The 46,608-nt window shown below is 54.2% G+C and carries 29 protein-coding genes and 1 pseudogene; 24 read left to right on the top strand and 6 right to left on the bottom strand.

Annotated elements, in window-relative coordinates:
- From IZU87_RS18160 to IZU87_RS13280, 6 genes are all read right to left on the bottom strand, one after another.
- Window positions 1-132: transposase (locus IZU87_RS18160; RefSeq protein WP_213114842.1), on the bottom strand; the 132-nt coding region annotated here is incomplete at its 3' end.
- Window positions 133-517: 385 nt separating this feature from the next.
- Window positions 518-8,710, bottom strand: a complete 8,193-nt coding sequence (locus IZU87_RS13300; protein ID WP_213114837.1) for a type I polyketide synthase — start codon at window positions 8,708-8,710, stop codon at window positions 518-520.
- A complete protein-coding gene (locus IZU87_RS13295; RefSeq protein ID WP_213114836.1) occupies window positions 8,707-10,428 on the bottom strand; it encodes an LTA synthase family protein in 1,722 nt (573 codons plus the stop codon). Before IZU87_RS13295 ends, IZU87_RS13300 begins: the two co-directional genes overlap by 4 nt.
- Window positions 10,429-10,820: 392 nt before the next feature.
- Window positions 10,821-11,705: an SDR family NAD(P)-dependent oxidoreductase gene (locus tag IZU87_RS13290; protein ID WP_249330608.1), complete on the bottom strand. Its 885-nt coding sequence runs from the start codon at window positions 11,703-11,705 to the stop codon at window positions 10,821-10,823.
- Window positions 11,706-11,836: 131 nt separating this feature from the next.
- Window positions 11,837-13,051, bottom strand: a complete 1,215-nt coding sequence (locus IZU87_RS13285; protein ID WP_249330607.1) for a capsule polysaccharide biogenesis protein — start codon at window positions 13,049-13,051, stop codon at window positions 11,837-11,839.
- A gap of 282 nt (window positions 13,052-13,333) precedes the next feature.
- Window positions 13,334-15,664 (bottom strand): capsule polysaccharide biogenesis protein, encoded by a 2,331-nt coding sequence (locus IZU87_RS13280; RefSeq protein ID WP_213114835.1) that lies wholly within the window; start codon window positions 15,662-15,664, stop codon window positions 13,334-13,336.
- Window positions 15,665-16,122: 458 nt separating this feature from the next.
- Between IZU87_RS13280 and IZU87_RS13275 the strand changes: the two genes are divergently transcribed.
- The 24 genes and pseudogenes from IZU87_RS13275 to IZU87_RS13160 all read left to right on the top strand — a co-directional run bounded on the left by IZU87_RS13275 (window position 16,123) and on the right by IZU87_RS13160 (window position 46,462).
- On the top strand, window positions 16,123-17,883 hold the full coding sequence (locus IZU87_RS13275; protein WP_213114834.1) for a sodium:proton antiporter: 1,761 nt from the start codon (window positions 16,123-16,125) through the stop codon (window positions 17,881-17,883).
- Between the two features lie 211 nt (window positions 17,884-18,094).
- A complete protein-coding gene (gene cysQ, locus IZU87_RS13270; protein WP_249330606.1) occupies window positions 18,095-18,934 on the top strand; it encodes a 3'(2'),5'-bisphosphate nucleotidase CysQ in 840 nt (279 codons plus the stop codon).
- Between the two features lie 190 nt (window positions 18,935-19,124).
- On the top strand, window positions 19,125-20,066 hold the full coding sequence (gene cysD, locus IZU87_RS13265) for a sulfate adenylyltransferase subunit CysD (protein ID WP_213114833.1): 942 nt from the start codon (window positions 19,125-19,127) through the stop codon (window positions 20,064-20,066).
- A 192-nt stretch (window positions 20,067-20,258) separates the two neighbouring features.
- A complete protein-coding gene (gene cysN / locus IZU87_RS13260) occupies window positions 20,259-22,169 on the top strand; it encodes a sulfate adenylyltransferase subunit CysN (RefSeq protein WP_213114832.1) in 1,911 nt (636 codons plus the stop codon).
- A gap of 62 nt (window positions 22,170-22,231) precedes the next feature.
- On the top strand, window positions 22,232-22,660 hold the full coding sequence (locus IZU87_RS13255; RefSeq protein ID WP_213114831.1) for an RT0821/Lpp0805 family surface protein: 429 nt from the start codon (window positions 22,232-22,234) through the stop codon (window positions 22,658-22,660).
- Window positions 22,661-22,781: 121 nt separating this feature from the next.
- Entirely contained in the window at window positions 22,782-24,497 is a 1,716-nt protein-coding gene (locus IZU87_RS13250; RefSeq protein WP_213114830.1) for a polysaccharide biosynthesis/export family protein, read from the top strand.
- Between the two features lie 59 nt (window positions 24,498-24,556).
- Complete coding sequence (locus tag IZU87_RS13245) at window positions 24,557-25,360, top strand: ABC transporter permease (RefSeq protein WP_213114838.1); 804 nt, start codon at window positions 24,557-24,559, stop codon at window positions 25,358-25,360.
- Window positions 25,357-26,238, top strand: coding sequence for an ABC transporter ATP-binding protein (locus tag IZU87_RS13240; protein WP_213114829.1), 882 nt, complete (start codon window positions 25,357-25,359; stop codon window positions 26,236-26,238). Before IZU87_RS13245 ends, IZU87_RS13240 begins: the two co-directional genes overlap by 4 nt.
- 82 nt (window positions 26,239-26,320) lie before the next feature.
- Window positions 26,321-27,406 (top strand): KpsE/RkpR family capsule polysaccharide export protein, encoded by a 1,086-nt coding sequence (locus tag IZU87_RS13235; protein ID WP_213114828.1) that lies wholly within the window; start codon window positions 26,321-26,323, stop codon window positions 27,404-27,406.
- Window positions 27,407-27,425: 19 nt separating this feature from the next.
- On the top strand, window positions 27,426-30,839 hold the full coding sequence (locus IZU87_RS17945) for a glycosyltransferase (RefSeq protein ID WP_213114827.1): 3,414 nt from the start codon (window positions 27,426-27,428) through the stop codon (window positions 30,837-30,839).
- 1 nt (window position 30,840) lies between these two features.
- Window positions 30,841-31,701 carry a sulfotransferase domain-containing protein gene (locus IZU87_RS13225; protein ID WP_213114826.1) on the top strand — a complete coding sequence of 287 codons (861 nt, stop codon included), beginning with the start codon at window positions 30,841-30,843 and terminating at the stop codon, window positions 31,699-31,701.
- A 189-nt stretch (window positions 31,702-31,890) separates the two neighbouring features.
- Entirely contained in the window at window positions 31,891-33,354 is a 1,464-nt protein-coding gene (locus IZU87_RS13220) for a hypothetical protein (RefSeq protein ID WP_213114825.1), read from the top strand.
- A 49-nt stretch (window positions 33,355-33,403) separates the two neighbouring features.
- Window positions 33,404-34,483, top strand: coding sequence for a dTDP-glucose 4,6-dehydratase (gene rfbB / locus IZU87_RS13215; protein ID WP_213114824.1), 1,080 nt, complete (start codon window positions 33,404-33,406; stop codon window positions 34,481-34,483).
- A 2-nt stretch (window positions 34,484-34,485) separates the two neighbouring features.
- Window positions 34,486-35,376, top strand: coding sequence for a dTDP-4-dehydrorhamnose reductase (gene rfbD / locus IZU87_RS13210; protein WP_213114823.1), 891 nt, complete (start codon window positions 34,486-34,488; stop codon window positions 35,374-35,376).
- Between the two features lie 138 nt (window positions 35,377-35,514).
- Window positions 35,515-36,405, top strand: a complete 891-nt coding sequence (gene rfbA, locus IZU87_RS13205) for a glucose-1-phosphate thymidylyltransferase RfbA (RefSeq protein WP_213114822.1) — start codon at window positions 35,515-35,517, stop codon at window positions 36,403-36,405.
- A gap of 22 nt (window positions 36,406-36,427) precedes the next feature.
- The gene (locus IZU87_RS13200; protein WP_213114821.1) at window positions 36,428-37,132 is read left to right on the top strand and encodes an inositol monophosphatase family protein; all 705 of its coding nucleotides are present in this window, start codon (window positions 36,428-36,430) and stop codon (window positions 37,130-37,132) included.
- Entirely contained in the window at window positions 37,132-38,664 is a 1,533-nt protein-coding gene (locus tag IZU87_RS13195; RefSeq protein ID WP_213114820.1) for an N-acetylneuraminate synthase family protein, read from the top strand. The genes IZU87_RS13200 and IZU87_RS13195 overlap by 1 nt, the downstream gene beginning before the upstream one ends.
- A gap of 15 nt (window positions 38,665-38,679) precedes the next feature.
- Window positions 38,680-39,339, top strand: a complete 660-nt coding sequence (locus IZU87_RS13190) for an acylneuraminate cytidylyltransferase family protein (RefSeq protein WP_213114819.1) — start codon at window positions 38,680-38,682, stop codon at window positions 39,337-39,339.
- Between the two features lie 11 nt (window positions 39,340-39,350).
- Window positions 39,351-39,899, top strand: coding sequence for a dTDP-4-dehydrorhamnose 3,5-epimerase (gene rfbC / locus IZU87_RS13185; RefSeq protein ID WP_213114818.1), 549 nt, complete (start codon window positions 39,351-39,353; stop codon window positions 39,897-39,899).
- 105 nt (window positions 39,900-40,004) lie between these two features.
- Window positions 40,005-41,048, top strand: a complete 1,044-nt coding sequence (locus IZU87_RS13180; RefSeq protein ID WP_213114817.1) for a hypothetical protein — start codon at window positions 40,005-40,007, stop codon at window positions 41,046-41,048.
- 12 nt (window positions 41,049-41,060) lie between these two features.
- Window positions 41,061-42,986, top strand: a complete 1,926-nt coding sequence (locus tag IZU87_RS13175; RefSeq protein WP_213114816.1) for a rhamnan synthesis F family protein — start codon at window positions 41,061-41,063, stop codon at window positions 42,984-42,986.
- 2 nt (window positions 42,987-42,988) lie between these two features.
- On the top strand, window positions 42,989-43,972 hold the full coding sequence (locus IZU87_RS13170; RefSeq protein ID WP_213114815.1) for a hypothetical protein: 984 nt from the start codon (window positions 42,989-42,991) through the stop codon (window positions 43,970-43,972).
- A gap of 53 nt (window positions 43,973-44,025) precedes the next feature.
- Complete coding sequence (locus IZU87_RS13165; RefSeq protein WP_213114814.1) at window positions 44,026-45,090, top strand: hypothetical protein; 1,065 nt, start codon at window positions 44,026-44,028, stop codon at window positions 45,088-45,090.
- Window positions 45,091-45,492: 402 nt separating this feature from the next.
- Window positions 45,493-46,462 (top strand): annotated as a pseudogene (locus IZU87_RS13160) (IS30 family transposase).
- Window positions 46,463-46,608 lie beyond the last annotated feature (146 nt).

Below are 46,608 nucleotides of genomic sequence, written 5' to 3'. Positions count from 1 at the left end.
CAGGCTGTGCTCCAACGCCACTCCGGCAACGGAGGCACCGGGTTGCTGACACGCTTCGACGATCCTGGCCTTGAAGGCGGCAGTGAAGCGGCGACGCTTGCGAGGAACTTCCAACACGCTTGATTCCGTCATGATAAGTGTCCACTTATTGATAGGTGGACATCTAACGTGACGGAATTCAGGACTCTGCGGTAGATGGGATCACCGGTCGCTTACAGTTAGCGTCCTAAAATGGTTGAAATATTGATGTTCACTTCATTCCCTGGATTCATCGCTTACTAGTTGATCGACGTCAGCGCCTGTCAACGTAGCCGTATTTCAAGGTGTCTACAGGTCCTTATGGCTGGCATCTCCACTTCGGTCTGCTCGAGGCAAGTGCTGAGGCACGAGCGAATGCTATCTACAAATTCAGCCTCAAATGGATTTGGAACTCAAACGACCGATGCAAAATTGTGCTCGTTTGAGTTCCAAAAGTATCAACTAATTTCAGGATTGGATGATCATCTAGTATTACGCGTTACTTGCTGACCATCTCACCGCGTTTAGAAGTCGCTGTGGCTGCTTCACTGCCATGTTGCTTCACCAGCTGCGCCATGGCCTGGTCTTCCGAGCTGATTTCGGCATCCTCGCCGTCGGTATTTGACATCTTGTGCATCAGGCGCTCCGTGAGACGCCACAGGGTGGCGGCTTCACTGATCATCATCACCGGAATGCTGATCCCCAGACGCACCTCGACTGCCGTCATCAGCTCCACCCCCATCAGTGAATCGAAGCCCATATCATAGACGCTCTTATTGACGTCAATGGCCGTGTCATCGATCAGTAGAATCTTGCTCAGCTCGCCTTTGAGTATCTCAACGATGGCCGTCTGAAGCGCCTCACCTGTAAGCCCTGCCAGTATCGCGGCGATATCATCTTGCTGTGCCTGACTGGAGTCATCCTCACCGGCGCGACGCGCGATTTCCTCAAAGCGGGGTGTAGCGGCGGTTGGTAGGAAGCGTGCAAGCGCGCCCCAGTCCAGTTCTAGCACGCCCAGTGAGCGACCTGGCAGGCCGAGTGCTTGGGCCTGTTGATCCGCGCTGATCATCTTGCCGAGACAGGCCAGGGCATGGTCTGCCATCAGCGCATCGCCACCGAGGCGATTCTTGAGTGCTTCGCGCGTCTTCTCGTTGCGTGCCAGGAAGCCGGCATCCTCGATCGCGCCCCAGCGTGCGCAGGTGGCGGGCAGGCCACGTGCACGACGGTGGGCGGCAAGCCCCTCCAGCCAGTGGTTGGCCGCCACGTAGACGCTCTGTCCCGGGTTGCCGAACAGGGTGGTAGCCGAGGAGTAGAGCACGAAGAAGTCAAGCGCATGCTCGGCACTCAGGTGATCCAGCAGGCGTGCACCTTCCAGCTTCGGCGTCATCACACGCTGGATACCCTCGGCATCGAGATGGCGAATCAGTGCATCATCGATTACCGCGGCGGCATGAATGATGCCCTTGAGCGGTGCGATGCCATCGGCGTCAGCGGACTTGCCGAAGCGTGCGAACACCTTTGATAACGCGGCCTCATCGGCGACATCGCAGGCCAGCGCATGCACGTTCACGCCCTGGGCCTCGAGACGCGCGACACCTTGCTGTGCTTCTTCACTGGCCGCGCCGGAACGCCCGAGCAGGACCAGTTCACGCGCGCCCATCGCGGCCAGCCATTCGGCGCTGCGCAGGCCAAAGCCGCCCAGACCGCCGGTGACCAGATAGCTGCCCGCCGGGTCGAATGTCAGTGTCTTTCCCTTGGCCGCTTGCGCGTCGTGTTGATGGGACACTGCACTGGCTGTCTGTTCAGCGGCGTGTTCGGCAACGCGTTGAGTGACGACGACCTTGCCGATCTGGCGAGCCTGCTGCATGTAGCGGAAGGCCTCGACCACCTGGCTGGCATCGAAGGTGGTGTAGGGCAGCGGCGCCAGGGTGCCGTCCTCGAACAGTGCCATCATCTCGCGGAACAGACGCGTGGTCAGTCCCGGACATTCCTTCATCAGCTGATCGGAATCGATGCCGAAGTAGCTCAAGTTGTTGCGGAACGGGCGCAGCCCCATCGGGTTGTTCTCGTAGAAGTCGCGCTTGCCCAGCTCACAGAAGCGGCCAAACGGCTTGAGCACCCGCAGGTTCTGGGCGATGGCTTCACCGGCCAGCGAGTTGAGCACCACATCGACACCACGGGCATCCACGGATGGATCACGCTGCTGGCGTGCGGCGAGGTCGGCCAGGATATCCTCGGCGAAGCCATGGCTGCGCGAGTCATAGACGTTATCGATGCCCATCAGCGCGAGAAAGTCACGCTTGGCCGGCGAGCCAACGGTGGCGAACACCTCGGCGCCCAGCCATTCGGCGATCTGCAGTGCCGCGATACCCACGCCGCCGGCGGCGCCGTGAATCAGTACCTTCTCGCCTTCCTCCAGCCGCGCCAGATGCTTGAGGGCGTAGTAGACGGTAAAGAAGGTGGTCGGGATGGTCGCCGCCGCTTCCAGGCTGACGCCGTGAGGCACATGGGCCAGCGCCGTGTCGGCAATCACCAGTCGGTCGGAGAAGCTGGCCGGGCCGAAGCCGACCACGCGATCGCCGACCTTAAATTCAGCATTGGCGCCGGCCTGAGTGACGATGCCGGAGAACTCGAGCCCCAGGCTCGGGCCGGAGAAGCCGTGTTCGATGGCTTCATCCGACAGTAGGCCGAGGGTGTACATGACATCGCGGAAGTTGAGACCGGTCGCCTCGACCCGCACTTCGACTTCACCGGCTGCCACGGCGGGCAGAATCCGTGGCTGCCACTCCAGATTGCGCAATTGACCGGGCTGGCTGAAGCCGAGACTGACGCCGTGGCGCTGAGTGCCTGAGGCCTGCGGGCCTGAGATCTGCGAGAGGGAGCTTTCGCTACCAGCGGCCTGCTGAGGCGCCGCTACCTGACGCAGACGTGTCGCGAAGCGCGCACCAGTGGCATCCAGCACCACTTCCTGTTCGTGGTCCGGCGTTTCGAGATCCTGCACCAGCGCGTCCATCAAGGCCGGCGTGCAGGCGGCATCGTGCTCCAGCGTCGGCGTATCCAGCAGGCGAATGGCCAGCGACTGGCTCTCGTTGGCCAGACTGCGCGCAAAGCCCCAGCTGGCCGCATCCGCCGGTGGCGTCGCTGTGGGGGCGCCATCTGTCTGCCACAGCGTCGCCACGTCATGTGTCAGCACCCACAGGGTCGGGGTGAGACGGCTGTCGTCCTGCTCCAGGGCGCTGTCAAAGGCCTGGGCGACCTGTGTCAGTAGCTGTTGGCGTGCGCACTGGAGGGCGTTGGTGCTGTCCGTATCAGTCTGCTCATCTGTCGTCGTAGCGCTTGGCAGCGCGATCAGGTGATCAACGTCGCCAAGCTGCTCGATCAGTGCGGAGACGTCCGCAGGCAGGCTGGCTGACAGGCGCTGATGGCTGACCTGATGACCACGCGCGGTCAATGAGTCGCTCAAGCGCGTCAGCAGTGCCTGATCCGCCGGTGCCTGCGGGCTATCCAGCAGCGCGATGGAGAGCGTGGCGGCTTGGCTTGCCACTGCTTCGCTTTCCAATGATTCACTCTCGACTGATTCACCTGCCTCCGACTGGTCTTCCGTAAGCGGTGTCTGAGCGGCAAGCGTCGCGGACAGCCACCAGGCGCCTGATGTTTCAGTATCCAAGTGATCGCTGGCAGGCGCTGGTGACTCGATGTCGAGGCCCAGCTGGGTCAAGAGACGCTGCCATTGCGCGATGCCCGGATGACTGCGCAGCTGCTCACCATCATCGAGGGCCAGGATCGGCTCGGCCCAGGCCGCCGGTTCACAGCCACACAGCAGCAGCTGCGCGCCGGGGGCCAGACGGGCGATCAGCGCTGTCAGCAGCTCGCGCGCCTGTGACGGTGCCTCGAAGTCCAGATGCACGATGGCGAGCTGAGTCTTGTGGGCGGTGGCGGTATCCTGGAAGGCCTCGCCCGCGATCACGTCGATCAGCGGCAAGTCATCCTGCAGGCGGTTGGCTTCACTGAGGGCACCGGCACTGGCGGCCACGAAGCGGTAATCCAGCGCTGCGAAGTGCCCGTTGCGTGCATCCGCCTCGCGCAGTGTCGCGAGACGCTGGCCCAGCCAGGGGCCGCCGGCCCCCAGTTCCAGCACAGCGAGGCGCTGGCCGGCCGGTAGGGCGGCAAGCGCGCTGCTGATGCGTTGATCAAGCTGTGTGCTCAACCACTGCCAGCCGGCATTGCCGACCGCCGTCTTGAGCAGCGTCGGGATCAGCGGCTGGCGCAGATGTTCCAGTGCGGCACTGGCATCCGTCGAGAGCAGCGCCTCGCGGTCTGCTACCGCTTCATCAGCGGCACCCTCCAACTGAGTCCCTTCTAACTGAGCGCCGTCCAACGGGGTGCCGCCCAACGGCATGCCGCGGTTGAGCCACTCATCCAGATGCAGGTACAGGCGACCGGCGGCATGCGTCAGCGGGAACTGGCCCGGATAGTCACGTACCAGCAGTTGCCAGATGTCATTGGCGGCGGGCAGATCCAGCGAGTTGATCTGCCAGTCGCCGCTATCGAGTGCTTCCGTGAGGCCTTGTGACTCGGCCCAGTCGAGCAGTGCACGACTGAACAGCGGACAACGGCGCTGCCAGCGCGACAGCGCCTCGTGATCCAGGTGGGCCAGCTCCGGGTCGCCCGGCGCGGCGTGACGCATCAGGGTCTCGTGGACGCTGGCGAGCATCAGGCTGTCGAGCAGCGGCTCCAGCTCATCGCGGAAGCATTGGCTGTCAGCCAGCAGCGTCTGTGCGCTGGCGGCCGCGTCGCTCTCAGCAATGTTCTCACCAACATTCGCCTCACCATCCTCACCGCCATCGGTAGCCTCTGACGCCTGCATGGCGTCATTCACCAGGCCTGTGAGATCCAATACCGGGGCGGTCGGCTGAGTGAGCGGGTGCGGGGCGGCAGTCAGTTCGATATCCAGGTAATCCAGATGCGCCGTGCCATCACGTCCCAGGCGTACGGCGCGGAAGCGGGCCTCTTCGGCAACGGCCACGGCGCGGCCTTCGGCATCGAACAGCTCGAAGTCGGCACACAGGGAGTGCGGGCCTCGCGAGCGCAGCACGACACGTGCGGTCACGATCTGCGAGGCGCGTACCTGCTCACGTACCTGCAGGCGTCCGACGCGCACCGGCACGAAGGCCATGCCATTGCTGGCCGCTATCTGGCCCTTGAGCACGCCCAGCAGCGGAATGAACAGCTGGAAGGCGCTGTCGAGCACGCCGGGGTGCAGGTGGAAGTCGGCGTCCTGGCTGGCCATTTCCTCGGTCAACGAGAAACGGGCCAGTACCTGCGGACGCGCAGTGCCCGGAGCATGATGGTCGGCACCCGCGTCGACCCAGATCTGCTCGGCGGCGCGGAAATGCGGACCGTAATGCAGGCCGAGTTGCGCGGCAGCTGCCACGTGCTCATCGCGGCCGAAATCGGCGGCGCGAGTGGGCATGACCGGGGCGGCTCGCTCCAGCAGGCGTCCACGCGTGGCGGTGAAGGCGCGCGCCACGGCGTGCAGATTCCACTTGTCGGCATCTTCCGCGCGTGTCTCACGACTTTCCAGACGCATGGCGCCATTGGCGCTGTCCAGCGACAGGCGGGTCAGGCGCAGCGTGCTGTCATCGAGCAGCAGCGGGGCGCGAATCTCGAAGTCTTCCAGATCCAGCACGTCGGGCAGGCTGCCCGCATCGGCGCTGGCGGCCTGCCATTCGTGGGCGGCGGCCAGGCATTGCTCCAGATAGCCGGCCCCCGGGAAGACGGCGCTTTCGCCGACCTGGTGATCGGCCAGCCACGCGACCTTCTGGGTGTCGAGCTGAGCTTCCCAGGTCAGGCGTTGCTGGGCGAGACGATAGCCGAGCAGCGGATGTACGTAATGACGATCCAACAGACGCTGGCTTTCGCTGGTGGTCTGGAGCCAGCACGGGATGCGTTGCCACGGGTAGCTTGGCAGCTCGACGAACTGGCCGGCGACCGGGAACAGGCCGGTGATGTCGACGGCGCCGGAGAGCAGTACGCGACCACGCAGGTGCTCCAGGGCATCTACTCCGGCATGGCGGCGGTCGAGACTGGCGAGCACCTGGCCGGCGGGCGCCTCTTCACTGCGCGCCTTGAGGATGTCGTTCAGGTAGCTGCGCAGGATCGGGTGCGCGCCGATCTCGATCAGCAGGCGATGGCGGCCGAGGACAGCGTTCTCTTCCGCCTCGGAGTGCCAGTTGACCAGTGAGGTAACGGCGGCCTCGAACATGACCGGCTGACGGATGTTCTCCCACCAGTAGCGTGCATCCAGCTGCTCGCCGGCAATGACGCTGCCGGTGACGGTGGAGATGAACGGGATATGGGTGGCGCGGGGCGTCAGGCCGTCGAGGGATTCGAGCAGGCCGGGCTTGATCGGGTCCATCGCCGGGCTATGGAAGGCGTAATCCAGCCCCAGCACCCGCGCGAAGGTGCCCTGGGCGGAGAGCTCCTTGCTCAGCGCTTCCAGCAGCTCACGCTCGCCGGCCAGGGTGGTGCCGCGCGGGCCATTGATGCCGGCCAGCGACAGCGACGCCCATTGCGGCTGCTCCAGCCACTCGCGCATCTCGCACTCGCCGAGACCGACGGCCATCATCGCGCCGGTGCCACGGGTGCGCCCCTGGTGGTAGCTGCGCTGGAAGATGACGCGGGTGGCCTGCTCGAGCGTCAGTGCGCCACTCGCCCAGGCGGCAGCGACTTCGCCGACACTGTGACCGGTGACGGCAGCAGGACGGATGCCACGCTCGATCAGCCACTCGGTGACCGCGACCTGCAGTGCGAACAGCGTCGGCTGGGCGATCTCGGTAGCGTCCAGCCGATTCTCGCCTTTCTCGCTCAGGCTGCCGTCCAGCTCCTTGAGCAACTCGAAGCCATTGAAGTCACGGAAGGCGGTGTCGAGGCGCTCCAGGCAGGCGCGCACGCTGGCGGATTCTGCCAGCAGGGCACGGCCCATGCCGGCCCACTGGCAGCCATTGCCGGAATACACGAACACCGGGCCGCGCTCTTGCTGCACGCTGCTGAGGGCGTTTGCGCCCTGGCGCGGCGATGCGCCATTGTCACTGGCGCTGGGCAATGCCGGCAGACGGTCTGCCAGTGTGATGCGCGGATGGTCACCGAGATCCCCTTCGCTGCCGAGGGTGTCGAGGTCCTCGAGCAGGGTGGTGAAGGTATCCGCGCTGAGCAGGGCGCCATGCACATGGTGCTCACGTCGGGCGGCCAGCTGCCAGGCGAGATCGTAGAGGCTTGGCGCCATGTCGTGGGCGGCGAGCTCACGCAGGTGCTCTGCCAGCTCCAGCGCGGATTGCTTGAGCGCTTGTGGGGAACGGGCACTCAGGCGCAGCGGCGGCGTCTGTTCACCTCCACTGCTCGGTTGCGCTACCGACTGCTCGGGGGCACTTTCCAGCAGCACATGGGCATTGGCGCCACCGAAGCCGAAGGAGTTGACGCCGACGACCAGGCGCCCGTCCGCCTTGAGCTTGCGCGGCTGGGTGACGATATCCAGATTCCACTCGTCGGTACGAATCTTCGGATTCAGGCGATGGATCTTGATCGTCGCGGGCACTTCACGGTGCGCGATCACGCCGAGTGCCTTGGCCAGGCCTGCCACGCCAGAGGCGGTTTCCAGGTGACCCATGTTGCTCTTGATCGAGCCGATCGGCAGCGGGCTGGAGCGCTTCTGGCCGATGGCGGCGCCGATGGCGCGGGTTTCCAGCGGGTCACCGACCGCGGTGCCGGTACCGTGGGCCTCGAGGTAGTCGATCTCGTCCGGGCTGATGCTGGCCTGCTCGCAGGCCTGTTCCATCAACTGGATCTGCGCCGCCGGGTTGGGCACGGTCAGGCCGGACTTGTAGCCGTCGGTATTGACCACGGAAGACGCCACCACGGCGAGAATGCGATCGCCATCGGCGATGGCCTGGGCGAGATCCTTGAGCAGGAAGACACCGCCGCCTTCGGAGCGCGCATAGCCGTCGCCGGCTTCATCGAATACCTGACAGCGGCCGGTCTTCGACAGCATCGTGGCCTTGGAGAAGATCAGGAAGCCGTAGGGATGCAGGTGGAGACTGATGCCGCCGGTCAGCGCCATGTCGGTCTCGCCGCTTCTGATCGACTGGCAGGCCTGGTGGAAGGCGACCATCGAAGAAGAGCAGGCGGTATCCAGTGACAGGCTCGGGCCGTGCAGATCGAAGGCATACGACAGGCGGTTGGAGGCCACGCTGGAGGTATTGCCGGTCGCGGTATTCGGGCCGATGGCGCTCAGGTCATCCGCCATGCGATAGGAATAATCCAGACTCGCGATGCCCATGAAGACGCCACAGCGTGAGCCGCGCATCTTCTCGGCGGGGATGCCGGCGTGCTCGATGGCTTCCCAGCTCATCTCCAGCAGCATGCGTTGCTGGGGGTCCATGCTGGCGGCTTCGCGCGGGCTGATGCCGAAGAAGGCGGGGTCAAAGCCCGTGATGTCGCCCAGTGAACCTGCGGCGAAGCTATAGCTCATGCCCGGGGCCTTCTCGTCCGGGTGCGAGAGAGATTCCTTGCTCCAGCGGTCGTCGGCGACTTCGGTCACCATGTCCTTGCCGGCCAGGAGGTCGTCCCACAGGGTGGCCTGAGTGGTGCCGGGGAAACGGCTGGCTGCGCCGATGATGGCAACGCGTCGGGTCATGACAAGCTCCTGAACTTCTGAGTCACGGCACTGTGGCGAGCATGCTTCGCGGTCGCCTGCAGCAGCGCACTTCCTAATGTATCGATATTGATGACGCGCGGGTCGCCCTTGCGGCATTGCTCGTCAGTCTTGAAGGGCCCTTCACAATCGAGAGCCCACTCCATCAGCTCCGGGTCCTTGTCGCGCACGGCCGCCATGGTCTGGCGGGCGGTGTCGTCGGACTCCGGCAGGGCGCTGGACCAGATGAAGCTGTCGGTCACGCCATTGGGCTCGCCCAGGGTCGCATAGACCTCGGGCATGATAGGCACATGGTCTCCATAGAAACACAGCAGCCCGCCGCGCGGCAGTCGCGCCAGCGCGGTGGTGAGCTGATCGATCATCGCGTCGGCATTCACCAGATGACGCAGATAGATGCCCAGTTCCTGACAGTTCTCCGGCAGGTCTCCGTCGTACCACTCCGGCAGACGTGCGCTGTCGAGGGTTTCCAGGTGCAGCGGGCCGTGATTCTCCATGGTGATCACCTGGATGAACAACGGCGTGTCGCCGGCTTCCAGCAGGCAGTCTTCCACCTTGGCCGCCACGGCGGCATCGCTGATGTACTGGCCACTCTTGTCGGCATCGCTGAAGTGGGCGATGTCGAGGAATTCATCGAAACCGAGCTGTTTCAGCACCTGATTGCGCAGGTAGAAGGTGCCGGGATAGGGATGGATGCACAGCGTGCGATAGCCCATTGCCTTGTAGCTGGCGGCCAGATTGGGCACGGCGCGACGTGCCAGCTGATGGTAGGGATTGAACTGGTGCACGCCGAGCTCCTCGGCGGTGAGGCCCGTCAGAAAGGCGGTCTCGGTGCGTACGGTATTGGCGCCCCACGCCGGCACGGCCAGGCGACCACACGGCAGGCCCTGGGCCAGGGCGGTGAAGTGGCAGCGGTCCAGGTTCGGCAGCAGGTCGTCACGTACCCGGGGATAGACGCGGCGGGCATCGAAGAAGGATTCGCTCTGCACACTGAGGACATGGGGCAGTGCCTTGGTGGCTTCCTCGTCATCGAGTTCGCGCAAGGTGGCGTCGAGTTCTTGCTGTGCCTCCTCCAACGGATTGCGCAGTGGCGTCAGCGGGCGACGCGCCAGCCGCGCATAGGCCAGCAGGTAGGCCACCATGCCTAGCTCGCTCAGGTCGAACTCGGGGACCAGCATCACCTTGTTGGCCAGACGGTTGCCCAGGGCGTAGGTCAAGACGCTCGCGCCGATCAGTACGCTGATCAACGGCACCAGCCATAGAGCGGCGTTGCCTGAGTAGACGGCGGAGAAGCCCAGCGCGGGCTCGAGCCAGAGCCCTAGACCGATTGCCAGCGCCCCTGCCGTGGTCGCGGCGATGGTCAGCCCGATGCCGAAGAAGGGGATGTACAGGCGCGGGTGCTTGATGGCGTCGGTGAAGTACTCGAAGTCCTGGCTGAGGAAGGGTTCGCGCAGCGACACGTACTTGGTGTGGCTGACCTGCAGCACCACCAGCCACAGCGCATTGACGACGATCAGCGAGAACCAGGGCCGCTGGGTGATCAAGGTGCACAGTGACCAGCTGGCGCACCAGTACCCGACATGTACCAGTCGGGCGCTGACGGGGCGACGCCAGAATGCGGCTGGTGGTGTCGTCATCTGTTTCAGCAGCAGATGCTCAAGCCCCAGCGTCAACCCGAGGCCGACCAGCAGTGGCCCGGCCATGAAAGACACAAACGCAATGACAAACTCCATGTAATGCCGACCTCGTTAGCCTCTGCCGTCGCAGGGGCTGTATAGTGTCCGGTCGAGTACTCGACCCTGATCAAGATCCATGGCGGCCAGGGTAGTGGTAAGTCGGCCCCTCGCCGCAGTATTTTCAGGCGCTCTGGTGTCCAGATCCTGATCGTTCCTGCGTGTTCAACTGCCGCTATGGCGTTCCCGTCACTGTCTTTCCCATCGATTCTGCACGATGTACTCCAGTGGCAGGTACTGGGGTATTACGCTAACTAATTGTCATGACAATGGAAAAAAGCTGAGCCATCGCCTGCTACCCATGGCGGGCCGGCTCACGGTTCACGGCTTGGGTTCACGGTTCACGAAGACGCAAGCCCCGATCAATGAGTGTAATTGAACCACCCGAGCAGGCGCTGGGAGATTCCGGCGGGCAGGACACTCAACCACCAGCACCCGAAGTTGAGCGGGAAGGGGAAGCTGATACGCGCCCGGTTACGCGCTGCGCCCTTGAGGATGCGGCGTGCGGCCTTCTCGGGTAGCATCTCGAAGGGCTTAGGGCCTGGCATGGCTTCACACATCGGTGAGGTGACATAGCCGGGCATGACGACGGTGACCCCTACGCCATGAGGTTTGAGCCAGCTGCGCAGGCCTTCGCCATATGCCTTGACCGCCGCCTTGCTGCCGCTGTAACTGGGCGTCAATGCCAAGCCATGCCACGCCGCCAGGGAGCTGAGCAGTACCAGCTGGCCACTGCCGCGCTGTTTCATCGCCATGGCCAGATGGTGCGCCATGCCCAGCGTGCCGATCACGTTGGTCTGCAGCAGGCGGCGTGAATCCTCCCAGCGCTCACCGTTGCCCTGGGGGCCGATATCGGTGTTCATGCCGGCGTTGGCGATGGCGATATCCGGCACGCCGCGCGCGCAGACTTCATCCAGCCAGGTGAACAGGGTCTCTTCATCACACAGATTGAGTACCGTGCATTCCACCTCGGCGCCCAGTTTGCGGCAGTCGTTGGCGATCGCATCGAGCTTGCGCTGCTTGCGGCCGGTGAGGATCAGCGTGGTACCCGGCTCGGCGTAGGCGCGCGCTAGGGCACCGCCGATCTCGCCCGTGGCGCCGGTGATCAGGACGCGCCGCAGGCGGCTGGCATCCTGCGCGGCTTTCGCACTGGCGTCGCTTTCTGCAGGTCGGCTATCCGCTCGGTGAGTGCCAGCGTCGCGCTCAGCTTCGGTAGGCTCTGGCTGCTGGGGGGGCATGGCCGTCATCTTTGGTCTCCTTGAATCCCGACACCGAAGGTCGGCAGTTCCCTTGCGTTTCTCATTATGGTCGGGTGAGAGAGGCTGCCATCATTGGCGTGTCTCACCTCAATGCTTGGTCCAGCAGTCTTATTGCATGTTCAGCAACGGCTCATCATCTGCTCCAAGGGAGAGCGCTCGGCACATAGTCTCTTCGTGGCTCCTATTACAGCGAGTTGCATGCCCGGTTTGCTGTAAAACCCCCCATTGAGCTGCACGGTATGAATCACCGTATTGCGGAAATGCCGGAATAACGTCGTATCGGGGCGCTGGCCCTGGGTCCAGAAATCATGCAGCGAACCTTGGAAGGTCAGGCCCGGCAAATTGAATATCGGGTCGCCCATGCAGAAGGTCGGGCAGCGATACTGCAGCGCCACGTTGCCGGTCGTGCTGTTGACCGTAATCATGCCCTTGGCCTGCTGCAGCAGCTTCTCCAGATTGCCGCTCTCCAGATAGACGATACGCCCGATCAGATCGTAGCGGCGCTCCAATGAGCGAATTAGCCCCGGGTAATCCACCAGCCCCATGTCGAGGGGATGGTTCTTGATCACCAGGCGTGCACCGCGTGGCGCATTCAGGGCGAAGCTCTTCATCACCCGCTGGATGACTTCCTGCATGTTGGCGAAGCGCGAGTGGTGGCGTATCTGGGCATCGGTATTCAACTGCAGCGGCAGCATGTAGTAGGGTGCGCCACTGCCCATCAGCTGATCGATACGCATGGCATCACGCCGCTTGTACCAGCGCATCAAGGGCAGTCGTGTTGCATAGCCCGCGTATTCCTGCACGGCGTGAATGCTGTGCGAGCGGTAGCGCGGGAACAGCAGCGGATTGGCCGCGCCCGCCAGGTGATAGGTGATGTCGTGGCGCGCACGCTCACTGAAAGGCGCCTGGAAACGCTGCGGTGTGGGGGCACCTTCGAGATGTCTGCCTGCCTCACGGAACCAGTCTGGATCACGAGGCAGGAGGGAATGCCCATTGACGCCTTCGCGCTCCAGCGTCACCCAGTAAGGGCGGAAGTAGCCCTCCTCGAACACGTGGGTACGGATGCCGAGATATTCCGCTTTGAGCACGGCATCACGATGTACCGGGCGTCGGTCGCCGAACAATACCTGATCGGTGACGTGATGCTTGCGCCAGAGTTCGGCGATCCAGTCGCCGAGGTCCTCGAGCTTGCCGCGATAGGCATACGCCTTGTCGTGGCGCCAGTAGAAGCTGTCGCCGCTGTTGAAGTTGACCTTGATGACCTCATGGCCATCCTGCTTGAGCTTTTTCGCCAGATGCAGGAAGAAGGGCGAGCACACCCCCTGCAGCAACATGAAGACGCGCCGGCGGTCGCCTCCCGGTCGGATGTGAGCAGAGGGTGGCTGTCCCGGAGTGTGCAATTCAACACCACGCAAGGCATCGGACTGAACTGGCGGTCGTGTCAGGACGACATCATCCGACATCTTGAGCTGGCGCAGTTTTTCGATCGCGCTAGCCACGGAAGTTGTCGGAGAGAGGCCTTGTTCCCCAAGGCTCTCCTGCGCGCGAGCGTCCGCGGGCATGAGGGCGGAAGCTGAAGCGGTGAAAGGCAATGCCAGACGTCCATGTAACATGATTCAATGCTTCCCGATAAATAAGGCGCGATAGCCTCGATAAAGACGGGTTTTCCAAGGCAATGCTGGCTTCAAGGTACCTCTGCGAAGCTTGTCACGTTGTTGTTCCAGAATCGTGACGACTGTCTCAGCATTGCATAAGTGACCGTGCTCAGGGGCCACATACACGGGATACTCGATCAGAGCGCCAGCCACCAGGGCATCCACACTCAAGTGCCGAGTTCGTCTTGGGCACTCGACAAGGTCATGAGTCAGCCCCCAGCCAGCATAGAAGGGCAGGCCATGGGTCGTGACGGGCACACCTCGTATCAGGGCTTCAAAGCCGGCGAGCGAGCAGAGCGTGTGTACATGATCCACTTGCTCAAATAACCGACTGATATTGCCGGTGGTCAATTCGAGATCGTACGTCCCGCCTTCAATCGCCACCTCGCCACTACGCCCCCCTGTGACAACGTCGGGATGCGGTTTATAGATCACGTAGCTTTCAGGATGCAATTTCCGCGCCGCCTCAAGCAAAGCCTGATTGGTGCGTATCCCGGGACACGCATGGCGTATCGAGGCATCTGACTCCACCTGGCCGACGACCAATATCACGTCACGGCCCTTGGCCATCGCGCGAAGGTCCGGCAATTCATCACCTTCCGAATTGTACTTGCTCAATCCCAACGTGATCAGGCGCTCGCGTAATTGGCGTGCGCGGCCTAGCTCGGCATCGGTGAAATCATGATGCATCAGCCACTGCTCCAGTGTGCTTGAGCGACTGGCGTCAAAATGCATGCCGAGCGGGTCGAAGATCAACGAAAGTGGCCGCGTGAGATCCACTCCCAGGCCCACTGAGCGCAAGAAGCCGTCTTCGATTCGCCACAGAGCGCCCCCTTGTGCAATGACGGAGGTCTCTAACTCTACTGTGGTTCGGCTCGCCCAGCTCAGCACCCGAGCAGGTTGTTGGGCCTGTTGTTCGCGCTGCGACATGGCTTGCGGTTCATGAGCGGTGGTGACATCAGTTTTCTTTTGCAGCTTTTGCAGTGCGATGGCATCGCTTTTGACGAAGTCGCAGTGCGCCAATGGCCCCAGGAAGCTGGGCAGGAACTTGCGCTTCCAGCGCGAGTAACTTGGCGCTACCCAGTGACCCGCCAATCTCTCGGCTTGGCGCTTTTGATCCGCCAATAACTGAATGATCTCTTCGAGCGACGAGGCCTGGTGGGTATAGGGGTTGGCATAGCGGCTGTATTCGAGATAGGCCGCGGCAAATACCTGCTCAAGCGTTCGCGAGATGCCGCGACGTGGGCATTGCTGTCGATCATCCGTCAGGCCCCAGCCAGCATAGAACGGCATGCCATGGCAGGTCACCGGCAAGCCTGCCATCAGGGCCTCGAACCCAAGCTGGCTGGTCACGACATGAACGCCATCAATCTGTTCGAACAGGCACCAAGGATTGATGTCGTCACTCAAGAGGGTGCAGTTCAGCTTGCGTGCCTCATCCAGTAGGTACCCGCGCTTCTTGCCGGCGATTACATCAGGGTGCACCTTGACCCACACCTCGACTCCCTCGATGGCGCAGGCCTCTCTCAGCATGGCAAGGAAAGTCTCCGGGTTGGCCATGCCACCAATGATAGACGCATCCTCGGCGGTCTGATCCACGACCAGAAGTCGCTGCACACCGGGCTTTTGGGCTGGCAGCTTGCGCTCTGGTGCATGGTTGTACTTGCTCAAGCGATGCTTACGCAGGCTTTCGATAGCCGCGCGCGCCCGAGTCAGCAGTGCCTCTCCCTGACGCGTCGGCGCTTCATTGATCAGTTGCTCGAGATCGCTCGGTTGGCGCGCATCGTAATAGATGCCCTGATGATCGACCACCAACGCCATGCCAGGGTAACCGGCGCTTGCCAAGGTCAGAGAACGTAGGAAGCCATCCTCCAATGCGACGTAGGGCAGTCCATGTTCAAGCGCATATTGGCGCGCGCGCTTCGCCGTGGGTTTATGTCCCCAGCCGATGACACGCTTGATTTTTTTCAAGGATTTCTGGCCCACGAATTCTGGCGCAGTATTTGTTCCTTTCGATGCCCCAGTTTCTGTCAGGGAAGCAGTGCCATTTGTCTCAGGCGCAGGATGTTGTTCTTTTCCTACATTTTTTTTTCTCAGTGTGCCTGTCGGGGCACGTCGCTTGGCAGTGAAAGATAAATTCTTGAAGGTGAGTGGGTTGTCATTTTTCTGACATGAAAGAGGCGTACGCCTTTTTGTCAGTGGCAGCAACTCGGGAATGAAGCAGGCAAGAAGTGGTTGGCGATAAATACCTGAAGAAAAGCAGAGTGATGCTCCGGAGGTCGCGTCATTCATGACATCTTGTGATCCGTACCGAGCGTGAGATGCGCAGGGCAGAGCGCGCATGATAAGCCCCCGTCCTTGGTTCATTGCCGCCTTCAGCATGCAGGGTGTCCGTTTCAGATAAGAAAAGTGACTGCTTGCTCGTGATGCTCAGCACGCCTAGTGAGGCTGTTGCGCGAGACCGTTGACTCAGAGTCCGCAAATAGGGAAAGTACGCAAAGTGACGAACGAATTCAATCAAGTCTTTGCTTGCGACATTGGTAGCAGGGAAATGATTAGCCTGTGCTTTATTTTGTTGGTCAACTTTTTCACTGCACACTTTAGCAGTAATAGCTTTACTGCTAAAGTGTTATGCTCTGCGATGCATTTTCATTAATGCTTGAGCTTCATATGAGCGTGAATCGCAGGGCTTGACCAGAAGAAGCGGCAGGACGCCAAGGGAACGCTACTAGATGGAAATCGCGCAGCACATGGATGCTTTTGTCACCCTGGTGGTGACGGTTGGAGTGTTGGCAGGGCTTGTATGGAATCGTTGGCCGGCGGAGTGGCTGATGATGGCCGCTGCCGTGTCGTTGATCCTGCTGGGCATCATTTCTCCGGCAACCTTCCTGGCTGGATTTTCCAATCCGGGCATCATGACTATCGGCGCCCTTTTCGTGGTCGCCGCTGGCGTGCAGGAAACCGGTGCGCTGCGCTGGATGCTCGAGCGTCTGCTCGGGCGCCCCAGCTCTCCCTCTTCTGCACTGGCACGCCTGATGCCGATTACCTCGCTGCTCAGCGCCTTTTTGAACAACACGCCAGTCGTCGCGCTCTTCATCGGCTTGGTTCAGGGCTGGTGCGCGCGCATGAAAATCTCGCCTTCGCGTCTCCTGATGCCTATGAGCTATGCCGCCATTCTTGGCGGCACCTGCACCCTGATCGGTACTAGTACCAATCTTGTCGTCGATGGCCTGCTGCAATCTCAGGCTAACCTGCCTGGGCTTGGCATCTTTGATATCTCTGCGCTGGGTGTCCCTGTCCTTATTATTGGCACCCTATGGATGGTGCTTATCGGGTGGCGTTTCCTGCCCCAGCGCAAGGGGTTGGTCGAGCAGCTTGGCAATGGTCGCGAGTATTCCGTGGCCATGCGGGTGGCCGACAAGGGGCCGTTGCACGACAAGAGTATCGAAGAGGCAGGCCTGCGCAGTCTTCAATTCGGTTATCTGGCCGAGATAGAACGTTCCGGCAAGCTGCTGTCCATGGTCGGCCCTGACACCATGCTCCAGTCTGGTGATCGTCTCATCTTCGTCGGCGTGGCAGATACGGCGCATGAAGTGCGTGTTTTTCGAGGCCTTGAGAGTGATGCCGCAGGGCTGGACCTGGATCATCACCAGCGCCGCATGGTCGAGGCCGTCATCGCTCCAAGCTCCCCCGTGGTCGGTATGAACGTGCGTGAAGCGCGTTTCCGTACTCGCTACCAATCCGTGATTCTCGCCGTGTCACGTGATGGTGAGCGCATCAACAGCAAGGTGGGTGACATCGTGCTGCGTCCTGGTGACACTCTGTTGTTGGAAGCTGCTGCCGATTTCACGCGTCTGCATCGTTATAACCGCGAATTCCTGCTGGTCAGTACGCTGGATGGCAATGGCATGCCCAATCTGACCAAGGCTCCCATCGCACTTGCCATCATGAGCCTGATGATCATCACGCACCTGGCGGGCATGGCCGAGCTGGTCGAGACGGCGGTGGCGGCCGCCATTCTGATGGTCTTCACCGGTTGTCTCCCTGCCTCACAGGCGCGCGCCAGCATCGATGGCAGCGTGCTGGTTGTCATTGCTGCTGCCTTGGGGCTGGGGCAGGCGATGACCGACAGTGGTGCGGCCCAGATGGTGGCGGACCAGCTCATGCAGCTGGGCGGCGGCTCGCCGTTGCTGATGCTGGCACTCGTCTATCTCACCACGACGCTCTTTACCGAGATCATCACCAACAACGCCGCCGCCGTGTTGATGTTTCCGATCGCCATGGCTGTCAGCGAGCAGCTTGGGGTCTCATTGATGCCCTATGCGATTGCCATCATGTTCGCGGCCTCGGCCAGTTTCCTCACCCCGCTGGGCTATCAGACCAACCTGATGGTGATGGGGCCGGGGGGGTACAGGGTGGCCGATTACATGAAGGTCGGACTGCCAATGAGCATCATCGTCGGGGTGACCTCGGTTACCCTGATTCCGTTGATCTGGCCATTCTCTGGGTAAATTAAACGGAGTCGGTAGAGATAGTGGCAGGCTTATTGCTTCTTCATGATGGATGGTCAAGAGAGTCGGCTATTGGGCCTCAGATGAGTACAGGCACCTGCCAAAGATGCCCTCGTTTACAGCTGTGGCTAGTCAGCAGGCCTCAATGGGGCACGTTGGCGACAGTAGGATACGGTTCAAAGAGAGACATTACATAGGGACAGAAAGGCACATGACAGACGCGACAAGCATAGGTAACACACGCCCGATGTTGACCGCTCTCGAGTCGATTGCTCGTAGTGCGGGTGCTGCCATCATGGAGATCTACGAGAGCGGTGACTTCACTGTTGATATGAAGTCGGATGACTCACCGCTGACCACGGCAGATCGAGCAGCACATGCTGTCATCGTCGAGGGGTTGAAGGCTATGGATGCCGAGTTCGGCGTCACGCCGATCCTGTCGGAGGAAGACGCGGATATCAGCTGGGACGTGCGCAGTGACTGGACGCGTTACTGGCTGGTCGATCCGCTGGACGGCACCAAGGAATTCATCAAGCGCAATGGCGAATTCACCGTCAACATCGCGCTGATCGAGCAGGGCGTGCCGACCATGGGCGTCGTCTATGCGCCGGCCATCGAGACGCTTTACGTCGGTGCCCAGCAGGGGGGAGGCCAGGCCTCCATCGCCGAGAAGCAGGTTGGCGACGGTGAGCGTCAGGCCATCGCCGTCAGTGATGTGCCGGGCTCCACCGACAGCTGGCGCATCGTCGGTAGCCGCTCTCACCAGACCGAAGAATTCAAGGCGTTCGTCGCCGACTTCGCTGCCTGCGATATCGTCGCCATGGGCAGCTCACTGAAGCTGTGCCTGGTAGCGGAAGGGGCGGCAGATCTCTACCCGCGCCTCGGCCCGACCTGTGAGTGGGACACCGGCGCCGCGCACGCCGTAGTCGAAGCCGCGGGCGGTCAGGTATTGCATGCCGAGACTCGCCAGGCGCTGCGTTACAACCAGCACGACAGTGTGCTGAACCCCTATTTCATCGTATGTGCCAAGCCGGCGGCTCCCTGGGCGTGAAGACGCCATGAAGCAAGTAACGGATTAGCGTCACAGGACTGACTCCAGAGGATGTCAGTCTCATGGCAAAGACAATATGTCCTTTCCGCAGTGATAGTATCTGCGAGTGTGCTGAGCGTGATGACAGTAGCGAGTCAGTGCAAGTGGAAAGGATAAGGACAACTAGCAGAGTGATCTCAAGGAACTTGTAATGACTGCATCATCTACGGCCGAAAAACTCGGCATCACACCGGAACGCCAGACCCACCTCAAGCAGCTTGAGGCCGAGTCCATTCACATCATCCGTGAAGTCGCCGCCGAGTTCTCCAACCCGGTCATGCTGTACTCCATCGGCAAGGACTCCGCCGTCATGCTGCATCTGGCGCGCAAGGCCTTCGCGCCGGGCGTGCCACCGTTCCCGTTGATGCACGTCAACACCACCTGGAAGTTCCAGGAAATGATCAAGTTCCGCGATGAGATGGCCGCTGAAGTCGGCATGGAGTTGATCGAGCACATCAACCACGAAGGCGTGGCCGCGGGTATCAATCCGTTCGATCACGGCAGTGCCAAGTACACCGATATCATGAAGACCACCGGCCTCAAGCAGGCGCTCGACAAGCATGGCTTCGATGCCGCCTTCGGTGGTGCGCGCCGTGACGAGGAAGCCTCGCGCGCCAAGGAGCGCGTATACTCCTTCCGCGATCAGTACCACCGCTGGGACCCCAAGAACCAGCGTCCGGAGCTGTGGAACATCTACAACTCCAAGATCAACAAGGGTGAGTCCATCCGTGTATTCCCGCTCTCCAACTGGACCGAGCTGGACATCTGGCAGTACATCTACCTCGAATCCATCAAGATCGTGCCGCTGTATTACTCCGCCGTGCGTCCGGTGGTGAAGCGTGACGGCCTCGACATCATGGTCGACGACGACCGTCTGCCGCTGGCAGAAGGCGAAGTGCCGGAAATGAAGTCTGTGCGCTTCCGTACCTTGGGCTGCTACCCGCTGACCGGCGCCGTGGAATCCACTGCCGCGACCCTGCCGGAAATTATCCAGGAAATGCTGCTGACGCGTACCAGCGAACGCTCCGGGCGTGCCATCGATCACGACCAGGCAGGCTCGATGGAGAAGAAGAAGCGCGAAGGTTATTTCTAGGCCACGCGCCAGGTATCCGGCTCTGTCGCCAGCAGCGGCGATGGCATGCTTTACGGCAAGCAAAACTCAACGAAATTGACAGGACGAGGGATGTCCCAAGCGCTGGAAGCGTCGCACGTCGCACGTCGCACGTCGCACGTCGCACGCTATAAGACGCTCGCGCCGGACAGGCCTCGTTCAGGGAGAATGACAGTGTCACACCAGTCGACGATGATCGCGGAAAATATCGAAGCCTATCTCAAGGAACATGAGCAGAAAGACCTGCTGCGTTTCATCACCTGCGGGAGCGTGGATGATGGCAAGTCGACCCTGATCGGTCGCCTGCTGCACGACTCCAAGATGATCTATGAAGATCAGCTGGCCGCCATCACCCGCGATTCCAAGAAGAGCGGCACCACCGGCAAGGTCGATCTGGCGCTGCTGGTCGATGGCCTGCAGTCCGAGCGTGAGCAGGGCATCACCATCGATGTCGCCTACCGCTACTTCTCGACAGACAAGCGCAAGTTCATCATCGCCGATACCCCGGGGCATGAGCAGTACACCCGCAACATGGCGACCGGTGCTTCCACCGCGAGTCTAGCGATCATCCTGATCGATGCGCGCTATGGCGTGCAGACTCAGACTCGCCGCCACAGCTACATCTGCTCGCTGCTGGGTATCCAGCACCTGGTGGTCGCGGTCAACAAGATGGATATCGTCGACTATTCCCAGGCGCGCTTCGACGAGATCGTCGCGGACTACCAGGAGTTCGCCAAGGACCTGGACGTCCCGGACATCCGCTTCGTGCCGCTGTCCGCGCTGGAAGGCGACAACGTCGTTTCCCTCAGCGCCAATACCCCGTGGTATGACGATGCCGCCTACGAAGCGCGTCCGCTGATGGACATCCTCGAGACCGTCGATGTCACCGAGGACAGCAACCTGACCGACCTGCGCTTCCCGGTGCAGTACGTCAACCGCCCGAACCTCAACTTCCGTGGCTACTGCGGCACCCTGGCCGCCGGTACCGTCTCGCCGGGTCAGCAGATCAAGGTTCTGCCGTCCGGCAGCACCTCCACCGTTGAGCGCATCGTCACCTTCGATGGCGATCTCGACATCGCCTGGCCGGGTCAGGCTGTCACGCTGACCCTGACCGACGAGATCGATATCTCACGTGGCGACATGATCGTCGCCGAAGATTCCGATCTGGAGCCGTGCACCGCCTTCACCGCCGATGTGGTGTGGATGCATGAGGACCCGCTGATCGTCGGCAAGGAATACGAGCTCAAGCTCGGCACTTCCAGTGTCATCGGTCGCGTCGGTCGCATCATCCACCAGACCGACGTCAACACCATGGCGCGCAACGAAGCGGAGAACATCCCGCTCAACGGCATCGCCCGTGTGCAGGTCGAACTGACCCAGCCGCTGGCCATGGACAGCTACCAGCGCTCGCCGCATACCGGCAGCTTCGTGTTCATTGACCGTCTGTCCAACATCACCATCGGTGCGGGCATGGTCAAGGAGGCCCTAAGTGCCAGCAACATCGTGTGGCACGACATGGAAGTCACCAAGCAGCGCCGCGCCGATCGCAACAAGCAGAAGCCGTGCATCATCTGGTTCACCGGGCTGTCCGGTGCCGGCAAGTCTACGGCCGCCAATGCGCTGGAGCGTCAGCTGTTCGCCATGGGTTACAACACCTACCTGCTGGACGGCGATAACGTGCGTCACGGCCTATGTGATGACCTGGGCTTCAGCGAAGACGACCGCGCCGAGAACATCCGTCGTGTCGGCGAAGTCGCCAAGCTGATGGTCGATGCCGGCATGATCACTCTGGTCAGTTTCATCTCGCCGTTCCAGGCTGATCGCCAGACCGTGCGCGACATGGTCGGCACTGACGAGTTCATCGAAGTCTTCGTCAATACGCCGATCAGTGTCTGCGAAGAGCGTGATCCCAAGGGCCTGTACCGCAAGGCGCGTGCCGGTGAGATCAGTGACTTCACCGGCATCAGTTCGCCGTATGAAGCGCCGGAGAACCCGGAAATCGAGATCAACACGGGTGAACTGAGCCTCGAGCAGACCGCACTCAAGCTGGTCAATCAGCTCAAGCACTACAACGTCATCGGCTGATGCATTCACGCCGATCAGCCCTCGCCGCAAGGCGGGGGCATTTGCCGTTTCAGGACTTTCATATGACTCAATTCAAGTTCAAGCAATGCTGGCCGGGTGTCGTGCGCCTTGCGGTAACGACAGGCCTTGCGCTCATCGTCTCCGGGTGCGCTACCGACTACCCGATGTCGACCGGCAGCGGCAGTCAGAATCTGTCCAGTCTGCGCGGCGCTGCTCCGCTCTCGGCGGATCTCTCTGCCTTTCTGGACACCTCTGCCATCGGCGGTGTCATGCCTGTCGTCAGCAGCCCGTGGGGCAGTAATGTCGAAGTGGTCGCGGGTGAACGTTATTTCTCTGCCAGTGGCCTGACCTGTCGTCATCTGACCGTTTCCAATGGTCGTGACCTGCCGGGCCAAGAACTGGCGTGCCGCACCAGCAACAAGGGGGCTGCCAAGCAGGGCACCTGGGTGACACAGCGCCTGATCGTTGGGTTGCTGGAAGAAGCTCGCTGAAATCCAGTGATGGGCAGCGTTCATGCCCACAGCAGGATTCGTTGATCGATACAGATGTCAGGCTCTGATACGTCAAGTTCGAGACGCCTGATCAATACTGCATTACGAGGGGCCTTGCCCAATGACAATTTCAAGATTCTTGCTCCGGGCCTGGTGCCTGGTGGCGGTAGCGTGCCTGAACGCCACCCCCGCGATGGCTGTTGGGCTAGACAATAGTTCATTTCTCGGCAGTGGTGAGCAGGCGAGCGGCATTCCCGAGAAAACCGAGCAGGTAGACGATTCGGCACGCGCCGACTGGCGCAGTGGAACGTATGGGCCGATCACCTCCGAATCGAAGACGGACCCGGATACCCTGCCACCGTTCGGGGAAAATCTCTTCACGGGTGGTTTCCGGGGTATGGCTGCCGATGGACTCAATAGCGACTACACCATCAAGCCAGGTGACCAGATCACGTTGCGGGTCTGGGGTGGGGTGGAAATCGAGTCGGTCCTGTCGGTCGATGCCCAAGGCAATGTCTTCCTGCCGGGGATCGGGCCGATGAAGGTACAGGGCATTTCCAATGCCCAACTGGATGGTCAGGTGCGCGCTGCCATTCAGGAGGTCTATCCCGAGAACGTAAGTGTCTACACCAATCTGCAGGGGGTTCAGCCAGTCGGTGTCTTCGTCACCGGTTACGTGAAGAATCCGGGTCGTTATGCCGGTACCCCGAATGACTCCATGCTGTACTTTCTGGACCAGGCCGGTGGCATTGACCAGGCATTGGGAAGCTATCGCTCCATCAAGATTAAACGTAACGGTCGTATCATCAGCAATGTGGATCTCTATGACTTCCTGATCGATGGTGAGATCGCCCGTCCGCAATTCCGTGATGGCGATACCGTCGTCGTGGAAGAACGTGGCCCGGCCATCAGTGTCGTCGGTGACGTTGAGCGCGATTATCGTTATGAGCTCACCTCCACGCGCCTGGAAGGACAGGATGTCAACAAGCTGGCCCGCCTGAAAGCAGGGGTCTCCCATGTCCTGCTGCGTGGCTCACGCTCGGACGGCCCGATTTCGCGTTATCTGCCGATTGCAGAATTCCGCGATGCACAAGTGCGCGCCGGAGATGAGGTGCTCTACAGCGCCGACCAGCGTGACGAGACCATCGTTGTGCAGTTGGAAGGCAGCTTCTATGGCCCTTCACGTTATGCCTTGCCGCGCGATGCACACCTGGGCGAATTGCTCAATGCTGTCGGGGTGCCGAAGGGACTGACCGATTATCAGAGCGTTTCCATTCGTCGCGAAAGTGTGAAGGAGCAGCAAGCCAAGTCGCTAGAGGAGAGTCTCCGACGCCTGGAAATGACCTATCTTGGGACACCCACGTCTACCAACGATGAGGCATCATCGCGTGCGCAGGAAGCCACTCTCATTCAGCAGTTCGCGGAGAAAGCGCGTGAAACCGAACCCACCGGCAGGCTGGTGGTGGCACGTAATGATGGAGAGATCGCCGACGTAAGGTTGCAGGATGGCGATATCGTGACCCTCCCCGAAGTCAGCGATTCCTTGTTGGTCAGTGGTGAGGTCGTCGTGCCCCAGGCGGCTGTCTATACTCCCGGCCTGAGCGTTATGGACTATATCAAGAACGCGGGCGGATTCACGCAACACGCCGATGATGATCAGATCCTGGTGGTACGCCAGAATGGTGCGGTACGTCACGCTGAAGATGTCAATCTTCGCTCGGGTGACGAGATCCTCGTTCTTCCGGCTCCCCCCACCAACAATCTTCAGTTGGCGGGAAGTATCACGCAGATTCTTTACCAGGTTGCCGTCGCCACCAAAATCGCGCTAGACCTGTAATCATGAACTACAACGCCGCCAACTCATCGGACAATTCCTCTGATCGAGAATCTGATGCGATGCATGGGCAGAATGGTCCTAAGACCCGTTCTGCCTGGGCAGTCACGCGCAGCGTCTGGTTCGCCATGTTCATGCGTGAAGCCATCGGTCGTACCATGACCGACCGCATGGGCTGGTTCTGGATGATTGCTGAGCCAGCCACCTTGCTACTCATCATGATCGGTATCCGTAGCTTCATTCGTGGCGACAAACTTATCGTCAATGCTCCTTTCATCCCCTGGATGCTGGTCGGGATGATGGGGTTCTTTCTGATCCGTGAAGGGATGATGCAGGGCTTGGGGGCCATCAATGCCAACAAGGCCTTGTTCGCTTATCGGCAGGTGCACCCGATCGATGGCGTGCTGGTGCGCAACGTATTGGATGGATTGATCAGAACGCTCATCTTCTTGATCTTCATGCTTGGGGGCTTGATGCTCGGGACGGACTTTCGTCCGGACAACGCGTACCAGGCCATTGGAGGCTGGCTATCACTCTGGTTGTTCGGACTGGGGCTCGGACTGGTTACCTCCGTTATGGGCACCTTGGTGCCCGAGATAGGCAAGATCATCAAGATGCTCTCGTTACCTTTGTTGATCCTTTCGGGAGTCATCATGCCGCTCAATAGGCTACCGCATTACCTGCTGGAATATCTGATGCTCAACCCTATCGTGCATGGGCTCGAATATATTCGTCATGGATTCTTCGATGGCTATCAGGTAGTCCACGGCACCAGCCTAAGCTATTTCTGGACATGGACGCTCTCCAGTCTGGCATTGGGGCTTTTGATGCATGTGCGATTCAAGGAGCGTCTGAAAAGCCAATGATCGAAATACAGAATCTTTCCAAGCGTTTCTATCAATCGCACTATAACCAGAGCGATGACCACTGGGTATTGAAGGACATCAATCTGACCATTCCCACTGACGTCAGTGTCGGGCTGCTCGGTGCCAACGGTGCAGGGAAATCGACACTCCTACGCTTGATCGCTGGCATGGATACGCCGCAGAAAGGCCGTGTGATTCGTCACTCTAGGGTCTCTTGGCCGATAGGACTGGCTGCAGGCCTGCAAAGCAGCATGACGGGGCGTCAGAACGTCAAATTCGTGGCGCGGCTGCATGGTACGAAATACGACATCAACAGTATCATCAAGAAAGTCCAGGATTTTGCGGAAATTGGCCCGGCCTTTGATGAACCGATTCGTACCTATTCCTCCGGCATGCGTTCACGACTCAATTTCGGGTTGTCATTGGCTTTCAACTTTGATGTCTACCTCTCGGATGAAGCTACGGCAGTAGGTGACCGATCCTTCAAGGCCAAGGCATCCAAGGCCTTCAAGGACAAGGTGGGAGAAGCCAGCTTGATCATGGTGTCGCATAGCGAGGGCATCTTGAAAGATCTATGTCAGGCCGGTATCTATCTGAAAGAGGGTCAAGCGCATTGGTATGACAATATCAATGATGCCATCGCTGCCTATCATGAAGATTGTGATGGCCCTCAGTTGGACAAACTGTCTCTGGCAGAATTGCAGAAGCTACGCGTACAACGTCGTCAGTTACTGGATGAGGCAAGGCTGGCGCGTGAAGCCGTCGAACTGCTTCCCCCGCGCGAGAAAAAGCCCTACGGTGACTCACTGCGTGCTGCCAGAGAGTCTTTGAGTGAAGTGCGTGAAGAAATAGAATCACGCCAATCCAAGACTTCCTGAGTCAATTACGTCTGCTCAATAAAGCACCTTTCCTTTCAATGCCACCGGGCTTACTCGGTGCGCCTCATCAGCGGGAATACGTATGACGTCCTTTATCAAACGCTATCCACAATGGGCTGTCGTCCTGTTGTCCATCGTGCTGGTCGGCTTCTATTGGCTGGCTTGGGCGGATGATCGCTATGTGTCAAAGGCGACGGTAGTGCTCGAAAGTCCTCAAGTGAGCGGCTCGAGTGAAGTCAGCTTTGGATCACTGTTATCGGGAAATCAGACCGACAGCGATCTCCTGCTGTTACGTGAGTATCTGATCAGCGTTGATATGCTCAAGAAGGTGCAGGAGCAACTCGATTTTAGAAGTCATTACAGCCAACACGGCGACTTCTTCGCGCGACTGGGCGATGCTGACGTCCCCATCGAAGAGCTGCATGATTATTATCTCGAGCGCGTCAATGTCGAGATGGATGATTATGCGGGCGTATTGAATATAGAAGTCCAGGCCTGGACACCCGAATTTGCCCAACAATTCGCTCAACTTCTGCTGAAGGAGGGTGAGCGGCACATGAACCAGATGGGGCAACGCCTGGCGGAAGACCAAGTTGAGTTTCTCGACAAGCAGGTGGGCTTACTGGAGGTGAACTTCGAGCAATCGCGCCAAGCCCTGCTGGACTATCAAAATAAGAATGGTCTGGTTTCTCCTACACAGACTGTCGAGAGTCTCAATACCGTGGTATCGACCCTGGAAGCCCAATTGGCGACCTACAAGGCACGCAAGAGTGCTCTGGCAAGTTATCAAAGCCAGCGTTCCAGCGAAATGGTGCGTATTGAAAGTGAAATCAACGCCATCAAGAAGCAGGTTGATCTGGAGAAAGAGCGTCTCGCACGCCAATCCGGCAATGCGCTCAACAGCGTTTCCAGTCAATACGAGACCTTGCAGCTTCGTGCAGACTTTGCCAAACAGTCATACTCCAATGCCTTGGCGGCACTAGAAAACACGCGGATAGAAGCCTCACGTAAACTCAAGCAGGTCAGTATTCTGCAAAGCCCGATATTACCAGAATACCCTGAACAGCCTGAGCGGCTCTATAATGTTACGGTCTTTGGATTAGTGATGATATTTCTCGGGTTTATATTCAGTATGCTGGTACTTATCGTTAAAGATCATCGCGATTAAATAAGGGAAGGGAAAGAAAATGTCCGGCAAGGGAATGGTTGATAATAAAGAAACGACCAAGACAGAACATGTATTGGATTTAGAGTATTACAAATCTCGCTATCATGATCTCAAGATGATGTCCGATACGCAGGTAATCAATCATTGGCACAATTACGGTAAACCAGAGGGAAGAGTATGCTCTGGTGATCATGCCAAGAGTCTGATGCTCAAGACTGACAATATCAATACTAAAGAGTATGCCACCAGTACACCAACCGATAGTCAGAAAAAGAAAAGTGCGACTGACTTCAAAGAATTTAAACAGGTACAGAATATATCACCAATGAAGCCTTTCGATGATGCCTTTTATGCTGCTCTTTACCCGGATCTGGAGAAGACCCAGTTCTATAAAGAAAAAAAACTCTACAAACATTATGAGATGTTCGGAGAGTTAGAGGACAGAATTGCCACTCTATCGCAATGGCTGAATAGGCATGCTTATCCAGAAGTCATTGCCTCGCATGAATTTGACTATGCAACAATCTGTCAGCTGAATTCCGCGCTGGGTATTGACGTAACACTCAAGGATGTATTGGGGACATTCTCTGCGGAGATCAATGCACCCGTATCGTTCTACGAAGATAATCATAAGAATGCGGAGTTTTATCTCCGTGTGGCAAGATATTATTTAGAGATTGGTGACAAGATTAAGGCGAAGAAACTACTGGAAAGCTCCAATTCGTTCTTCAGTCTTTCTGCCAGTCTTGAATTGTTGGGTAATATCTATCTGGATCAAGGTCATAATAGAATTGCGTTGGGCTATTACAATTCTGCAAAAGCTTTGAGCAATCCGCCCAAGTGGCTCTACTTCAATAGAGCGACTTGTCTTGTCAGGCTTCAACAATATGAGAAGGCTCTCGCTAGTCTAGCGGAAGGTCTCGAAGCTTACGGGGAATTCACTTTTCAGCAAGAAAAACTCGATGAGTTTGCAGAAGAAGCCTGGAATAACGTATTCCCTGCACTATTGAGCTACGTGGGACAAGGCAATCGAGAAGAGCTCGTCAGGGCATTTGATGCCTTCAGTGACGTTGTCTACGACGCATACCTTCGTGCTTGCGGGGCAAGCGAGAATCCTGCTGTCTTGCCGAGTCTCAATCTCGACAGGATTCTCATCGTGGGCGACTACCATGTCGCGCAGTGCGAGCGCTATCGTATCAATCAGAAAGTCGAACAGTTGGAGGCGGTAGGCAAGGAAGTTACCGCGATCGACTGGCTCGAGGTTGATCAGCATGCTGAAGCATTGGCCACGCATGACGTCGTCATCTTCTACCGTGTTCCTGCCATGCCAAAGGTTCTGAAGGCCATGGCCCAGACCAATGCCGTAGGCAAGCTCAGTATCTATGAAATAGACGACCTGATCTTTGATCCCGTCTACCCACCGGCGCTCGCCAGCTACGGGGGTTACGTATCACTGGAAACCTATCAGGAACTCACGCGTGGCATGGCCCTGTTCCACGGGGCGGCACGCCATTGTCGTCTGGGATTGGCATCCACGGAACCCTTGAGAGAGCGACTCGCCGAGCTAGTATTTGGCAAGGAATGTCTGCTGCATCGCAATGGACTGGATAGTCTCAATGCGTTCAGTCAGCCACTGGATTCTCCCAAGAAGACACTCGACATCTTCTATGGAAGCGGAACGCAAGCGCACAACCAAGACTTCATGGATCTCGCGTTACCGGCGATAGTGAAGCTTCTCGATCAATATCCACATCTGCGCCTTGTTGTCGTGGGTTATCTGAGGCTTCCGAAATCCTTTACCGATCGCTTCGCTGATCAGCTGTCAATGATTCCCCCCTTGAAAAGTGTTCAGGGCTATTGGTCGCTGCTGCGTCGCGCCGATATCAATCTGGCGGTTCTTCACGACGATGTCATGAATGAATGCAAGTCGGAACTGAAATGGTTTGAGGCAGCATGTCATGGTGTCCCTTCAGTGGTCAGCAGCACGCAGAACTATCGTGACGTGATTCGTGATGGGGAAGATGCTTTCCTTGCGGTGACAGCCGATGACTGGGAAAGTGCCATCACTCGCCTGGTCGAGGACAAATCACTGCGTCATGCAATGGGCAAGGCGGCCCAACAACGTACTCGCGATGAATACTCTCTCGAAGTGCTGGGTAGCCAACTCGCCTCTGATTTGGAAGATCAGGCCAATCGCTTGATGGAGAGTGCCAGCCATGTCGACGATGGGGATGGGCAAACCATTCTGGTTCGCAAGAAACGCAAGATTGCCCTTGTTAATGTCTTCTTCCCACCGCAGTCAATCGGTGGTGCGACCCGTGTGGTAGACGACAACTTCAAGGCACTGCGCAAGCACTTCGGTGACGACTTTGAATTGGTCGTGTTTACTGCGGATAGTGAGTGTCGTACCCCTCATCAATTGAGCATGTATCAACATGAGGGAGTTCGTGTTTATCGTACGACGACACTTTGGCGCGAGAACATGGACTGGCATGCCAAGGATGAACGCATGCATCAGATGTTCACTGAGTTCCTAGAGTGTGAACGGCCTGACATGGTTCACTTCCACTGTGTGCAGCGCCTGACAGGTTCCGTGGTGGAAGCCGCACGTGACGCCAAGATACCTTACATCGTGACGGCACATGATGCGTGGTGGATTTCTGATTTCCAATTCCTAGTAGACCATGAGGGTACGGTATATCCAGAAGGACACCCAGACCCCTTCGCGACCATCGGTCTACCGCCGAGTATCACGCAAGAAGCCTCTGTAGAGCGCAAGCTGTATCTGAAAGGATTGTTGAGTAGTGCACATAAAGTGCTCACGGTATCCAATGCATTCGCCGATATCTATCGCAAAAATGACATCGTTGACATCGAAGTAACGCCCAACGGCATTTCCGATGATTTACCTTGGGCGCCCAAGGATACATCCTATACCAAACGTGTCGTGGGTGGACACGTGGGAGGCATGGCAGAGCACAAGGGATATTTCCTGCTCAAGCAAGCCGTCATGGAAGCGCAGCCAGACAATATGGAATTCTTGGTGGTAGACCACTCCAAGGAAGAAGGTTATGAATCGCGCCAATTCTGGGGAAAGGTGCCAGTAAGATTCATCGGACGTACCAGCCAAGATAAGGTTGTCGATATTTACCGGCAGATCGACATATTGTTTGCACCATCGACTTGGCCTGAGAGTTTTGGGTTGGTTACCAGAGAAGCTGCCGCCTGTGGCTGTTGGATCGTAGCATCCAATTTGGGAGGGATTGGTGAAGATGTAGATGTTAATACCGGTTCAGTCATTAAACCTACAAGTGATGCGCTGGCTAATATATTGTTAAGCACTGATGTAAGAATGAAAGACGTCTCAACGTCTAAAGGCTATTATTTTTCTTCATCACAAGTATTAGATTTGGCCGGATATTACGGAGCATAAAATGATAAATAATCTTTTTTTGAGTGTAGGCGCAATGAAAGCTGGTACCACATGGCTTTACGAAATCCTCAAAGATCATCCCGACGTAAAATTTACTCCTGAGAAGGAGATACATTATTTTGCGAATAAAGTTGGCATTGAAAATCAATTAAATTTCAGAAATCGTATTTTAAAGCTAAAAGATATACTGCAAAAATACCATAATGGTAATGCTAAATATATATCCGAAAATCTCGATGAAATCGCATGGTATGTCAAATATGCTAATAAAAGTATAATTGACAATGAATGGTATATTTCACTCTTTGATGATTTGCCTGAAAGTAAATATTTTGCTGACTTTTCTAATTTATACTGTCAGATGGATCATGCAGGGTGGGCCAATGTTGAGAAAATATCAATAAACAACAAAGTAATTTATACGCTCAGAGATCCTTTAAAAAGGTTGTGGTCACATTATAAGTTTCATCATAAGTGGGTCGGTAAAGAAGATGATGTGTTAGACGATGGTATTGAATTATTCAAAGAGACTCTGAATAAAGATTGGTTTATAAATAACGCTGATTATGCAAAAAATCTCATGCTTTTAAGAGAATCCATACATAAAGATAATTTGATGGTGTTATATTTCGAGGATTTTAGAGATGATCCTCAGCAGCAAGCAAATGATATTGCTGACTTTTTAAATATATCATCCATTAATATTGATAGTGAAGTTGCCAGCAAAAAAGTTAATGCCACTAAAGATTATAAAATGCCAGTTGAATGGGAAGAATATGCTCTTGAATTGCTTAGACCGTTGATTGGGAGTATGAAGGAACAAAAAATTTGGCATGAAAAATGGAATGACTATGAATCATAATGACTATGTTCTATTCGTTCCTGGTACTGATAGCATGAACAATTTTAATGCTACAATCCAAGAAACAAATACAAAGTAAAATAGACTGTATACATTCATTATAATGAGTATGTGGGAAAATTTCCAAATTCTAAATTTAATCCTCAAAGTTTAATGTCTTAAATATGATCGATATTCAGAGGGTAAAAGTTGAAAAATATCAAGCAATACGAAAGAGGCAATTTCATTGAGCACTACGATGATTACAATAGTGCTGTCAAATGCTCTAATATAGATTTTATTTTAAATTTTATTTCTAGTTCTATTCAAGGAGATAAGCTAATACTTCCTGATCCAGTATCGGGAGTTGACTGTGTAGCAGCAAGAGGTATTGTTGCTAGGAATTACTCAGTGATTCCTTTTTATCCTATGAGCTCCTCTGAAAAAATACCGTGGTTTATAGTCCAAGGTATGAGCTTTATTGATGCGATCATACATACTGATAATATTTATGTTTTTACACAGCGATCTATAGCTCAGCGCGCAATTGATTTAATAAACAAATCCAAATTTGAATTCGATAGTAGCATTAATAGTTTCAGTGGTTTTTATCTATCCTGTGGACGACCCTATCATTATTTTTTTGATGTTCTCTTCAGTTCATATATTTTGAATAATTTGGACAAAAAATACAATTTTTATTATAGAGATATTTTTCTAAATCCTCGTCTAGTGATGAATGATTGTTCGTATATATCTGAAAGAGACATAAACGAAATTCCCGGTGTTGTTGTTCGTCCTGTAACAATTGGATATCAATTTTTAGACGAAGCTAAAGAAAACGTTAGTGAAAAAATCAATACCTATTGTAGTGTCCTAAAAAACATTCCTGTACTAAAAGCTAATCCGACAGTGGAATCTTCATTTGATATTTGGTTTGGTATTACTGGTAGTGGAAGGCAGTGTGTAAATCAAGCTTCACTATTAGATATAACGATAGATAAGCTTAGTGTCGAGCATTCGATATTGAATATATATATCGATGGCAATACCTCTAAAGAAGGTTGTTATGATTTCAACGATGAAGATTTTCTAGTATTTTTAGATATCTTGACCAAGTACAAAAATCATACACATGTGAATATTTTTAGCCTCATTGGTTTGGATTATTATCAAAAAATAAAGATATCGAAACGAATTGATTTTTTTGTCTCTAACGGAGGGACTGGCGCTTTAGTACCTGCTAAAATATGTTCAATGGCGGGTATAGTACATAGTAATCATAAGATTCGTGCTTTTGATTTCGCGTCCATGGAGAATGTGGACTTCATTAAAGGAGTTATACCACGAGAAGTCAGCAATAATCAGTCATACAAAATTTCGGAAAAAGAATATGTGTCTGTTTTAGAAAGCTATATTGTCCCATCTGATAAAAAAATTGATTTATTTGACATGAGGCACTATATAGATAAAAGACAAAATGCTGCTTTGAGATTTGTTGATGAAGTTCATCTTATTTATCCGGATGCGTATGATTTTTTACGTCGAAAAATAGAACTTTTGCAGTACCAGCAAGTATATAAGTTTCTTTGCTCTGATATACATGCGGACGAGTCCTCTCTTGTAGTAGATAAGCTAAAGAGAAGCTTTACTAGTATATTTGTTTGTCGATAGTGTACAAGTACGAATTTTAATAGCATTAAAAATAACTTTAGAGATCAACATGAATAAAACTTTTCTCGTAACTGGCGGTGCGGGCTTCATTGGTTCTGCTGTTGTCCGTGTGCTGATTCGATCTACTCAACATACTGTCGTCAACCTGGATGCGTTGACCTACGCGGGTAATCTCGAGTCTCTGTCCGATGTGGCTGATTCTGAGCGTTATCACTTCGTGCAAGCCGATATCTGCGATGGCGAGAAGATGAAGGCTGTCTTTGTGGAATACCAACCGGATATCGTGATGCACCTCGCCGCCGAAAGTCATGTCGATCGTTCCATCGATGGTCCGGCAGACTTCATCGAGACCAACATTGTCGGCACTTACCAGCTTCTGGAAGCGGCCCGTCAGTATTGGAAGGGCTTGAAGGAGTCGAATGCCGACAAGGCCGCTGGCTTCCGCTTCCACCATATCTCTACAGATGAAGTGTATGGCGATCTGGAAGGGCCGGAAGATCTCTTCACCGAGACAACCGCCTATGCACCCAGCTCCCCATACTCGGCGAGCAAGGCGAGCTCTGATCACCTTGTGCGTGCCTGGCAGCGTACCTATGGCCTGCCGACCCTGGTGACCAACTGCTCCAATAATTACGGCCCGTACCATTTCCCTGAAAAGCTCATCCCGTTGATGATTCTCAATGCCTTGGCGGGCAAGGCGCTGCCGGTGTATGGCGACGGCAAGCAGGTACGTGACTGGTTGTATGTGGAAGACCATGCTCGTGCACTGATCAAGGTCGCTTCCGATGGTGAAATCGCCGAGACCTATAACATCGGCGGCCACAACGAGAAGCAGAACATCGAAGTTGTTACCACGCTGTGTACCTTGCTCGAAGAGCTGGTACCGCAGAAGCCGGCTGGCATTGCCAAGTACGAAGATTTGATCAAGTACGTGACGGATCGTCCTGGACACGATGTGCGCTATGCCATTGATGCCGCCAAGATCGAGCGTGAACTTGGCTGGGTGCCGCAGGAAACCTTCGAGACCGGGCTGCGCAAGACGGTCGAGTGGTACCTGGCAAATGAACGCTGGTGGCAGCGTGTGCAGGATGGCAGCTATCGTGGTGAACGTCTGGGTACCGGGAGCTGATGATGTCTTCTAATAGCTTCGGTCGTATTCTGATTCTAGGCGGCAATGGCCAGGTTGGCTTTGAGCTGCAACGCAGCTTTGCGCCTTTTGGCGAAGTGCGCGCTCCCAGGCGTAATGAAGTCGATGCCAGCGACCTCGACGCTGTTGCAGCATTCATCGAGGCATATCAGCCGGGGCTGATCCTCAATGCGGCTGCCTGGACTGCGGTCGACAAGGCTGAGGCAGAGCGTGACGGTGCCATGCGCCTGAATGCTGAGCTGCCCGCATTGCTGGCTGAAAAGGCCAGTGCCTTGAACGCCACCTTGGTGCACTACTCGTCGGATTACGTCTATCCGGGTGATGGTGAGCAGTTCTGGCGCGAAGATAGCCCGACAGCGCCGCTGTCTGTCTATGGGGAAAGCAAGCTGGCAGGCGACGAAGCGGTGCTGGCGAGTGGCTGCCGCCACCTGGTGTTCCGCACCAGCTGGGTGTATGCCGCGCGTGGCAATAACTTCATGAAGACGATGCTCAAGCTGGGCCGTGAGCGTGACACGCTGAATATCGTCAATGACCAAATTGGCGCGCCGACCCCGGCCCGTTTGATTGCACAGCTGACCTGTGAAGCGCTGCGCCAGAACATCGCCAGCGGGCTTTATCATCTGGCGCCTCAAGGCACGGCCAGCTGGCATGGTTTTGCGCAAGCTATCTTCCGCATGGCCATCGAGCAGGGCGAAACCTTGGCGATCGATCCCGAAACACTGGGTGGTATCCCGACTGTCGACTATCCAACGCCTGCTGCGCGCCCGCTGAATTCACGCTTGACATTGAGCAAGTTGGAAGAGGCACTGAATTGCGTGCTACCGAGTTGGGATTCTCAGCTATCACTGACCTTGAAAGAACATCTCGATCGTTGAGCCGGGCTCGTACATTATAAGTACCAGCTTGTGATAGCAAAGACTGATCTGTTTGATTTATCATGATGACCGCGGGTTAGACCGAACGACTCAATTTTCCACGTAATGTTAAACGTCGACTCGACAAGGAGTTTTCATATGTCACGTAAGGGTATCATTCTCGCCGGTGGTTCCGGTACACGTCTACATCCGATAACTCGTGGTGTTTCCAAACAATTGTTGCCTATCTATGACAAGCCGATGATCTTCTATCCGGTTTCTGTCCTGATGCTGGCTGGTATCCGTGAGATTCTGGTCATTTCCACACCGGAAGACCTACCGCAATATGAGAAGCTGCTGGGCAACGGTGAGCAGTATGGCGTACGTATTGAGTATGCTGTGCAACCTAGTCCGGATGGCCTAGCACAGGCTTTTATTATCGGTGAGCAGTTCATTGGAGATGATTCGGTGTGTCTGGTACTGGGTGACAATATTTTCCATGGTCAGCACTTCTCTGAGCAGCTCAACCGTGCTGCGGCACAACCGAGCGGGGCAACGGTTTTCGGCTATCTGGTACAAGACCCAGAGCGCTTCGGTGTGGTGGAATTCGACGAAGATGGCAAGGCGATTTCCATCGAGGAAAAGCCGTCGAAGCCCAAGTCTCCGTACGCCGTGACAGGCCTATATTTCTACGATAACGATGTAGTCGAGATTGCCAAAGCCGTTGAACCTTCTGAGCGTGGCGAGCTGGAAATCACCAGCATCAACAATGCCTACCTGGAACGCGGTGACCTGCGTGTCGAGCGCTTGGGACGCGGCTTCGCCTGGCTGGATACCGGCACCCACGATAGCTTGTTGGAAGCAGGCCAGTACGTACAGACCATCGAGCATCGTCAGGGACTCAAGGTGGCATGCCTGGAAGAGATTTCCTGGACCAACGGCTGGATCACCGACGAGCAACTGGAAGAGCAGGGGACAGCACTGAAGAAAACTGGTTATGGCCAGTATCTACTCAAGCGCCTCGAAGATAAGCGTTGTGGTAATCAATAATCGTTCTAACTGGATATCGAAAATGTCTGAACTAAAATTACTGGAAAATATTGTAGAAAAGGTAAGTTTTCAGTTAGATGAGATTTGTGCTTTACGACAAGATTTTACGAAAAAAGAAGACGATAGTTTTGTCAGTAAGGGAGACTTGCTTGTACAAGATATTGTTGTAGGGTTAGTCAAAAAATATTTACCAGAACATGATGTTATATCTGAAGAAGATGCTCCATTTACTGATGTGAGTTTTGATGATAATGGATCTTATGTAATCATTGATCCTATCGATGGTACAGAAAACTTTGTCTCTGGCCTCAAGGAATGGGGAGTTGGTGTTTCCATCTATACTGATGGTAAGCATATGGCGTCATTAATTCATCTTCCAGAAATCAATGATTACCTAATGACAGGGATGAAAACAGACAAATATAAATCCAGGATCATTGGGTTGTCGTCATCGTTACAAAAAAGCGATTTGCTTTCACTGCCTGATGAGGGCTTCGAATATCGTATTATTGGATGCTCGATGTATAATATGCTTTCTGCAGTACGTGGCGCTTATGTCAAGTTTGAAAATGTGAAAGGTGTCAATTGTTGGGATGTGTTACCAGGGCTGAATCTTGCGCTAGAGCATGATACCTATGCGGAAGTTGACGATGCTCCCTATCGTGGTCAAATTCTGTTTCCAACACAAAAGTATAAAATTAAACTCTCATCAGAAGGTGGTTTGTAATGAAAGATTTACTAATAGAAGCAATTGGGAAAAAAGCAGATAAAGATATCTATATTCTGGGGAAAGGGTCTACCATAGACGAGTTCGATCTTGGTGCTTTGAAAGATAATATAATAATAAATACCAATGATACAGAATTGCTACTTCCTGGTGAAATCTGTGTTTTTCATCATGGCTGGGTTCTGGATGTATTGGAGCAAAAAGGGCCTCAGGCGAAGCTTTATATCAGTGATCGTTCCGTGGTAGGTGCAGATTCCAGTATTTCGGCTGAGTATGTTGCCAATAATCCAGACAATGCAGATTTTTTATTGAATCGCTTTTACTCCTCAGATATTCATATAGAAAGTTCTGTTCTTATCTCTGCATTGAAGATCGCTAACTTATTATCAAAAGAGATAGGCTCGAATAAGAATGTCTATTTGTTAGGCTTTGATTTTACAGTAAAGACTGGCTTTACAGACCAGATGCCCATCCACATGAAGGAAAGTGAAAAAGAGTACGTAGAGAAGACCTTGAAAGCGCAAGAGCATTTACTCGAAATGCTGCTTTCTGAACCAGACCGCTTGAGCATTAATATCAAGCACGTTGGTGCAAGACCCTATAGTTCTTTTACTGTCGATGCCTTCAAAAAACTGACTGATACCAATCGCTATAGTGATATTTATAATATATCTTCACGCAATAAAGAGGATTCCATAGTAAAGGTTATTGCAGAGATTACGACCAATCACTTTGGTGATCGGGAACGCCTGAAATCGATGATAATAGCCTCAAAGGTAGCTGGAGCTGACTATATAAAGCTCCAGAAGCGCGATGTTGAGAGCTTTTATTCTCAGGAAAAGCTGGCGAGTGAATACCGCTCTCCGTTCGGGAATACTTTCCGTGATTACCGTCATGGTATTGAGTTATCTCATGACGATTTTCTATTTGTTGATGATCTGTGTAAAAAGTTGGGAATAGGGTGGTTCGCCTCTGTCTTGGATTATCCATCTTATCTGTTCATCAAACAATTTGATCCAGATATGGTCAAGCTGCCTTCGACTATCTCTGAGCATACAGAGTTCTTGGAAGCCGTTGCGAACGACTTCAAGAAGGATGTCGTTATTTCGACAGGGTATACTCATCCTGACTATGAAAAATTTATTCTTGATACCTTCAAGAATGTAAGAAATGTTTATCTTCTTCAGTGTACTTCAGCTTATCCTACGGCTAATGAAGCCACTCAAGTGGGTGTAATTCGTCATTACTATAATCTCTCTCGAGAGTATAATAATGTGATACCAGGATTTTCTAGTCATGATATTGGAAGTCTATGCTCCATGATGGCAGTAGCGGCCGGTGCCAGGATGATAGAAAAGCATGTCAAGTTCGGTGATGTATCGTGGTCACATTTTGACGAGGTAGCTGTGGATCTCGTTAATGGGGATTATGCTAAGGTTGTTGATGATATCCGAACAGCAGAAAGAATAGTAGGTAGTGAGATTAAAGAGGTACATTCCACCGAGCATCATAAATATTGGGTTAATAAATAAGTAGTCGAGGTAGTGATGAAAACTGTAGCGTTTGTACCAATGAAGCTAAACAATGAAAGAGTTCCTGGGAAAAATACAAAAAAATTCAGTAATGGTATTCCTTTATATCGCTATATCTTAAATGCTTTGTTGAATTCCGATGGTATAGATGAAGTCTATGTTTTCTGTAGTGATATAGAATTTTCTAAAGAGATGCCTGCAGGAGTCAAATATCTATTACGTTCTTCGGAGTTAGACCAGAATTCTACTAAGATAAATGAAGTCATGCTCTCCTTTGCAAACGAAATAAAAGCAGATAATTATGTTTTAGCGCATGCTACTGCACCATTTATCTCCTCTGAGACTATAAAAAAAGCTGTTGATAAAGTTGCTTATGAGGGATGCGATTCTTCAATGACTGTTCATAAGCTACAAGAGTTCATTTGGAAGGACGGCCAACCTGTAAATTATAATCCATCAGAAATACCGCGCACTCAAGATCTGCCGCCATATTATATAGAAACCACAGGGTTATATGTGTATAAAAGAGATCTTATTGTAAATCATAATCGACGCATCGGTGATAACCCAGGTTTAATTGAGGTTTCATCTATTGAATCTGTCGATATCAATAATCCGATAGATTTTGATATAGCTAACATTATATCGTCAAAAGTTACTGCTCCTTCTATATAAGGGATATTTTAATGAAGTACGCAAAACTCGCCATCCCGGATGTCGTGCTGTTGACTCCCCAAAAGTTCGGTGACGAGCGTGGTTTCTTCATGGAAACCTTCCGTCAGAGCGAATTCGTGGAACACTGCGGTAACTACACCTTCGTACAGGACAACCACAGCAAGTCCCGCCAGGGCATTCTGCGCGGCCTGCACTATCAGCTGAATCAGCCGCAGGGCAAGCTGGTGCGTGTCACTCAGGGAGCAGTCTTCGACGTCGCGGTCGATATGCGCAAGAGCAGCCCGACGTTCGGTCAATGGGTAGGTGCGCACCTGAGTGAAGACAATCAGCAGATGTTGTGGGTACCACCGGGATTTGCACATGGTTTCTATGTGATTAGCGAGTCGGCAGAATTCCAGTACAAGTGCACGGACTACTATGCGCCGGGCGATGAGTATTCTCTGAAGTGGAACGACGCCACGGTGGGTGTTGAATGGCCTCTGGTCAACGGAGAGCCACCCCAGCTTTCTGGCAAGGATGAAGAAGGCAAGCCTTTTGAAGAGGCTGCAGTGTTCGCCTGATAAGAAGACGTCGTATCACTGCAGTATTGCGGAGTGATACGACGTCATATGCCTGAGTATTGTCAAGGGTATATCGAGATCGTAAATTAAGGGATTGGTGATAAGATGAAGAATACTCGTCAGGCACTCAGGGAATTCGGCGCCAGCTTCATGGGGCCTGCGTTCCTTGTGTATGCAAAGGCAGTAGAAATACAAGGTGCGGGGCGGGTACCGGTATGTCTGGCACGAGAGGGCTGGTGTTTCGAGCGACTGTTGTCTCACCTGAATACCCAAGGACATATCGAGCTGGAGCATGCCCCGCAGTATCTGAAGGTTTCACGTACCTTGTTGTTCCGCGCCAATCTCGGCCATGACTTTCTCTGGCCGTTGGCGCTTGCCAACAACTTTGAAGGCTCAATGCTTGATCTCATGCGCAAGCGGTTTGGCTTGCAGATGCATGAAGCATTCAGTGTCTTGCCAGGCGAGCTGTTGCAGATGGAGGTCAAGCTGCCTGAGCAGCAGGCGGATGCCATCATGTGGCTGGAGCCTCACTTGCCGAGGTTGAAGGCCCTGGTCGCTCCTACCTTGCAGGGCGTGATGGCGTATCTTGAGGCGCTCGGTCTGAAAACCGGCCCGCAGCCCATGATGCTTGACCTGGGCTACTCGGGGACTATCCAGAAAGTATTGACTCGTATGCTGGAGCGTGACACGCACGGACTGTATTACGTCACGACCAAGCAGAGCGGTAGCCAGCACGGAAAGGGTGTGGCAACGCTGGAGGGTGTTTTCCAAGAGAATGCTGCGTGGGGCGAAGGCTTCCAGATGCTGGACCGATCACTATTGTTCGAGTCGTTGATGACAGCGCCGCATGGCCAGGTGGTCGACGTGCGTGAGGATAGCGAGGGAGGTTTCGAGTTTTGCTATGGCCGTCAGGCGGCGACGCAGCGACATTTTCAGGATTTGCAACAAGTCTTCGATGGTGCCATTGAGCAAGTGGCCACCTGGTTGGCAGGTGGAGTCACCTTCACCTCTGAAGAAGTTGAGCAGATGTATGAGAGTTTTGCCACGCGACAGGGAGGGATTCCCCAGTGCGCCTGGCATCTATTCTTTGTCGATGATGACTTCTCGGGTAATGGAATTCTCAATCCACTCGCCCTTTTCAACATTTGATCGAGAGACATCATGAAAGCGTTCAACATCTTCAACAAGCGTAAACAAGAGGCCTTATCTGTCGTGGATCAGACCCAACTACAACAAGCTGAGGCGCTTGGTCTCTTCGATGCGGGTTGGTATCAGCAGCAATACGGCCAGAAGTTTGCGAGCTCGGCAGATGCCTTCCAGGACTATCTCCACAAATCCCGTTTTGCACCGGTGCATCCGTCACCCGCCTTCGATGGTGAAAGCTACCATCGCATGTATATGGACGTATTCTATGACCAGCAAAGCCCACTGTTCCATTATCTGAAGAACGGCAAGCAGGAAGGGCGCCAGCATGTCCCGCTGACGCCTCGCTGGGTACCCAATTCCCGCATGCCGTTGGACACCGCCCTGACAGAAGCCGCCAGTCAGTTGAAGATGGCCATCTGCTTGCACGTCTTTTATGAAGACTTCATTGATCGCTTTGCAGAAGCGCTCAATGATATGCCGATCAAAGTGGATGTTCTGTTGACCCTGGCGGCAGGAGTCGATGAAACTCGCGCCCGCAAGACCTTCGCGCGTCATGCCTGCGTCTCCCGTGTTGAGACACGGCGGGTTCCCAACCGCGGACGCAACTTTGGCCCGCTTCTGGTCGAATACGCAGACCAACTCAAGAATTATGATCTCTTCTGCCACCTGCACTCCAAGAAATCACTGTATTCAGGGCGTGAGCAGACTCAGTGGGCCGACTATCTCACCGAGTTTTTGCTGCGCGACAAATCTGTGGTCAAGCGTGCACTGAACGCCTTCGCGGCAGACGATAGCCTGGGACTCTACTATCCCACGACATTCTGGATGATGCCGAGCTGGGTCAACCATCAGACCATGAACAAGGGTTTCATGCGTGAGTGGCAGGAATCCCTCGAGATAGAGCACGTGAATGACTTCTTGAGTTACCCGGCCGGCGGCATGTTCTGGGCGCGGCCGATGGCACTCAAGGGCATCGCGGATCGAGCCTGGAAGTATGAGGACTTCCCGGAGGAGCCACTCCCCAATGATGGCTCGCAATTGCATGCGTTGGAGCGCGTATTGGGAGCACAGGCCGAGAATCTTGGCTATCGACAATTCTTCTATCACCCCTCCGGTGGTGATTTCACGGCCGATCAAAGCTATATCACCGCCAGTTATCATGGTTCCATCGAGCAGCACTTGCCCGCGATCCAAGCGCATCAGATCATCAGCTTCGATGTGTTTGATACGCTGGTGCGTCGTGAATTTACCGTAGCGGATTACGCCAAGCTGAAATTGGGCAAGTGGTTGGTGGAGCAGGGCGTCGTGACATCTGCCCATGACTTCGTGGCATTGCGCAACAAGGCAGAGTTCACGTTGCGCAAGCGCGCCAACTTCCAGGGTGATATCTGTATCGATGCCATCTACGATGAACTCGCGGATGTTCTGAAGGTCACAAAGGACGTCGCGCAAGGGTGGATGCAGCGTGAATTCGAGCTGGACCTTGCGATGATTCAGCCCAAGGATGAAATGGTGGAGCTGTTCAACCACCTCGGGTCCTCCGGTCACGTCCTGTGGGTCATCTCTGATACCTACTACACACGTGATCAGGTTGGCTTGATGTTGCGCAAGGCAGGTGTTGCGGCGGCTTATCGCCTGATGGTGTCCAGTGAGGAAGGCAAACGCAAGGACAGCGGCACCATGTGGGCCATGGTGAAGGAAGACCTTGCCAATGAGCATGGCCGTAGTCACCTGCATATCGGTGACAACGTTGTTGCCGACGCTCAGCGTCCGGGGGATATGGGGCTGGTGTGCTTCCATATCCTGCATCCAATGGACAAGTGGCGTGCTCTGGGCATGCCAGATGTTCTCAATGGCAAGGCTGCACTGGATGAAGCCCAGATTCTGAAATGGGGCGCTCTGGTGAGCCAGATCGGCCGTAACCCGTTCATTGGTGAATGAAAATGAAAAATCTCATTATACATGCTGGGCCACACAAGACAGGTACTACTTATATCCAAGGTTTGCTGCATAACAACAAGGATCTTCTACAAGCCAGTTCTATCTCTTATCCCGATGCTTACTATCTTTTCCTGGGGCATCATTATCTCTGTAATGCCTTGAATGGTAATGAGACAATCGAGGCGATACGGGAAAAAATAGAATCCTCGGTTGGCAGTGCAACTACATGTATATTATCGAGTGAAAATTTCATATTTCTTACCGATAAAGGTATGAAAAAGCTAAAAGAAATATTTCCATCGGTTACCATACGATTTGTCCTATTCTCACGACGGCCATCGTTACGCCTTATCTCACGTTGGCATGAAGAGGTTAAGCAGGGAGGGAGTGAATCACTCGAAAGTTATTTGGTCAAGCATATAATTCGACCAATGCAAAGCACAGAGCTTAATATTGTCAACTATATCAAAAAAGTAGAGTCCATCTTCGGGAAGAATGTTTGCTACTTGGCTGACTACGAGTCAGCCAGTAAAAATAAAAACGTGATGGCTGTGTTTCAAAAAGCAGCAGATATAGATGTCGATATCGCTGATACTAGCACTATAGTCAATAAAATGACCCCTCTAGGTGAAATCGAAGTCATTAGAGGGATCAACCTTGTTGCCGGAAAGAATGGTGTTCTTAAGGGAAGTAATATTCGCGAAGCTTATTATGAGCTTGTGAAACAAGACGAGAGTTTCCAGATTGCCTGTTCAGATTTGATATCAAAAATAGATGAAAGGTCTCATTCTCTCGATATCGGTAATACTGGATTTGATATAACTATTGCCGAAATACTGAAAAATAATTATGCATCACAGATAGTGAATGAAATATCAACTCCCGAAAGAAAAACGATCGACTATCCATCAACCGAATGGTCTATGGATCCTGAACTACAGGATGCATTCAGAATAATTTCTGATTACGTCATAGAGTCCTTATAAACTTTATACCCCATCTGTATTTCATAAGATGGGGTAACCTTGTTGGAGAAAACATGCAGTTTACTTTTGGTGTTGAAAAAGACTTCTTTATTGGTAGTGTTTATTGTCGATATCATTTGTTCGATATCAGTAAACCTGTGGTTATCACATTTGCACCAGATAATGTTGGCTTGCTCGATAAGGAAATGCTAAGTAAGGGTCGTACTCCATGGGGATTTAAATATATATCAAAGCTAGGGTTCAATGTTATTTCGTTTGCTGAAATGCGACACGATAACAGTTACTATAGAAATTCTGAATTCATAAACTCTATAGATATAATCTCTGCGGCAATACCGAAATTTCCAGAACGTCTGGGATATGGTGGCAGCATGGGAGGATATGGTGTTACGGCATTTGCAAATTCATTAAAGCTAGATAGACTTTTAGCATTCAATCCTATATCAACTCGAAATAAAAATATTGCTTCTTGGGACTTTGAAGCAAAGAGATCTCTATGGTCCTTTGAACAAGATTGGGAAGGTTATTGTAGTGATGGTGCAGAGTCGCAATGTTCTGGATATATAATATACGACCCACTTTATGATCTAGATAAGAAGCATGCTAAGCGTTATACAAAGCTAAAGCACCTCAAGTTGCCAGGTGTAGGTCACGGTGTAGCCAATTATATGCAACAGCTTGGGATGTTAGATACAGTAGTCAAAGAGTTTCTGGATGGTAAGATTGATGAAAAAAAATTCTATAAAAATGCGAGAATGAGAAGAAAGCTACAACATTACTATACTTGGATGACAGGAAAAGAAAATAAGTACCTTACGCCAAAGAGGAAGTCGATTATAGAAAAATATAGAGATAAAATGTTTGCAGAGACAAGTGATAATAATATATCCTCAGGAAAAATCAGTGATGTGAGTGCTAAAAAAATATCTTCAGGAAAAATTGATGGAGAAGATGTAAACAACTTGTTGGAGGCTGCGATTATACTAGAAAAAAACGACATTAAACTGTCTTATAGTTTAATGCGGATAGCAAGGCAATATCGTCCCAAAGGAGTTAAGATACTTCGTAAGCTGAAAGAGTATGAAATAATAATTGGCAATACTTTAATAGATGAGTAGATATAATTTTAATGTCTACGTGTTTTACTGCCTAAATATAATGATAAAAATTTTCAATATAACGATAGTTTCCATGACTTTCATTACATTCCTATAAATCTAATCTATATCAATGTACGGAATTAGTTCTTAAAAACTGGGGATTCAGATTATTTAATTATTTTTATTGGAAAGTTTGAACTTTCATTTATAAATCTTTACGTTATTCAGTTTGTGTGTGATAATATTTTTATTACTCGGCTGCAATGCTTGGCCGCAGGTTCTGAGTGCAACACCTGAGTTTCCCTGTAAGGTATTGCGCTCATGTCATACTCAGAACTCAGTGTTACCGATCGTGCTACTATCCAAGTTTACCTCTCTCAAGGCTCGAGCCTTCGAGCCTTGAGCCTTGAGCCTTGAGCCTTGAGCCTTCGAGCCTTCGAGCCTTCGAGCCATTGCTCGTTGCCTGAGTCGTTCTCCCTCTACTATCAGCCGCGAAATTCGCCGAAATAGTGAGTCGGACAACGACTACCGAGCTCAACGTGCGCAAGCGTCACGACTCAAGCGTCGACGCTTTTGCCGGCCCAAGCGAAAGCTTTCCATCGATAGTGAGCGGTTCAGGCTTGTCGAGTACCTTCTTCGCCGCTACTTGTCTCCAGAGCAGATCGCCGGCAGGCTTCGACACATGGACTTACCCAAGCTTGAAGACGCCTATGTCTGTCGCGAGACGATTTACACCTCCATCTATGCGCTGCCGGTTGGGCAACTGCGCAAAGAGCTCTTCCATTGCCTGCGGCAGGGCAAAAGTAAGCGTAAGCCCCGTCGTGGTGAGACGGACCGGCGAGGTCAGATCCCCGACATGGTCAGCATTCACCTTCGCCCGCCCGAGGTGAACAAGCGCGAGATGCCTGGGCACTGGGAAGGCGACCTGATCAAGGGCAAAGGCAATGCCTTAGCGGTTGGCACTCTTGTAGAGCTCAGTAGCGGATACTTGATACTGGCAAAGATGCATGATGCCACGGCGACCCCTGCCGTAGAGGGCTTCAGTGCCGCCCTGAACAGAATGCCGTTGGCAGCACGAAAGACTCTGACGTATGACCAGGGACGAGAAATGGCCAGGCATGCCGCTATCACGCAAAATACTGGCGTCGCCATCTACTTCTGTGATCCGCATAGCCCTTGGCAAAGAGGCAGCAATGAGAATATCAATGGCCAGATTCGCCAATACCTCCCCAAGGGAACGGACTTGTCACTGACCAGTCAGGAAGAGCTAGATGCCATTGCCTTCGAGCTGAATATGCGGCCCCGAAAACGCTTCGACTTCAAATGTCCTATCGAGGTGATGAATGAACTGATGGCAAAGCACAATGAAGTCCTACCCTCAATTCAATAGGGGTGTTGCACTCAGAGCCCAGGGAAAATGCATGAAAAACCGCTCTACGACGGGCCTCGTAGCGCTTTACCAAAAGGACCTCATGTGGTCATTTAGCAGCTTTCGCTCATGGATGATCCGATGCTGACACCGTCTCTTATGCACCA

The organism is Cobetia sp. MC34 (genome assembly GCF_018340035.1).
Lineage (GTDB): Bacteria > Pseudomonadota > Gammaproteobacteria > Pseudomonadales > Halomonadaceae > Cobetia > Cobetia amphilecti.
This window is presented reverse-complemented; position numbering and strand designations above follow the sequence as displayed.

Bases quoted from the DNA above. Each gene is read 5' to 3' on its own strand.
- rfbC (WP_213114818.1), top strand. From the start codon at position 39,351: ATGAAGTACGCAAAACTCGCCATCCCGGATGTCGTGCTGTTGACTCCC.
- IZU87_RS13280 (WP_213114835.1), bottom strand. From the start codon at position 15,664: ATGAATGACGCGACCTCCGGAGCATCACTCTGCTTTTCTTCAGGTATT.
- IZU87_RS13235 (WP_213114828.1), top strand. From the start codon at position 26,321: ATGACGTCCTTTATCAAACGCTATCCACAATGGGCTGTCGTCCTGTTG.
- IZU87_RS13200 (WP_213114821.1), top strand. From the start codon at position 36,428: ATGTCTGAACTAAAATTACTGGAAAATATTGTAGAAAAGGTAAGTTTT.
- IZU87_RS13300 (WP_213114837.1), bottom strand. From the start codon at position 8,710: ATGACCCGACGCGTTGCCATCATCGGCGCAGCCAGCCGTTTCCCCGGC.
- IZU87_RS13165 (WP_213114814.1), top strand. From the start codon at position 44,026: ATGCAGTTTACTTTTGGTGTTGAAAAAGACTTCTTTATTGGTAGTGTT.
- IZU87_RS17945 (WP_213114827.1), top strand. From the start codon at position 27,426: ATGTCCGGCAAGGGAATGGTTGATAATAAAGAAACGACCAAGACAGAA.
- IZU87_RS13245 (WP_213114838.1), top strand. From the start codon at position 24,557: ATGCATGGGCAGAATGGTCCTAAGACCCGTTCTGCCTGGGCAGTCACG.
- IZU87_RS13225 (WP_213114826.1), top strand. From the start codon at position 30,841: ATGATAAATAATCTTTTTTTGAGTGTAGGCGCAATGAAAGCTGGTACC.
- IZU87_RS13290 (WP_249330608.1), bottom strand. From the start codon at position 11,705: ATGACGGCCATGCCCCCCCAGCAGCCAGAGCCTACCGAAGCTGAGCGC.
- cysQ (WP_249330606.1), top strand. From the start codon at position 18,095: ATGACAGACGCGACAAGCATAGGTAACACACGCCCGATGTTGACCGCT.
- IZU87_RS13255 (WP_213114831.1), top strand. From the start codon at position 22,232: ATGACTCAATTCAAGTTCAAGCAATGCTGGCCGGGTGTCGTGCGCCTT.
- rfbB (WP_213114824.1), top strand. From the start codon at position 33,404: ATGAATAAAACTTTTCTCGTAACTGGCGGTGCGGGCTTCATTGGTTCT.
- rfbD (WP_213114823.1), top strand. From the start codon at position 34,486: ATGTCTTCTAATAGCTTCGGTCGTATTCTGATTCTAGGCGGCAATGGC.
- IZU87_RS13285 (WP_249330607.1), bottom strand. From the start codon at position 13,051: ATGTTGCTGCAGGGGGTGTGCTCGCCCTTCTTCCTGCATCTGGCGAAA.
- IZU87_RS13180 (WP_213114817.1), top strand. From the start codon at position 40,005: ATGAAGAATACTCGTCAGGCACTCAGGGAATTCGGCGCCAGCTTCATG.
- IZU87_RS13170 (WP_213114815.1), top strand. From the start codon at position 42,989: ATGAAAAATCTCATTATACATGCTGGGCCACACAAGACAGGTACTACT.
- IZU87_RS13175 (WP_213114816.1), top strand. From the start codon at position 41,061: ATGAAAGCGTTCAACATCTTCAACAAGCGTAAACAAGAGGCCTTATCT.
- cysD (WP_213114833.1), top strand. From the start codon at position 19,125: ATGACTGCATCATCTACGGCCGAAAAACTCGGCATCACACCGGAACGC.
- IZU87_RS13250 (WP_213114830.1), top strand. From the start codon at position 22,782: ATGACAATTTCAAGATTCTTGCTCCGGGCCTGGTGCCTGGTGGCGGTA.
- rfbA (WP_213114822.1), top strand. From the start codon at position 35,515: ATGTCACGTAAGGGTATCATTCTCGCCGGTGGTTCCGGTACACGTCTA.
- IZU87_RS13195 (WP_213114820.1), top strand. From the start codon at position 37,132: ATGAAAGATTTACTAATAGAAGCAATTGGGAAAAAAGCAGATAAAGAT.
- IZU87_RS13295 (WP_213114836.1), bottom strand. From the start codon at position 10,428: ATGGCCGGGCCACTGCTGGTCGGCCTCGGGTTGACGCTGGGGCTTGAG.
- IZU87_RS13275 (WP_213114834.1), top strand. From the start codon at position 16,123: ATGGATGCTTTTGTCACCCTGGTGGTGACGGTTGGAGTGTTGGCAGGG.
- IZU87_RS13190 (WP_213114819.1), top strand. From the start codon at position 38,680: ATGAAAACTGTAGCGTTTGTACCAATGAAGCTAAACAATGAAAGAGTT.
- IZU87_RS13240 (WP_213114829.1), top strand. From the start codon at position 25,357: ATGATCGAAATACAGAATCTTTCCAAGCGTTTCTATCAATCGCACTAT.